This window comes from Pseudomonas sp. GW821-FHT02A11 (assembly GCF_059421985.1).
Genome location: NZ_JBWKWB010000012.1, coordinates 1 through 54,959, shown reverse-complemented (window position 1 = coordinate 54,959; position 54,959 = coordinate 1). Strand labels below are relative to the sequence as shown.

The 54,959-nt window shown below is 59.9% G+C and carries 57 protein-coding genes and 1 pseudogene (1 of these 58 running past the window's edge); 17 read left to right on the top strand and 41 right to left on the bottom strand.

Annotated features, from left to right (window positions below; translation table 11 throughout):
- The 9 genes from AC07V9_RS17870 to AC07V9_RS17830 all read right to left on the bottom strand — a co-directional run.
- Nucleotides 1-83, bottom strand: the beginning of a protein-coding gene (locus AC07V9_RS17870; protein WP_495016991.1) for an ABC-type transport auxiliary lipoprotein family protein. It extends 568 nt beyond the left edge of the window; only the first 83 of its 651 coding nucleotides appear in the window; it begins with the start codon at nt 81-83; the stop codon falls past the left edge of the window.
- Entirely contained in the window at nt 80-1,018 is a 939-nt protein-coding gene (locus AC07V9_RS17865; protein ID WP_495017083.1) for an MlaD family protein, read from the bottom strand. Before AC07V9_RS17865 ends, AC07V9_RS17870 begins: the two co-directional genes overlap by 4 nt.
- Nucleotides 1,018-1,824 (bottom strand): ABC transporter ATP-binding protein, encoded by an 807-nt coding sequence (locus AC07V9_RS17860; protein WP_495016990.1) that lies wholly within the window; start codon nt 1,822-1,824, stop codon nt 1,018-1,020. Before AC07V9_RS17860 ends, AC07V9_RS17865 begins: the two co-directional genes overlap by 1 nt.
- Nucleotides 1,821-2,990 (bottom strand): ABC transporter permease, encoded by a 1,170-nt coding sequence (locus AC07V9_RS17855; RefSeq protein ID WP_495016989.1) that lies wholly within the window; start codon nt 2,988-2,990, stop codon nt 1,821-1,823. The genes AC07V9_RS17860 and AC07V9_RS17855 overlap by 4 nt, the downstream gene beginning before the upstream one ends.
- A 10-nt stretch (nt 2,991-3,000) precedes the next feature.
- The gene (locus AC07V9_RS17850; RefSeq protein ID WP_495016988.1) at nt 3,001-4,176 is read right to left on the bottom strand and encodes a DUF5924 family protein; all 1,176 of its coding nucleotides are present in this window, start codon (nt 4,174-4,176) and stop codon (nt 3,001-3,003) included.
- Between the two features lie 286 nt (nt 4,177-4,462).
- The gene (locus AC07V9_RS17845) at nt 4,463-5,845 is read right to left on the bottom strand and encodes a M16 family metallopeptidase (protein WP_495016987.1); all 1,383 of its coding nucleotides are present in this window, start codon (nt 5,843-5,845) and stop codon (nt 4,463-4,465) included.
- Nucleotides 5,846-5,912: 67 nt separating this feature from the next.
- Nucleotides 5,913-7,556, bottom strand: coding sequence for a Na/Pi cotransporter family protein (locus tag AC07V9_RS17840; protein ID WP_495016986.1), 1,644 nt, complete (start codon nt 7,554-7,556; stop codon nt 5,913-5,915).
- 404 nt (nt 7,557-7,960) lie between these two features.
- Entirely contained in the window at nt 7,961-8,728 is a 768-nt protein-coding gene (locus AC07V9_RS17835) for a TerC family protein (protein ID WP_495016985.1), read from the bottom strand.
- A 66-nt stretch (nt 8,729-8,794) separates the two neighbouring features.
- Nucleotides 8,795-10,102, bottom strand: a complete 1,308-nt coding sequence (locus AC07V9_RS17830) for a CitMHS family transporter (protein WP_495016984.1) — start codon at nt 10,100-10,102, stop codon at nt 8,795-8,797.
- Between the two features lie 324 nt (nt 10,103-10,426).
- Here AC07V9_RS17830 and AC07V9_RS17825 point away from each other — a divergent pair, with 324 nt between their 5' ends.
- Nucleotides 10,427-10,828 (top strand): GFA family protein, encoded by a 402-nt coding sequence (locus AC07V9_RS17825; protein ID WP_495016983.1) that lies wholly within the window; start codon nt 10,427-10,429, stop codon nt 10,826-10,828.
- A gap of 27 nt (nt 10,829-10,855) precedes the next feature.
- Here the strand turns inward: AC07V9_RS17825 and AC07V9_RS17820 are convergent, their stop codons facing one another.
- From AC07V9_RS17820 to AC07V9_RS17800, 5 genes and pseudogenes are all read right to left on the bottom strand, one after another.
- The gene (locus tag AC07V9_RS17820) at nt 10,856-11,488 is read right to left on the bottom strand and encodes an SCO family protein (protein ID WP_495016982.1); all 633 of its coding nucleotides are present in this window, start codon (nt 11,486-11,488) and stop codon (nt 10,856-10,858) included.
- Nucleotides 11,489-11,502: 14 nt separating this feature from the next.
- Nucleotides 11,503-11,684, bottom strand: a pseudogene (locus AC07V9_RS17815) (heme o synthase); the annotation flags it as partial.
- Between the two features lie 75 nt (nt 11,685-11,759).
- On the bottom strand, nt 11,760-12,815 hold the full coding sequence (locus AC07V9_RS17810) for a COX15/CtaA family protein (protein ID WP_495016981.1): 1,056 nt from the start codon (nt 12,813-12,815) through the stop codon (nt 11,760-11,762).
- 11 nt (nt 12,816-12,826) lie between these two features.
- Complete coding sequence (locus tag AC07V9_RS17805; protein WP_495016980.1) at nt 12,827-13,420, bottom strand: PA_0111/PP_0108 family redox-active disulfide protein; 594 nt, start codon at nt 13,418-13,420, stop codon at nt 12,827-12,829.
- On the bottom strand, nt 13,386-14,174 hold the full coding sequence (locus AC07V9_RS17800) for an SURF1 family protein (RefSeq protein ID WP_495016979.1): 789 nt from the start codon (nt 14,172-14,174) through the stop codon (nt 13,386-13,388). The genes AC07V9_RS17805 and AC07V9_RS17800 overlap by 35 nt, the downstream gene beginning before the upstream one ends.
- Nucleotides 14,175-14,245: 71 nt before the next feature.
- Between AC07V9_RS17800 and AC07V9_RS17795 the strand changes: the two genes are divergently transcribed.
- A complete protein-coding gene (locus AC07V9_RS17795; protein WP_495016978.1) occupies nt 14,246-14,449 on the top strand; it encodes a twin transmembrane helix small protein in 204 nt (67 codons plus the stop codon).
- Nucleotides 14,450-14,467: 18 nt separating this feature from the next.
- On the opposite strand, the gene AC07V9_RS17790 is transcribed toward AC07V9_RS17795, so the two are convergent.
- The 4 genes from AC07V9_RS17790 to coxB all read right to left on the bottom strand — a co-directional run bounded on the left by AC07V9_RS17790 (nt 14,468) and on the right by coxB (nt 18,850).
- Nucleotides 14,468-15,352 carry a cytochrome c oxidase subunit 3 gene (locus AC07V9_RS17790; RefSeq protein ID WP_495016977.1) on the bottom strand — a complete coding sequence of 295 codons (885 nt, stop codon included), beginning with the start codon at nt 15,350-15,352 and terminating at the stop codon, nt 14,468-14,470.
- Nucleotides 15,339-15,941: a cytochrome c oxidase assembly protein gene (locus AC07V9_RS17785; RefSeq protein ID WP_495016976.1), complete on the bottom strand. Its 603-nt coding sequence runs from the start codon at nt 15,939-15,941 to the stop codon at nt 15,339-15,341. The genes AC07V9_RS17790 and AC07V9_RS17785 overlap by 14 nt, the downstream gene beginning before the upstream one ends.
- A gap of 16 nt (nt 15,942-15,957) precedes the next feature.
- On the bottom strand, nt 15,958-17,544 hold the full coding sequence (gene ctaD / locus AC07V9_RS17780) for a cytochrome c oxidase subunit I (RefSeq protein WP_495016975.1): 1,587 nt from the start codon (nt 17,542-17,544) through the stop codon (nt 15,958-15,960).
- A 178-nt stretch (nt 17,545-17,722) separates the two neighbouring features.
- On the bottom strand, nt 17,723-18,850 hold the full coding sequence (coxB, locus tag AC07V9_RS17775; protein WP_495016974.1) for a cytochrome c oxidase subunit II: 1,128 nt from the start codon (nt 18,848-18,850) through the stop codon (nt 17,723-17,725).
- A 415-nt stretch (nt 18,851-19,265) separates the two neighbouring features.
- Here coxB and AC07V9_RS17770 point away from each other — a divergent pair, with 415 nt between their 5' ends.
- Together AC07V9_RS17770 and AC07V9_RS17765 are read left to right on the top strand one after the other, a co-directional pair.
- Complete coding sequence (locus tag AC07V9_RS17770; protein WP_495016973.1) at nt 19,266-19,916, top strand: hypothetical protein; 651 nt, start codon at nt 19,266-19,268, stop codon at nt 19,914-19,916.
- Between the two features lie 142 nt (nt 19,917-20,058).
- Nucleotides 20,059-20,349 carry a hypothetical protein gene (locus AC07V9_RS17765; RefSeq protein ID WP_495016972.1) on the top strand — a complete coding sequence of 97 codons (291 nt, stop codon included), beginning with the start codon at nt 20,059-20,061 and terminating at the stop codon, nt 20,347-20,349.
- Between the two features lie 122 nt (nt 20,350-20,471).
- On the opposite strand, the gene AC07V9_RS17760 is transcribed toward AC07V9_RS17765, so the two are convergent.
- Together AC07V9_RS17760 and prlC are read right to left on the bottom strand one after the other, a co-directional pair.
- On the bottom strand, nt 20,472-20,759 hold the full coding sequence (locus AC07V9_RS17760; protein WP_495016971.1) for a YheV family putative zinc ribbon protein: 288 nt from the start codon (nt 20,757-20,759) through the stop codon (nt 20,472-20,474).
- On the bottom strand, nt 20,756-22,843 hold the full coding sequence (prlC, locus tag AC07V9_RS17755; RefSeq protein WP_495016970.1) for an oligopeptidase A: 2,088 nt from the start codon (nt 22,841-22,843) through the stop codon (nt 20,756-20,758). Before prlC ends, AC07V9_RS17760 begins: the two co-directional genes overlap by 4 nt.
- A 76-nt stretch (nt 22,844-22,919) precedes the next feature.
- On the opposite strand from prlC, the gene AC07V9_RS17750 reads away from it, so the two are divergent.
- Entirely contained in the window at nt 22,920-23,465 is a 546-nt protein-coding gene (locus tag AC07V9_RS17750) for a gamma carbonic anhydrase family protein (RefSeq protein WP_495016969.1), read from the top strand.
- 190 nt (nt 23,466-23,655) lie between these two features.
- A complete protein-coding gene (locus tag AC07V9_RS17745; RefSeq protein WP_495016968.1) occupies nt 23,656-24,309 on the top strand; it encodes an HAD family hydrolase in 654 nt (217 codons plus the stop codon).
- 144 nt (nt 24,310-24,453) lie between these two features.
- Here AC07V9_RS17745 and AC07V9_RS17740 read toward each other — a convergent pair whose 3' ends face one another.
- The gene (locus AC07V9_RS17740) at nt 24,454-25,518 is read right to left on the bottom strand and encodes an aminopeptidase (RefSeq protein ID WP_495016967.1); all 1,065 of its coding nucleotides are present in this window, start codon (nt 25,516-25,518) and stop codon (nt 24,454-24,456) included.
- Between the two features lie 112 nt (nt 25,519-25,630).
- Between AC07V9_RS17740 and AC07V9_RS17735 the strand changes: the two genes are divergently transcribed.
- Nucleotides 25,631-26,047: a PA0061/PA0062 family lipoprotein gene (locus tag AC07V9_RS17735; protein ID WP_495016966.1), complete on the top strand. Its 417-nt coding sequence runs from the start codon at nt 25,631-25,633 to the stop codon at nt 26,045-26,047.
- Nucleotides 26,048-26,180: 133 nt separating this feature from the next.
- On the opposite strand, the gene AC07V9_RS17730 is transcribed toward AC07V9_RS17735, so the two are convergent.
- A complete protein-coding gene (locus AC07V9_RS17730) occupies nt 26,181-26,414 on the bottom strand; it encodes a DUF1161 domain-containing protein (protein ID WP_495016965.1) in 234 nt (77 codons plus the stop codon).
- Between the two features lie 121 nt (nt 26,415-26,535).
- Nucleotides 26,536-26,967: an OsmC family protein gene (locus AC07V9_RS17725; RefSeq protein ID WP_166593891.1), complete on the bottom strand. Its 432-nt coding sequence runs from the start codon at nt 26,965-26,967 to the stop codon at nt 26,536-26,538.
- A 286-nt stretch (nt 26,968-27,253) separates the two neighbouring features.
- Here AC07V9_RS17725 and AC07V9_RS17720 point away from each other — a divergent pair, with 286 nt between their 5' ends.
- On the top strand, nt 27,254-28,255 hold the full coding sequence (locus AC07V9_RS17720) for an LLM class flavin-dependent oxidoreductase (protein WP_495016964.1): 1,002 nt from the start codon (nt 27,254-27,256) through the stop codon (nt 28,253-28,255).
- 274 nt (nt 28,256-28,529) lie between these two features.
- On the opposite strand, the gene AC07V9_RS17715 is transcribed toward AC07V9_RS17720, so the two are convergent.
- Entirely contained in the window at nt 28,530-28,754 is a 225-nt protein-coding gene (locus AC07V9_RS17715) for a DUF1161 domain-containing protein (protein WP_495016963.1), read from the bottom strand.
- Nucleotides 28,755-28,896: 142 nt separating this feature from the next.
- Entirely contained in the window at nt 28,897-29,112 is a 216-nt protein-coding gene (locus AC07V9_RS17710) for a dodecin (RefSeq protein WP_495016962.1), read from the bottom strand.
- A 178-nt stretch (nt 29,113-29,290) separates the two neighbouring features.
- On the opposite strand from AC07V9_RS17710, the gene AC07V9_RS17705 reads away from it, so the two are divergent.
- Entirely contained in the window at nt 29,291-29,617 is a 327-nt protein-coding gene (locus AC07V9_RS17705; protein WP_166593894.1) for an ElaB/YgaM/YqjD family protein, read from the top strand.
- 10 nt (nt 29,618-29,627) lie between these two features.
- On the opposite strand, the gene AC07V9_RS17700 is transcribed toward AC07V9_RS17705, so the two are convergent.
- On the bottom strand, nt 29,628-30,527 hold the full coding sequence (locus AC07V9_RS17700) for a LysR family transcriptional regulator (protein WP_495016961.1): 900 nt from the start codon (nt 30,525-30,527) through the stop codon (nt 29,628-29,630).
- Nucleotides 30,528-30,648: 121 nt separating this feature from the next.
- On the opposite strand from AC07V9_RS17700, the gene trpB reads away from it, so the two are divergent.
- From trpB to AC07V9_RS17685, 3 genes are all read left to right on the top strand, one after another.
- Nucleotides 30,649-31,881 carry a tryptophan synthase subunit beta gene (gene trpB, locus AC07V9_RS17695; protein WP_495016960.1) on the top strand — a complete coding sequence of 411 codons (1,233 nt, stop codon included), beginning with the start codon at nt 30,649-30,651 and terminating at the stop codon, nt 31,879-31,881.
- The gene (trpA, locus tag AC07V9_RS17690) at nt 31,881-32,693 is read left to right on the top strand and encodes a tryptophan synthase subunit alpha (RefSeq protein ID WP_495016959.1); all 813 of its coding nucleotides are present in this window, start codon (nt 31,881-31,883) and stop codon (nt 32,691-32,693) included. Before trpB ends, trpA begins: the two co-directional genes overlap by 1 nt.
- Nucleotides 32,694-32,818: 125 nt before the next feature.
- A complete protein-coding gene (locus AC07V9_RS17685; RefSeq protein WP_495016958.1) occupies nt 32,819-33,286 on the top strand; it encodes an anti-virulence regulator CigR family protein in 468 nt (155 codons plus the stop codon).
- A gap of 138 nt (nt 33,287-33,424) precedes the next feature.
- Here the strand turns inward: AC07V9_RS17685 and AC07V9_RS17680 are convergent, their stop codons facing one another.
- From AC07V9_RS17680 to AC07V9_RS17670, 3 genes are all read right to left on the bottom strand, one after another.
- Nucleotides 33,425-33,754 carry a DOPA 4,5-dioxygenase family protein gene (locus tag AC07V9_RS17680; protein WP_495016957.1) on the bottom strand — a complete coding sequence of 110 codons (330 nt, stop codon included), beginning with the start codon at nt 33,752-33,754 and terminating at the stop codon, nt 33,425-33,427.
- Between the two features lie 217 nt (nt 33,755-33,971).
- Nucleotides 33,972-34,892 (bottom strand): hypothetical protein, encoded by a 921-nt coding sequence (locus AC07V9_RS17675; protein ID WP_495016956.1) that lies wholly within the window; start codon nt 34,890-34,892, stop codon nt 33,972-33,974.
- A gap of 446 nt (nt 34,893-35,338) precedes the next feature.
- Nucleotides 35,339-36,289, bottom strand: coding sequence for a choline sulfate utilization transcriptional regulator (locus tag AC07V9_RS17670; protein WP_495016955.1), 951 nt, complete (start codon nt 36,287-36,289; stop codon nt 35,339-35,341).
- Nucleotides 36,290-36,403: 114 nt separating this feature from the next.
- Here AC07V9_RS17670 and betC point away from each other — a divergent pair, with 114 nt between their 5' ends.
- Nucleotides 36,404-37,909, top strand: a complete 1,506-nt coding sequence (gene betC / locus AC07V9_RS17665; RefSeq protein WP_495016954.1) for a choline-sulfatase — start codon at nt 36,404-36,406, stop codon at nt 37,907-37,909.
- Between the two features lie 38 nt (nt 37,910-37,947).
- Nucleotides 37,948-38,874 carry a choline ABC transporter substrate-binding protein gene (gene choX / locus AC07V9_RS17660; protein ID WP_495016953.1) on the top strand — a complete coding sequence of 309 codons (927 nt, stop codon included), beginning with the start codon at nt 37,948-37,950 and terminating at the stop codon, nt 38,872-38,874.
- Between the two features lie 194 nt (nt 38,875-39,068).
- On the opposite strand, the gene aroE is transcribed toward choX, so the two are convergent.
- Nucleotides 39,069-39,896: a shikimate dehydrogenase gene (gene aroE, locus AC07V9_RS17655; protein WP_495016952.1), complete on the bottom strand. Its 828-nt coding sequence runs from the start codon at nt 39,894-39,896 to the stop codon at nt 39,069-39,071.
- Nucleotides 39,896-40,816, bottom strand: coding sequence for an oxygen-dependent coproporphyrinogen oxidase (hemF, locus tag AC07V9_RS17650; RefSeq protein WP_495016951.1), 921 nt, complete (start codon nt 40,814-40,816; stop codon nt 39,896-39,898). Before hemF ends, aroE begins: the two co-directional genes overlap by 1 nt.
- A 158-nt stretch (nt 40,817-40,974) precedes the next feature.
- On the opposite strand from hemF, the gene AC07V9_RS17645 reads away from it, so the two are divergent.
- Nucleotides 40,975-41,952, top strand: coding sequence for an NADPH:quinone reductase (locus tag AC07V9_RS17645; protein ID WP_495016950.1), 978 nt, complete (start codon nt 40,975-40,977; stop codon nt 41,950-41,952).
- A gap of 56 nt (nt 41,953-42,008) precedes the next feature.
- Here AC07V9_RS17645 and AC07V9_RS17640 read toward each other — a convergent pair whose 3' ends face one another.
- From AC07V9_RS17640 to AC07V9_RS17595, 10 genes are all read right to left on the bottom strand, one after another.
- Nucleotides 42,009-43,970 carry a DUF7844 domain-containing protein gene (locus tag AC07V9_RS17640; protein WP_495016949.1) on the bottom strand — a complete coding sequence of 654 codons (1,962 nt, stop codon included), beginning with the start codon at nt 43,968-43,970 and terminating at the stop codon, nt 42,009-42,011.
- Nucleotides 43,967-44,287, bottom strand: a complete 321-nt coding sequence (locus tag AC07V9_RS17635) for a DUF2388 domain-containing protein (RefSeq protein WP_495016948.1) — start codon at nt 44,285-44,287, stop codon at nt 43,967-43,969. The genes AC07V9_RS17640 and AC07V9_RS17635 overlap by 4 nt, the downstream gene beginning before the upstream one ends.
- 35 nt (nt 44,288-44,322) lie before the next feature.
- Nucleotides 44,323-44,628 (bottom strand): DUF2388 domain-containing protein, encoded by a 306-nt coding sequence (locus AC07V9_RS17630; RefSeq protein ID WP_495016947.1) that lies wholly within the window; start codon nt 44,626-44,628, stop codon nt 44,323-44,325.
- A gap of 105 nt (nt 44,629-44,733) precedes the next feature.
- Nucleotides 44,734-45,051: a DUF2388 domain-containing protein gene (locus AC07V9_RS17625; protein WP_495016946.1), complete on the bottom strand. Its 318-nt coding sequence runs from the start codon at nt 45,049-45,051 to the stop codon at nt 44,734-44,736.
- 389 nt (nt 45,052-45,440) lie between these two features.
- Complete coding sequence (locus AC07V9_RS17620) at nt 45,441-45,656, bottom strand: DUF1127 domain-containing protein (protein WP_495016945.1); 216 nt, start codon at nt 45,654-45,656, stop codon at nt 45,441-45,443.
- Between the two features lie 319 nt (nt 45,657-45,975).
- Entirely contained in the window at nt 45,976-47,469 is a 1,494-nt protein-coding gene (gene scpC, locus AC07V9_RS17615) for a succinyl-CoA:acetate CoA-transferase ScpC (protein ID WP_495016944.1), read from the bottom strand.
- 190 nt (nt 47,470-47,659) lie between these two features.
- A complete protein-coding gene (locus tag AC07V9_RS17610; RefSeq protein ID WP_495016943.1) occupies nt 47,660-49,105 on the bottom strand; it encodes an NAD(P)(+) transhydrogenase (Re/Si-specific) subunit beta in 1,446 nt (481 codons plus the stop codon).
- Nucleotides 49,105-49,428: an NAD(P) transhydrogenase subunit alpha part 2 gene (locus AC07V9_RS17605; RefSeq protein ID WP_404639579.1), complete on the bottom strand. Its 324-nt coding sequence runs from the start codon at nt 49,426-49,428 to the stop codon at nt 49,105-49,107. Before AC07V9_RS17605 ends, AC07V9_RS17610 begins: the two co-directional genes overlap by 1 nt.
- Nucleotides 49,429-49,439: 11 nt before the next feature.
- Nucleotides 49,440-50,561, bottom strand: a complete 1,122-nt coding sequence (locus tag AC07V9_RS17600) for a Re/Si-specific NAD(P)(+) transhydrogenase subunit alpha (RefSeq protein WP_495016942.1) — start codon at nt 50,559-50,561, stop codon at nt 49,440-49,442.
- Between the two features lie 437 nt (nt 50,562-50,998).
- A complete protein-coding gene (locus tag AC07V9_RS17595) occupies nt 50,999-51,895 on the bottom strand; it encodes a LysR family transcriptional regulator (RefSeq protein WP_495016941.1) in 897 nt (298 codons plus the stop codon).
- A gap of 174 nt (nt 51,896-52,069) precedes the next feature.
- Here AC07V9_RS17595 and AC07V9_RS17590 point away from each other — a divergent pair, with 174 nt between their 5' ends.
- Both AC07V9_RS17590 and AC07V9_RS17585 read left to right on the top strand, forming a co-directional pair.
- Nucleotides 52,070-53,251, top strand: a complete 1,182-nt coding sequence (locus AC07V9_RS17590) for an acyl-CoA dehydrogenase (RefSeq protein ID WP_495016940.1) — start codon at nt 52,070-52,072, stop codon at nt 53,249-53,251.
- 10 nt (nt 53,252-53,261) lie between these two features.
- The gene (locus tag AC07V9_RS17585; RefSeq protein WP_495016939.1) at nt 53,262-54,482 is read left to right on the top strand and encodes a CaiB/BaiF CoA transferase family protein; all 1,221 of its coding nucleotides are present in this window, start codon (nt 53,262-53,264) and stop codon (nt 54,480-54,482) included.
- Nucleotides 54,483-54,959: the final 477 nt, after the last annotated feature.

Below are 54,959 nucleotides of genomic sequence, written 5' to 3'. Positions count from 1 at the left end.
GAACAAGCGGTCATCGACAGCGCCGTGGACAGCAACGCACTTGCCAGCAGCAGACGGCTGAATGAACGACTGGCAAGCCTCATGGCTCGAACTCCTTGTTCTTGTCGCTACCGAGCAGGTAGCCGCTGGGGTTGGCATTGAGGCTGCGCGAGATGGTCTTGAGCGAAGCCAGGGTTTCACGCAATTCGCGAATCGCCGGGCCCAACTCGCCGAGGCCCTGCAGGCCGCCGTCAACCGAATGCTTGTTGGCTTTGATCAGCTGATTGATCGTATCGGTGCTCTGCTGCAGTGACACCATGGCCGCTTGGCCAGTGGCGATCGCCTGCTTGCCGTCGACCGTGAACAGCACGTTGGCATTGCGCATCGCAGTGGTGGTCTGGTCCAGCGTGGTGCCGGCCTGCTTGCTCAGGGCCAACAGTTGCTTGAGGGTCTGGCGGATGTCGTCGCGCTGATCGGCGATCACTGCCGTGGTCTGCTCCAGGTGCTCCATGGTGCTGCTCAGCGCCTGCACATTCTTGGACGACAGCAGTTCGTTGGCGTTGTGCAGCAGCGTGTTGATGCCAGTCAGCAGGTCGTTGCTGTCGTTGAGCAGGCGCGAAATCGGCGAGGGCGAGGCGATGATTTCCGGCAGTCGGCCGTCCTCGCCCTTGAGCGCCTCGCTTTGCGGCGTGCCCCCGCTGAGCTGAATGATCGAGGTACCGGTGATTCCGGCCAGCGCCAGCTTGGCAAAGGTGTCGCGCTTGATCGGGGTTTCGCCGGCGACACGAATCTGCGCCAGTACGCGGCGTGGGTCCTGGGGATCAAGGCGCAGGTTGACCACATCGCCGACCTTGATGCCGTTGTACTGCACGGGGCTGCCGCGGGACAGGCCGGTCACGGCCTCGTTGAACACTACCTGGTAATCCTTGAATGCGGTGTCGACGCTGGACTTGGCCAGCCACAGGCCGAAAAGCAGCGCGGCGGCGACCACGATCACTGTGAACAGGCCGATCAAGACGTGATGGGCGCGGGTTTCCATCATGAGACCTCGTGTGGGTGGATGGCCGCAGCATAGGCCGAGCGGCCGCGCGGGCCATGAAAGTATTCGTGAATCCAGTCGTCCTTGTAAGCCGACACCTTGTCGATGCTATCGGCCACCAGGACGCGTTTGTGCGCCAGCACAGCGACCCGGTCGGTGATGGTGTACAGCGTGTCCAGGTCGTGGGTGACCATGAACACACTCAGGCCCAGTGCATCGCGCAGGGTCAGGATCAATTGGTCGAAGGCGCCTGCGCCAATCGGGTCGAGGCCTGCTGTCGGCTCGTCGAGAAACAGAATGTCCGGGTCCAGGGCCAAGGCCCGGGCCAGCGCAGCGCGCTTGATCATCCCGCCAGAAAGCGAAGCGGGGTATTTGTGCGCTGCCGACAGTGGCAGGCCGGACAGCGCCATCTTGATTCCCGCCAGGTGCTCGGCCTCTTCGCGGCTCAAGCCAGCATGCTCGATCAGCGGCAGAGCGACGTTCTCGGTGATGGTCAGCGACGAGAACAGCGCGCCTTTCTGAAACAGCACGCCGAAACGTCGCTCAACCTGGGAGCGTTCTTTGTCGGGCAGATTCAGCAAATCCTGACCCAGCACCCGGACGTTGCCTTCAGCGGGTCGCTGCAAGCCGACGATACTGCGCAGCAGCACCGATTTGCCGCTGCCCGAGCCGCCGACCACGGCGAGGATTTCCCCGCGATACAAATCCAGATCGAGGTTTTCGTGTACCACCTGCGGGCCGAATCGATTGCACAGGCCACGCACCTGAATGACCGCCTCGCAGGGTTGAACGCAACGTCGTGTCACCAGCCCATCTCCATGAAGAACATCGCGGCCAGTGCATCCAGCACGATGACCACGAAAATCGACTGCACCACCGCCGACGTCGTGTGGGCACCCACCGACTCGGCGCTGCCCTCGACCTTGAAGCCCTCCAGGCAGCCGATCGCGGCGATGAAAAACGCGAAGATCGGCGCTTTGACGATCCCCACCAGAAAATGCTGGACGCCGATGTCGGCCTGCATCCGGGACAGAAACATCGCAGGCGAAATATCCAGCGACAGCGCGCAGACCACCCCGCCGCCGACAATGCCGCAGATCATCGCCAGAAACGTCAGTATTGGCAGTGAGATCAGCAGCGCCAGCACGCGAGGCAAGACCAACATCTCTGTAGGACTGAGCCCCAATGTGCGCAGGGCGTCGAGTTCTTCGTTGGCTTTCATCGAGCCGATCTGCGCGGTGAAGGCGCTCGCCGTACGGCCAGCGAGCAGAATCGCAGTCAGCAGCACGGCGAATTCACGCAGGAACGAGAAGCCAATCAGGTCGACCGTGAAGATCGTCGCGCCAAAAGCCTTGAGCACCGTGGCACCGAGAAACGCCACCACCGCGCCGACCATGAACGTCAGCAGGGCGACGATGGGCGCGGCGTCCAGACCGATCTGTTCGATGTGGGCGATGATCGAGGTGCTGCGCCAGCGTTTGGGGCGCAACATCGTGGTGACGAAGCTTTGCAGGATCAGGCCAATGAAGCCCAGCAGTTGCAGCGTGTCGTTCCAGATCACCTCCACGGCTGAGCCGATCCGCGCCAGCAGCTGCGTGCCGACAGGGACTTCCGGGTCCTTCTCCGGCTGGCAGTAGTCGCTCAGCGCACTCTGAATGGTCTGCATCAATGCGCGGCTGGACTCAGGCAGATTGGGCGCTTGAACCGCCAGCAAGCGCAGACGTTGTGTGCCGAGCAACTCCACCAGCAACGACGCCCCGGCGGTGTCCAGCTCACCCAGCTCGCTCATGTCCACGTGTGTGGCAGGGCTGAAACCTGCGCTCAAGGTGTCGGTCTGGCGCTTGAGGTCGTGGTAGTGGGCGAGCGTCCAGTCCCCGGCGATCCACATCTGCGTGGGATCGGTCGAGGTGTCCAGTCTGACACTGCCGCACGCCTTTGGCGCGCGGTTGGCGAGGGTGATCGATGGGGTCATTGGCACGAGCTTAGTTGGTTTTGACCGGGGCGGACGGGCTCGATAATGGCTTATCGTCACTGTCTTTGTCCGGACCGGAGCCGGACGACCCCAAGGTGTCTGCGCCGGGCTTCAGACCTGCCGGGGCGATCTTCTTGCGGGTCACCGCTGGCTGATCGGTGTCCGTGACTTCAAAGCGCAACACACCGATCATCTGCCCATCCTCGGTCAGCACCCTCACCTGCCATTTGCCGAGCACATCCGGCGGAAAATTCTGTTTGTGGGTCCACGCGCGATAGCCTTCCTTACGTCCGCCGTGAATGTCTAGAGCAATTCGATCGACTTCTTCGCCGTTATGGCGCCAAACGTGATAAATCCGCTCGTCCAGACCCCGCGGCGCGTTGATCGAGGTGTATGCATAGAGCCCACTGCTACGCAGTTGATTGACGCCGATCTCCTGGATGCTCTCGCCGGGGGTGCGGTTCTGATTGTCGAATTGCGTGCTGACCGCCACTTCGGTCATCCATAGAGTGGCTGGCGGCACCCATGAGCGCAGCATCCAACCTGCGCCGCCAATCCCCAGAACCATCAGCACCAGCCCTGCGCCACGCTTGAAGCTGGTGACCGGAAAGCTCGACGTCAGGCTCGGAATCGACAGCAGCATTGCAGTGCCCAGCGCCAGCTTGTAACTCTCGGCGGTGGTCAGGTGCAGGATGATCGGCAGCGCTGTGAGCATCGCGGCGAACAGCGTCAGCGTGTGCAGCGCCAGGAACAGCCAACGCCGTGGAGCCAGCCACTTGTAGTACAGCGGGTCGATGATCGAGATCAGCCCGGCCACTGCCAGCAGCCCGGTGAAAGCCAGTTGGCCGCTGTTCCAGGTGGTGGTGATGGAGAAGAACGGCAGGACGAAGAACAGACTTTCCTGATGGATCATCTGCGTGGCGTAGCGCAGCAGGGGTTGAGGAATTTCGCGCTTGAAGACTTTGGCGAGCAGGGTCACGGCGCTGTTTTCCACCATCAGCCAGAGCCAGCTGACGATGAGAATCACCGCGATCCAGGTGGCGAGCTTCGCCTGGCGGTCGACGAGAATGAAGCTGCCGATGCCAGAGCAAAAGCCAAAGAAGGCGATCAGGCCGGGGTAGCGCTTGATGAACTCTAGTACGCGCTGTACCAGGGAGTTCTGCATGATGGCGTTGAAATCCGGCATTTCGGTGACCACGTTCGCTATAGGAAAAACCCTTGCAGGATACCAATGCTGAGACGCAGCGTTGACTGCTTTTGATTCTGCCGAAGGCATTGCGGGATGCATCGGTCTGCTTTTGATTCTGCTGAAGGCGTAGGAGCGTCGCTTGCCCGCGATCTGGCGCGAAGCGTCAGCAAAATCAGCCATCTCGGTTGTTTCAGACACACCGCGTTCGCTTATCTTGCTGCCGGTCCCCGGCAGATCGCGGGCAAGCGACGCCCCTACGGCCTCCGGCCAGAAGCGGCCCGCGTCAAAGCGGGCGTTTTCTGTACACCCGCCAGCGCCACGCGATCAGCAACACCACCAACACACCCAATGCCACCCCGATCTGGTACAGCTCGTCGTAACTGACCAACGGCTCTTCAATGCGCAAGTACCCGGGCTGCGTCAGCAATTGCCGCATCGCCCGGTTGGCCAGATCCAGACTCACCCCTCGGGTGCGCTTGGCCGGGTCTTCGAAGCGCCCGTCTTCGTAGTCGTTCAGCGCGCCCCAGTAATAGTCGGCCAGCGCGCTGTTGCCCTGCACCGCCCACGCCTGCTTGGCGATCAAGGCTTGTTGCAGGCGGGCGAAAGTCGCCGGGTCCATGCCCTCCTTGCGCAGCCGCTCCAGCATCGAACGCACGGACGCCACTGCCGCATCGACGTCATCGCGATCCAGATCAGCGTTGAGGCTCAGAAAGCCGGTGTCGCCAAAGGCTTCGCGATCAGCCCAAGGTCCGTAGGAATACCCTTTGTCCAGACGCAGCTCGCTGTACAGCGCCCAGTCCAGATAGGCCTTCACCAAGTCCCAGGTTTCATCGTGCTGCTCGCCCATGTCGGGCTCGGTGAAGAACAGGTGCAGCTTCGCGCCATCACCCAAGGCGCCGCGCACCAGCGTTCGTTCCGGCTCGGCTTTCTCGCTGATCGTTGCCAGGGGCGGGTGCTCGCTCGGGTCGACGGCATTGAGCTGGCCGTAGGTGCGTTCCAGATAGGCGGGCAGCAGCTTGTCCAGATCACCCACGATGATCAGCGTCATGTTGTTGGCCGCATACCAGTTGTCGTGGATGGATTCGATCTGCTCCAGGCTCAGGTGATCGACTTCCGGACGCTCTGCGCATTTGAGGCCCATCTCGACCGCCAATTGATTGCTGGCGCTGTGACCCAGGTCACGCTTGTCGAGCCAGCGTTGCAGATGCGAGTAATGGCCACCGTCTTCGCGCTCGACGATGCGCTTGGCGGTGTCCAGATTGGCCTGGTTGACCTGCGTGTGGGTCAGCACGTTGAGCAGCAGGTCCAGCACCTTGCGTTGATTCTGCGCCGGGGCCTCGATGACGAATGTGGTATCGGTGTTGCTGGTGAAGGCATTCCACTCCCCGCCCAGCGCCTGCATTTGTTGTTCAAGGCCGCCTTCACCAGAGTCGTCGACGCCGCTGAACAGCAGATGCTCCAGCAGATGGGGCAGTTCCTTGTCGGCGCAGGGGAAGTCATCGAAGCCGATACCCACCACCAGCCGAATCGACACATGGCCCTTTTCGGCGGGCTTGAGTAGCAGCTGCAGCCCGTTGGGCAGGACATAGCCCTCCACTTGAAAGCGGTCGAGGGCGATCGAGGAGAAGGATGTCAAAAACAGCACAGCGAACAGCAGGCAACGCATAAAAACGGGCTTCCTTGCGGGCCGGTATGTGTAACAGACTTCGCTCAGGCCCGGGCGTTCACCGCGATTATTCTGCTTGGCTTTCGCTGGACAAGGCGCCGGTGTCAGTGGTTTCAAGAACGGCATAGGCGCTGCTGCAGAACAATGAATTGAGACGTTTCATGTCGGCGATCAGCTCAAGGTGTAACGAACTGGTCTCGATACTCTGCACGATTTTACGTTGCAGTCTGCTGACATGGGCATGGGCCAGACGCCGCTCCTGTGCCCGGAAACGACGTTTTTCACGCAGCAACTGACGCGCGCTTTCCGGGTCGCCACTGAGAAACACCGACAGCCCCAATCGCAGGTTCGCCATCAACTGCTCGTGCAGCCCAGAGAGTTCTTCCAGGCCGACGTCTGAAAACGACCGACGCTGCGAAGTCTTCTGCTGCTGGACCTTACGCAGCATACGCTCGATGAGCCCGCTGGCCAGTTCGAGGTTGATCGCAAGCTCAATGATTTCCGCCCAGCGCCGATTGTCCTGATCGCTGAGATCTTCGCGGGGCATCTGCGCCAGGTACAGCTTGATGGCGTTGTAGAGCACCTCGATATCGTCATTCAGGCGCCGCACTTCCTGGGTCACGGCGGTCTGGTTGCCGCGCAGCACTTCCTGCATCGCATTGAGCATGCTGTCGATCAGATCGCCCATGCGCAGGGTTTCACGCACGGCGTTGGCCAGCGCCAGGCTTGGCGTCGACAACGCAGCGAGGTCCAGGTGACGAGGCTTGGTCTGGCCGTTGACCTCGGCCGCCTGGGGCAGGATCGACGCGCACAGACGCCCCATCGGGCCCACGGTCGGCAGCATGATCAGGCAGCGCAGGGAGTTGTAGATAACGTGGAAGCTGATGACCAGGCTCGACGGGCTGACGTTGAGCGCGTCCATCCAGTGCACCAGCGGGGTCAGCACCGGGATGATCAGCAGCAGGCCGATCAATTTGTAGAGCAAGCTACCCAAGGCGACTTGGCGCCCGGCGACGTTCTGCATGCTGGTGCTGAGGAAGGCAAGCAGGCCGCTGCCAATGTTGGCGCCGATCACCAAGCCAATGGCCACGGGCAGGCTGATGATTTCCGCGCCAGCGAGAGTGGCCGTCAACAGCACGGCAGCGAGGCTGGAGTAGGAAATCAGCGCAAACATCGCACCGACCAGGGCGTCGAGCAGGAGGTCACCCGTCAGCGAGGCGAACAGCACTTTCACGCCCGCCGCCTGGGTGATCGGCGCAGCAGCGGTGACGATCAGTTGCAGCGCCAGAATGATCAGGCCCAAGCCAATGCCGACGCGACCGAGCTGGCCAATGCGGGTCTGTTTGCGCGAGAGGAACATCATCACGCCGAGGAAGATCAGCAGCGGCGACAGCCACGACAGGTCGAACGTCAGGATTCGCGACATCACCGCCGTCCCGACGTCGGCGCCGAGCATGATCGCAAGGGCAGGTGTCAGGCTCATCAGCCCTTGACCGACGAACGAAGTCACCAGCATCGCCGTAGCGTTACTGCTTTGCACCAGTGCGGTGACGAGAATCCCGGCGATGAATGCCAGTGGACGTTTGGACATGTTCTGGCTGAGCACACGGCGCAGCTGCGTGCCGTAGACGCGCAGAATACCGGTCCTAACGATGTGCGTACCCCAGATCAACAGCGCGACGGCGGAAAGCAAATCGAGCAGGGTCAGCATACAAAAAGCCCCCTGTTACAAGCCCGGCGGTCAAGACTGGCCACCGCCCAATGGGCAAAAATTTAAAGTGCAGCGTGTAGCGAGCGAAAACGCCTGTAGGTGGTCGTGGTCAGCATGCTCAACTAAAGCTTTAGTCGGCCTGAGGCCTTATTGCCAGCATGGCACAGACGATTATTTCGTGAAACAAATCTGTAACAAATCAGTCTGTTTAATAGGCCGCAACGCGTATGAACGGTGGGAGCGAATTCATTCGCGAGAGGCCCGTTCAGACGCTACAGGTGTGTCGAATGCACTGGCCTGTCGCGAATGAATTCCCTCCCACAGAGCGTTCATGACCTGGCGCAGAAAAAAACGGAGCATTTCACAATGCCCCGTTTTTGTTACCGGCTACACCGCGTCGGAGTTTATTGACCCGGAATGTCCTTGCGAAGTTTCACAGGGTCATTCATGGCCTTTTTCTTGGCCATTGCGGTGCGCATCTTGATGTTGATGGCTTCTACCGCCAGCGAGAACGCCATGGCGAAGTAGACATAGCCTTTAGGCACATGCACGTCGAAAGATTCAGCAATCAGTACCGTACCGACGACGATCAGGAATGAAAGTGCAAGCATCTTCAGCGAAGGGTGCTTGTCGATGAAGTCGCTGATGACGCCCGAACACAGCATCATGATCAGCACCGCGACGATGATCGCAGCGACCATCACCGGTACATGGGAGACCATGCCCACCGCAGTGATCACCGAATCCAGCGAGAACACGATGTCGATGATCGCGATCTGGATGATGGTGTACAGGAACAGGCCGCCCTTGCCTTTGGGCTCCTCCAGCGTTTCTTCTTCGCCTTCCATGCCGTGGTAGATCTCTTGCGAGCTTTTCCAGAGCAGGAACAGGCCACCGAAGAACAGGATCAGGTCGCGCCCGGAAATGCCTTGGCCCAGCACGACGAACAAGTCGTCGGTCAGGCGCATGACCCAGGTGATCGACAGCAGCAGCAAGATCCGCGTGATCATTGCCAGCGCCAGACCGAAAATCCGCGTGCGCGGCTGCATCGCCTTGGGCATGCGGCTGACCAGGATCGAGATCATGATGATGTTGTCGATGCCCAGGACGATTTCCAGGGCAGTCAGCGTCAAGAAAGCAACCCAGATCTCAGGGTTGGTCAGCCATTCCATTACGTTTTCCTTTGAGCTTGTCGAGCCCTCGCCGGTGCCCGGGCGCCAGCGAGGGGGTTATGTGCCTTATAGACTGCTGAACAACGGGAAGATCCCCATCAGCAGCGCGGCAATCAGGATGCATACACACACCAGCACGGCCCATTTGAGGGTAAAGCGCTGGTGATCGCCGAATTCGATACCGGCCAGCGCTACCAACAGGTAGGTCGATGGTACCAACGGGCTCAGCAAGTGGACGGGCTGGCCGACGATCGAGGCACGTGCCATTTCCACTGGGCTGATGCCGTAATGCGACGCCGCTTCGGACAGCACCGGCAAGACGCCATAGTAAAACGCGTCGTTGGACATGAAAAACGTGAACGGCATGCTGACGATCGCCGTGATGACCGCCAGATACGGCCCCATCGCGTCGGGAATCACGGCCAGCAGACTTTTCGACATCGCATCGACCATGCCGGTGCCCGACAGGATACCGGTGAAGATCCCCGCCGCGAAGATCAGCCCGACCACCGCCAGCACGCTACCGGCGTGGGCGGCGACGCGGTCTTTCTGCGCTTGCAGGCATGGGTAGTTGACGATCATGGCGATACTGAACGCGATCATGAACAGCACCGGCAGCGGCAGCAGGCCCATGATCAGCGTGACCATCAGCCCCAGGGTCAGCAGGCCGTTGAACCAGATCAGCTTCGGACGGCGGGCTTCAGGGAACTGCGAGACGCTGATTTCGCTGTGATCGACTTCATCGCCCGGCAGGTGCAGCTCGCCCAGACGCGCACGCTCTCGTTTGCCGTAGAAATAGGCGATCACCAGAATCGCGATCACACCCGCCAGCATCGCCGGGATCATCGGCACGAAGATGTCCGAAGGGTCGACATGCAAGGCGCTGGCGGCGCGGGCAGTCGGCCCGCCCCAGGGTGTCATGTTCATCACGCCGCCGGCCAGAATGATCAGGCCAGCCATGATGCGCGGGCTCATGCCCAGGCGGCTGTACAGCGGCAGCATGGCGGCCACGCAGATCATGTAGGTCGTGGCGCCGTCGCCATCCAGCGAGACCACCAGTGCCAGCACGGCGGTGCCGACCGACACTTTGACCGGGTCGCCTTTGACCAGCTTGAGGATCTTGCGCACGGCCGGGTCGAACAGGCCAGAGTCGATCATCAGGGCGAAATAGAGGATGGCAAACATCAGCATCACGCCGGTTGGCGCAAGCTTGGTGATGCCCGCGAGCATCATCGGGCCGATGCCGGAGGCAAAGCCGCCGAACAGAGCGAATACGATTGGCACGATGATCAGGGCGATCAGCGCTGAGAGGCGCTTGCTCATGATCAGGTACATGAAGGCGACGACCATGGCGAAGCCGAGGAAGGTCAACATAGAAATACTCCAGGCGTTACGCGGCGTGAAAACGGACGAGACGAGGCAATCAGCTCAGAACGAGCGGCGCGTGGAGTCGGGGGGCGAACGAGGGGTGCAGCGGAGCATTGAAAAGCATCAGAATCACCGAATTGTTGTTGTAGATGGGCCGGGTCGCGTCAATGCGCAGGTCCTGGCCTGGCCGGTCTGTCGCCGGCGGTGAGGGGATGCTAATCGGCTTACCTTTCAGCCAGCTTTCGCGGCCATTGCGTTTATCGGTGGCGAAAAGATGAAGTAAATGCGCCACAAGGGAGTCAGAGGTTAAACACGAACGGGAGAACCCTGATGAGCGAAGTGCACACCGGTGGGTGCCATTGTGGCAATTTGCGCTACCAGCTCGATGCGCCATTGCGTGACATCGCCCACTGCCACTGCTCGATCTGCAGGCGCACGTCTGGGGGCATCGTGGTGACCTGGATCACCGTGCCGCTGGAAGCGTTCACGTGGCTGGCAGGCAGCCCGGCGGCGTACGACTCAAGCCCGACTTGCGTAAGGTATTTCTGCAACAACTGCGGGGCGCAGGTGGCGTTGTTCACCCGAAACAGCGCCGAGACCATGGACGTCACCATCGCGACCCTCGATCAGCCGGAGCTTGCCCCGGCCGATCGGCATATCTGGACCGACAGCCGCCTGCCCTGGCTGCATCTGGACGACCACCTGCCCGAAGAGGAAGAAGGAACGTCCTAGATCGGCGTTTCTCCGTCATCGGATCCTTTATTTGCGCTCCACCAGCCCTGGCAATTGCGCCACCAGCTTCTGGTTGTTCAGCGGCGCGCGAATGAAGCCGCGCTGAGTGCCGTCTGGGCCCAGCAGCGCCAGATTGCCGCTGTGATCGACGGTGTAGTTCGGCTTGCTGGTGTCGGCAGGAATAAACGGAATGCTCACTGCATTGGCCAGTTTTTGAAGGGTGTCGACCGGCGCGGTCAGGCCCTGGAACTGTTTGTCGAAGTAGCCCAGGTACGTCTTCAACTGCTGCGGCGTGTCGCGATTGGGATCGACGCTGACCAGCACCACGCGCAATTTATCCACCGCCTCTTTCGGCAGCTCGCTCTTGATCTGGCGCAGTTGGGCGAGGGTCGTCGGGCAAATGTCCGGACAGAAGGTGTAGCCGAAGAACAGTAGCGTCCATTTGTCTTTCAGCGAATCCAGCGACACCGGCTGGCCGTCCTGATCGGTGAATGTCAGGTCCGGCACGTTGCGGCTTTGCGGCAGCAGGATGATGCCGGCATCGATCAACGCGGTCTGGTCGCCCTGGCCTTTACCGGACAGCACGCGGTTAACGGTCAGGCCCAGCACCAGCGCCACAACGGCCACCAGAATGAAAACTGTTTTTTGGGTTCGGGTCATAAATTCAACGATAGCTAGTGATCTACGAGCAGCGCGATGAACAGTTCCAGCAGGTACCCGATCGAGTACTTGAAGGTGGATCGCGGCGTGCGGCCGGCTGCCACGGTACAACACCAGAGCCCGATGCAGAAAGCCAGTTACCCGCGCGCCGGGGCTGGATCGGGTAAAGCACGCCGCTCATCGTGACCATGAACGGCGTCCGTCTCTTGGCCTGCTCAGCTCCAGAGAGTCCCGCCGCAGGGCTTGGTGAGGCTGATTGCGTCCGGCGCCATCAACGATGCGGCCCCCAATGCAGCAGCACATGGGCGTGTTGCCAGACGCTCAGGGCGTGTTTGCGTGATGGCGCGTGAACGGGCCTCACGCGGTAGTTGATCAACGTCATGGTCAGCATCAGCGCCGCGCTGCCTGCGTTATGCGCGACGGCCACCAGCAACGGCAGGTGAAACACCACATTGCTGATCCCCAGCACGATCTGCACGCCAAGCGCCATCGCCAACAGCCTGGCCAGACCCTTGAGCCCTTCACGCCGCAGCTGCCAGGCCAATGACAGCAGCGAGAACGTCACCAGCAGCGCGCCGATGCGATGGGTCATGTGAATGGCCGTTCGCGCCGTGCTGTCGAGCTTGCCGCCCAGGTAATTGGGGCCGATGTGTTGAGTCAGGTGGAAGCCATTGGCGAAGTCGGCCTCTGGCCACCATTGGCCCTGGCAGGTCGGCACATCGGTGCAGGCCATGGCCGCGTAGTTGGAGCTGACCCACCCGCCCAACGCGATCTGCAGTGCGACCAATACAAGGCCGATCGCGGCCAGGCGGCGCAAACGCGGGCCGATCTGCGGCATCGCTGCAAACTGCCCACTCAGTCGTGCGCTCAGCAAAAACAGCAGGCTCAGCGTTGTGATCCCGCCCAGCAGATGCGCGGTGACGACCTGCGGCCAGAGCTTGAGGGTCACGGTCCACATGCCGAACGCCGCCTGAGCGAAGACCACGCCGACCAGCAGCAAAGGCAGCCCGACCGGCTGACCGACGATGTGCCGCCTGTGCCAGGCCTGTACGCCCAGCATCATGATCATCAGCGCCAGCCCACCTGCGAAATAGCGATGCACCATCTCGTTGCGGCCCTTGTGTTCCTCCACCGGCGAATCCGGGTAATGCCGCTCGGCGTGGGCCAGTTGGGCTTCGGTCTTGGGCACGCTGATAAAACCGTAGCAGCCGGGCCAGTCCGGGCAGCCGAGGCCTGCGTGGGTCAGGCGGGTGTAGGCGCCGAGCAGCACGACCACCAGCGCCAACAGGGTGGCACACAGCGCGAGACGAAATCCGGGCCTGGTCATGACGACCCCCTTTAGCCGATGTTCGACAGTTTCAGCAGTTGGCGCAGGTCGTTGAGCAGATCCTTGCCATTGACTTCAGCCCCGTAGCGCAACACCAGATTGCCGTGGGGATCGACGATCCACAGCTGCGGCAGTTCGATGCCCGGCGCCATGCGCTGGTAGCGCTTCAGATCGAGCGGGTAGCGCTGCAATTGGGGGTATTCGCGGATGAGGCGGGCGTCGTATTCGGGGCTCACCGGCTGCGCGGTGGTCAGCGCATGGCTGGCGCGAGAGGCGTCGCGGCCCAGGCCGATCTGGATTTGCCGCGCCAGATACACCAGGCGCTCGCAATCGGCGTCGCATTGATCGGGCGCTGTGACCAGCAGCTGCCAGCGCGTCTCGTCGGACTGCACGCCAAGCTCGGCGCGGCTTTCGCCCTTGCCGATCAGCTCGCCGTGGTAGCTGCGGCTTTCCGGCACCCAGAACTTGAACCTGTACATGGTCGTGGCCAGCACCATCGGCCCAAGCGCCACCAGCAGGACAAGAAGCAACTGCATACGACCACGCCGCCGGCTCCTGCCAGGACGAGGCTCAGATGTGTTGGCTGGACTCATCGCCGTTCCCATGGGGGTTCTCCTTGTTTTTATTGTGCTGTGTGTCGCGCTTGGCATCGCGCTGGGCTGTGTCGGGCCGGTTGAAGCTCAGGTACAGGTAGAGCCCGATCAGCGCGGTGGCCATGGCAAACCACTGCACGGCGTAACCCACGTGCTTTTCAGGCCCCATGGCGACCACTGGCCAGTCGGTGCGATAGGCGGCAGGGCCATCTTCCAGACGCAGTTCGTGAGCGAAGCCCTCGCGATTCAGCTCGTGCCAGACCTTGGCCGGGTCGATGGCGGTCAGCACTTTTGGCCACGTGTCGCTCTGCGCGTCGGGGTGCAATTGGAAGGTCGCGCCGGGAGCTACGTACACCCAGGCGTCGAGGTTCAGCGGCTGGATTGGCGTGTCGTAACTCGGCGGTGTACGTCGGTCCGGCCAAGGCAGCCAGCCACGATTGACCAATAGCCACAGCCCGCTGAATGGGTCGTGAAACGGTTGAATCAACTCGACACCGACTTTGCCCTCGCGGGTGCAGTTGTCGAGTAACAGGCTGTGATCAGCGTCGAACGTGCCGCGTAGTTGCACGCGACGATAGGCCGGCTCGCTTGTGCTCGGCAGTAATTCGGCCGACATCGGCGGTGCGGCGCGGCGCTCTGCATACTGGGCGAGCATGACGCGCTTCTCTTCGCCCCGGCCCAGTTGCCAGAAACCCAGCGAGATCAGTATCGGCAGCAGCACGAGCACCACCAGCGTGGGCGCAATGCCGGGCCGGAAGCGCTTCATCACGCCTTCCGCGTCTGTCGACGAGCCACACCTATACTCCCTTGCATAGCGTTTGCTCCTGGAGTCACCCGATGCTCAAAGCGGCGATTGTCTTCATGCTTCTGGCCACGGTGGTCAGCCTGTTCAGCGGCCTGTTCTTTCTGGTCAAGGACGACGCCTCCTCCACGCGTCTGCTCAGAGCCCTGACCGTTCGCGTGTGCTGCGCCGCCGTGACCCTGGCGTTGATCGCCTATGGGTATTTCAGCGGGCAGCTGATCTATCACACGCCGTGGTAAGCCCCGCCCGATAACCCCTCACAACACGTAAACAAAGACAAACAACCCCACCCACACCACGTCCACGAAGTGCCAATACCAGCTCGCGGCCTCGAACCCGAACTGATGCTCGGCATCGAAATGCCCGCGCAGGATCCTCATCAGCATCACAAACAGAATGATCGTCCCGATGGTGACGTGAGCGCCGTGAAAGCCCGTGAGCATGAAGAACGTCGCGCCATAGATGCCGGAGCCCAGGGTCAGGCCCAGTTCGGTGTAGGCCTCGTGGTATTCGATGGCCTGCAGCGTCAGGAAGGCGAGGCCGAGCAGAATGGTCAAGGCAAGCCACAGTTTGAGCGCGCCGCGATGGCCCCTCTTCAAGGCGTGGTGGGCGATGGTCACGGTGACGCTGGAGCTGACCAGCAGCACGGTATTGATCAGCGGCAAATGCCAGGGGTCGATGACCTCTTTAGGCGGCGGGAACAGCGTGGGGTCCGGGGTGTGCAACAACGGCCAGGTGTTCTCGAATTGCGGCCAGAGCATGTGGGCGATGGCTTTGCTGCCCTCGCCGCCCAGCGCTGGCAGGGTGATGTGGCGCACATAAAACAGCGCGCCAAAGAACGCGACGAAAAACATCACCTCGGAAAAGATGAACCAGCCCATGCCCCATCTGAACGAGCGGTCCATCTGGCTGCTGTATAACCCCGCCCGGCCCTCTCGCACGACGGTGCTGAACCAGCCGAACATCATGTAGGCGACCATCAGCGCGCCCACGCAGAAGATCCAGGCGCCGTGGGTCTCGCGGCCGGCCTTCAGGTCCACCAGCCAGGTGCCCAGCCCGTACAGGGTGACGAACATGCCGACCGTGGCAATGATTGGCCACTTGCTCTGCGCCGGAACGTAATAATGCTCATGGGTTGCCATCTGCGAATCTCCTCAGGCCATGGGCCTGACCACCATTGGCCGCCACAGGGCGGACCACCGGCGGCATGCGAGCGGTGATGTCGAACAGCGTGTAAGCGAGGGTCAGGTGTTTCACGTCTTTGGGCAGGTCGCGGTCGACGATGAAGCGCACCGGCATCTCGATGCGCTCGCCCGGTTGCAGCATTTGCTGGGTGAAGCAGAAGCATTCGGTCTTGTGGAAATACGCCGCCGCTGTGCTCGGCGCGATGCTGGGAATCGCCTGGGCGGTCATCGGCTTGTCGCTGGGGTTCTGCGCCACGAACAGCATTTCGTTCACCGCGCCGGGGTGCACCACGATTTCCTGCGCCTCAGGGTAAAAGCCCCAGACCATGTCGGCGTTATTGGTCGCCAGAAACTGCACGCGTACCTCCCGGCGGTCGTCCACCTGCTGGGTCTGGGTGTACTGATCGCCCGTCTTGCCGTTAATGCCCAGCGCCTTGCACATCACGTCGTAGAGCGGCACCAGCGCGAAACCGAAGACAAACATCACCGCTACCAGCACCAGCAGGCGGATGACCAGTTTTCTGTTCGGGCGCAGCGTCTGGTTCATGTCACAGAGCTCTCGTTTATTGCACGTGCGGCGGCGTCTGGAAGGTGTGATAAGGCGCGGGCGAAGGCACCGTCCACTCCAGGCCATCGGCGCCATCCCAGGGTTTGGCGGGGGCAGGCGGGCCGCCGCGGATGGTCTTGATCACGATAAAGAGGAAGAAGATCTGCGTGGCGCCGAAGGTGAAGGCGCCAATCGACGAGATCATGTTGAAGTCGGCGAACTGCAGGTTGTAGTCCGGCACCCGACGCGGCATCCCCGCCAGCCCCACGAAGTGCATTGGGAAAAACGCCATGTTCATGCCGATGAAAGACAGCCAGAAATGCAGCTTGCCCAGGGTTTCGTCGTACATGTGGCCGGTCCATTTCGGCAGCCAGTAATAAGCCGAGGCGAAGATCCCGAAGATGGCCCCGGGCACCAGCACGTAGTGGAAATGCGCGACCACGAAGTAAGTGTCCTGGTACTGGAAGTCAGCCGGCGCGATGGCCAGCATCAGTCCGGAAAAGCCGCCGATGGTGAACAGGATCACGAAGGCCACGGCGAACAGCATTGGCGTTTCGAAGGTCAGCTCGCCCTGCCACATGGTGCTGATCCAGTTGAACACCTTCACCCCGGTGGGCACGGCGATCAGCATCGTCGCGTACATGAAGAACAGCTCGCCCACCAGCGGAATGCCGACCACGAACATGTGGTGCGCCCAGACGATGAACGACAGAAACGCGATGGCGGCGGTGGCATAGACCATCGAGGTGTAGCCGAACAGCGGCTTGCGCGAGAACGCCGGGATGATCGAACTGACCGCGCCGAACGCGGGCAGGATCATGATGTACACCTCGGGATGGCCGAAGAACCAGAACACATGCTGGAACAAAACCGGGTCACCGCCGCCCGCCGCGCTGAAGAAGCTGGTGTGGAAGTGGATGTCCATCAGCATCATGGTCACGCAGCCGGCCAGCACCGGCATCACCGCGATGAGCAGGAACGCGGTGATCAGCCAGGTCCAGACGAACAACGGCATCTTCATCAGGGTCATGCCGGGCGCGCGCAGGTTGAGGATGGTGGCGATGACATTGATCGCGCCCATGATCGAGCTGATGCCCATCAGGTGAATGGCGAAGATGAAGTAGGTGACGCTCTCTGGCGCATAGGTGGTAGACAGCGGGGCGTAGAAGGTCCAGCCGAAGTTCGGCCCGCCGCCGGGTGTGAACAGGGTTGAAACCAGCAGCAGGAACGCCGCAGGCAACAGCCAGAAACTGAAGTTGTTCATGCGCGGCAGGGCCATGTCCGGCGCGCCGATCATCAGCGGGATCATCCAGTTCGCCAGGCCCACGAACGCTGGCATCACCGCACCGAACACCATCACCAGGCCGTGCATGGTGGTCATCTGGTTGAAAAACGCCGGTTCCACGATCTGCAAACCGGGCTGAAACAGCTCGGCGCGAATCACCATGGCAAACGAGCCGCCGAGCAGGAACATGCAGAAGCTGAACCACAGGTACAGCGTGCCGATGTCCTTGTGGTTGGTGGTCAGCACCCAACGCATCAGACCTTTGGCGGGACCGTGGGCATGGCCTTGGTGGCCATGGTCGTCAATCACTGCACTCATGTCCTGTCTCCTGCGCCACTCTCGCGCCAAGCTCTGAATCCGGTGGAGATACACACCTCTGTGGGAGCGAATTCATTCGCGATGCGGTGGCCTGGCCGATAGAGATGTGTCGGGTGCACGGCCCTCTCGCGAATGAATTCGCTCCCACAGGTTTTCCGGCGTACGTGCTTCATTGCGTTCATTTCACAGCCGCCTGCTTCAGCGCCAGCACGTCTTTGGGCGTGATCATGTCGCCCTTGTTGTTGCCCCACGCGTTGCGTTCATAGGTGACGACCGCAGCGATATCGACTTCCGACAGCTGCTTGCCGAACGCGGCCATCGCTGTGCCCGCTCGCCCGTTGAACACTGTGTTCAGGTGATCTTCTTTAGGTCCAAGTACGGTTTTCGAGCCCTTGAGTGCCGGGAACATCGGCGGCAGGCCCTGGCCTTCAGCCTGATGACAGGCCACGCAGGTGGTGTGATAAACCTTGTCGCCCTGAGCCACGAGCTCCTCCAGCGTCCAGTCCTTGCTGGTCAGCTCCTTGAGCTTTGCGGCGTCCGCTTTGCGCGCGGCGAGCCAGTTGTCGTAATCGGCCTGGGTTTTGGCCTCGACCACGATCGGCATGAAGCCATGATCCTTGCCGCACAGTTCGGCGCACTGGCCGCGATAGATGCCGGGCTTCTCGATACGGGTCCAGGCCTCGTTGACGAAGCCGGGAATGGCGTCGCGTTTGACCGCAAACGCAGGCACCCACCAGGAATGGATGACGTCAGCGGAGGTCACCAGAAATCGGATCTTCACCCCCACCGGCACCACCAGCGGCTGATCGACCTCCAGCAAGTAGTGCTCGCCCTTGGCTTCCTTGTTGTGGATTTGATCCTGGGGCGTGGTCAGGTTGCTGAAGAACTCCACGTCCTGGCCCAGGTATTTGTAATTCCACTTCCACTGGTATCCGGTCACCTGAATGTCCACTCCCGACTCACTGCTGTCGTACATGCGGATCAGGGTCTTGGTGGCCGGAATCGCCATGACGACGAGGATGAGCAGGGGCACGATGGTCCAGAGGATTTCCACCGTCGTGTTCTCGTGAAATTTGGCCGCCGTCTGTCCGGTGGAGCGGCGATGGATGATCATCGACCAGAACATCGCGCCGAAAACGATGATTCCGATCACCACACAGATCCAGAAAATGGTCATGTGCAGGTCGAAGACTTCGTGACTGACCTCAGTCGCTCCGGGTGCCATATTCGTGGTCCAGGCAGCGCGCACCGGACTGAACATCGACCACAACAGCAGGCCCATCCAGACGTGTGGATGTCGCATCATTGCGGGTTCCCTCTTGTTCTTCTTATTTGCCAGCAGTCATTTCAGGCGGTGTGCAAACGTTGCGGGCGCAAGGTTCACGTTGCCTGTGCGGGCGAGGGAGCGGTCGATACAAGATGCCAAGGAGACCGGGGCCAGGCCTGCGTCACATTCCATTTTCATCAGCACACTCATCACAGAACCGAGTATAGCTACGGCGCAATGGCGCGCACGGGGTGGAGAATCTGGAAATCCAAGCTATACGCACGCGCATCTACTATGAAAAATAGCGGCAAACTTGAAAAAACGTGCGTTTTAATAGCGGATGCACATAACGGTGACGTTGTTATGACAATTACGTCTTAGCCTCTTTGATAAGCCAGCTAACGTATGACTTCCCTATAATGACTGCCCGGTTTTATTGCCCCATGGAGCCTTCATGAACACCGCCGCATTGCGCGAGCAGATCACCCAAGCACAGGAACACGAGACAAAGACCGGCCAGCTACTGCGCCAACTCGAGTTGCAACTTCCCCACCTGCACCCTGCCATCCATCTGCCCGATGTCGATGCGCGAGGGGTATTGGCGCGTTTCGTCGTCGCCTACATTGAACAAGTGCCCGACCTGTTGGACGCCGCCCATCACGTGGCGGTGCAGGCGGGTATCGAAAGCCAGATCAAGCCGGTGCTGAAAATCGCCGAACAGTTCTTCAGCGCCCCGCCTTCGATCATGGAAGGCCACGAAGGTCTCGACAGCCTGCTGGACGAGGCCTATCTGGCCCATCGTCTGGTCGAGGAAGTAAACGACTTGTACATCGTGCACTTTGCCCAGCCGCTGATTCCGGTGAACACTACCGTCGCCAGCGTCATCGCCCATCAGTTGATCGGTGAAACGTTTGCGAACCAGTTGGACGAGGTCGTGCATAACGCCATCGACCAGTTGCTGGATGAAGACAGCTTTTCGCTGGAGTCGGTCGAAGCCTACCGCGACAAACTCGCCAGCCCCGATACGGAAGCCGCCTGGAAACGCTGGCCGAGCCTGTCGCGCCAGTTGGGTGTGGGGCTGGAAATGGAATTGGCGAAAGACTGAAGCAGGATGTGTCCTCAAACGTTCCGTGCCCTCGCAGCGCCGAGAGCACGGGGCATCACTGTCAATACTGACAGTAGACGTGATCAGAGGACGGGAATAGCGTGAATTACCTCAGGATACCTAATCAAGGAAGAGGAGAAATATGGCTTATTTTGAAATTCGTATCTCCAAAGACGATGTCGACGAAGACGACAAACCTGAAGTGTTCGTTGAGTTCTACTATCAGAAAGACACGGCAGTGGGCACGCTGCTCAATCCGGAACTGAAGTCAGCGTCGGTTATTTATTCGTCCAAAGCCAACGGCGTGTACGACACGGTGTCAGACAAGGCTGATCTGGATGGCAGCGGAACCCATGACGAGGCCGACACGAAGATTCTTTTGGATCTGGCAAATGCCTTCGCGAAAGTTTCGTCAAAATCATTCGAAGGCTGACACCATCAGGGGATGACTCAGGGTTGTAGGAGCGCGCTTGCCCGCGATTGCGATCTATCAGTACCGAATGTGTCGGCTGACATGACGCCATCGCGGGCAAGCGCGCTCCTACAAGTCGAGAATCACTGAGGATCGATTGGCTTTTTCAGCTTCGGATTCGGAAAAAACTGCACACCCTGCACCTTTGGGTTGGCCGCTTTGGCCTTCTCCTGATTGACCCGCGTACCCAGTTCTTTCGGGACCGACTGCCCTTGGGCGTTGAGCGTGTCCGAATACCCGCAGTGCACGCATTCGCGGTGCGGGACGTCGTCTTCGCTCCACATCATCAGTTTGTCAGGCTCGCTGCACGCCGGGCAGACAGCCCCGGCGATGAAGCGTTTTTTTGTAACCACATGCGGTGTATCGGTCATGCTGCCGCGTCCTCGCTCAAGCCGCTATGGCGCAAGAGTGCGTCAATCGACGGCTCGCGTCCGCGGAAGTCGACGAACAGCACCATCGGCGCCTGCGAGCCGCCGCGGGCCAAGATCGCCTCGCGGAACGCGCGGCCGGTTTCGGCATTGAGCACGCCTTCTTCTTCGAACTTGGAGAAGGCGTCGGCCGAGAGTACTTCGGCCCATTTATAGCTGTAATAACCCGCCGCGTAACCGCCCGCGAAGATGTGCGCGAAGCTGTTCGGGAAGCGGTTGTACGCCGGTGGGCGCATCACCGACACCTCGTCGCGCACGCCTTCGAGCACTTGCAGCGTGGTGCGACCGTCGCCGTGGGTCGCGTGCAGTTCGAAGTCGAACAGCGAGAACTCCAGCTGACGAACCATCATCAGGCCAGACTGGAAGTTCTTCGCCGCGAGCATTTTTTCCAGCAGATCCTGAGGCAGAGGCTCGCCTGTCTCAAAGTGCCCGGAGATCAGCGCCAGACCTTCCGGTTCCCAGCACCAGTTTTCCATGAACTGGCTCGGCAGCTCGACCGCATCCCACGCCACGCCGTTGATGCCCGACGCGCCCGCGTGCTCGACACGGGTCAGCAGGTGGTGCAGGCCATGGCCGAATTCGTGGAACAGGGTTGTCACTTCGTCATGGGTCAGCAGCGCGGGTTTGCCCGAATCTGCCGGAGTGAAGTTGCACACCAGATTGGCCACCGGGCTTTGCAGCGAGCCTGCCGAGGTGCGGCGGCGATCGCGGGCGCCGTCCATCCATGCGCCGCCACGCTTGTTGGCGCGGGCGTAGAGGTCGAAGAAGAAGCGGCCGACGTGCTGGCCGTTTTCCTTGATCTCGAACAGGCGAACGTCCGGATGCCAGGTGTCGAAGCCTTTCTGCTCGGCGATTTCGATGCCGTACAGTTTTTGCACAATGGCGAACAGGCCGCTCAGCACTTTGTCGATCGGGAAGTAAGCGCGCAAAGCTTCCTGGGAAACGCTGTAGCGCTGCTCGCGCAGTTTTTCGCCGTAGAAACCGCTGTCCCAGCTCTGCAGATCCGGGCAGCCCTGCTCGGCGGCGTAGGCCTTGAGCTGTTGCAGATCCTGCGCGGCGAACGGCTTGCTGCGCTTGGCCAGATCACGTAGGAAACTCAGCACCTGGTCGCTGGATTCGGCCATCTTGGTCGCCAGGCTCAATTCCGAGAAACTCGCGAAACCCAGCAGCTTGGCCAGTTCCTGACGCAGGTCGAGGATCTGTTCCATCACCGGACCGTTGTCGTTCTTGCCGGCATTCGGGCCCTGGTCCGACGCACGGGTGCAGTACGCGGCGTAGACTTCTTCGCGCAGCGCGCGATCGTGGGCGTAGGTCATCACCGCGTAGTAGCTCGGGAATTCCAGCGTGATCAAAAAGCCATCGAGGCCCTTGGCCTGGGCGGCAGCGGCCATTTGCGCCTTCGCTGAATCGGTCAGGCCGGCCAGAGCGGCTTCGTCGGTGACGTGCTTGGTCCAAGCTTGCGTGGCATCGAGCAACTGGTTGGAAAACTGGCTGCCCAGCTCCGACAGCTTGCTTTGCACTTGGGCGTAACGCTTTTGCTGCTCGGGTGGCAGGTCGATGCCCGAGAGGCGGAAATCACGTAGCGAGTGTTCCAGAATGGTCTTCTGCGCAACATCGAAACCGGCGGCTTCCGGGCTGTTGGCCAAAGCTTCAAAAGCCTGGAACAGCTCGCGGTTCTGGCCCATTTCGGTCGAATAGGCGCTCAACGCTGGCAGGCAGGATTCATAGGCTTCGCGCAGTTCGGCGCTGTTGCACACGGCGTTCAGGTGGCTGACCGGGCTCCAGGCAGCGCCCAGGCGATCGTTCAGCTCGTCCATGGCCAGCACCAGCCCAGCCCAGGTAGGCTGCGAACCTTGCTTGGCGAGGAGCTCGGCAATCGCAGCGCGGTTGTCGGCAAGAATCTGGTCAATGGCAGGTTTTACGTGCTCGGCGCGGATCGCCGAGAAAGGTGGCAGGTCGTACGATTGCAAAAGAGGGTTGTTCGCGCTCACGGTTTGGCACCTTGGCTGGAAGAAACACCCGAGCATCTTAATTACAATCGGCGCTGACCGCAGCTATCTAACAGGGATAGCACCGCTATCAGTGCCAGAGAAGGAGCCTATCGTGGCCATTCGCACGTTCCAGAATCACACGCCAGCCCTTGGCGAGCGGGCCTTTGTCGATCATTCGGCGGTTGTCATCGGCGATGTCGAAATCGGCGCCGACAGTTCGGTCTGGCCGCTGACGGTGATTCGCGGCGATATGCACCGCATCCGTATCGGCGCGCGTACCAGCGTGCAGGACGGCAGCGTGTTGCACATCACTCACGCAGGCCCGTTCAACCCGGACGGTTACCCGCTGCTGATCGGCGACGAAGTAACCATCGGCCACAAAGTCATGCTGCATGGTTGCACCATCGGCAGCCGCATCCTCATCGGCATGGGCAGCACAATCATGGACGGCGCGGTGGTGGAGGATGAGGTGATCATCGGCGCCGGCAGCCTGGTGCCGCCGGGCAAGCGTCTGGAAAGCGGCTTTCTGTACGTCGGCCACCCGGTGAAGCAGGCTCGCCCGCTGACGGAAAAGGAAATCGCCTTCTTCCCCTACAGTGCAAGCAACTACGTGAAGCTCAAGGATCAGCATTTGGCTGAAGGTTTCGACAAGCCTTGATTGACAACGTCAATGTCCCTGAACACTGATTAACCTGTGGGAGCGATTTCATTCGCGATACGTCGGTACAGCCAAAAAATATCTATCGGATGTAACGGCCTCTCGCGAATGAATTCGCTCCCACAGCGCTGGTGACTCCCCAAGAGCCGTGTACCTCCAAGACATTCTCTACATGCTTTCGAGAGACAACATGCATTACCAGAATATTCTGTTCGACCTGGACGGCACCCTGACCGATCCGCGCGAAGGCATCACCCGTTCGATTCAGTTCGCCTTGAGCAAATTGGGCATCGACGAGCCGGACATCACGCAGCTTGAGCACTTCATCGGCCCGCCGCTGCTGCAGCAGTTCATGCGCGCCTACGACTTCGACGAAGCCCGTGCCTGGGAGGCGGTGGGTTTTTACCGGGAACGCTTCAAGGTGACCGGGCTGTACGAAAACCTGGTGTTCGATGGGATTTTCGAACTGCTCGATCTGCTGTCCGACCAAGGCCGTACGCTGTTCATCGCGACGTCCAAGCCTTGGGTGTTCGCACATGAAATCGCTCGTCATTTCGACTTCGCCCGCCACTTCAAGCTGATCTACGGCAGCGAACTGGATGGCACGCGCACCGACAAGGTCGAGCTGATTCGGCACTTGCTGGACGAGGAGAAGCTCGACCCCAAGCAGACCCTGATGATCGGCGATCGCAAGCACGACTTGATCGGCGGCAAGCGCAACGGTCTGGATGTGGCGGCGGTGGGGTACGGATTTGGCAGCCGTGAGGAGCTTGAGGCCGAGGCGCCGACGTATCATTTCGAGTCGGTGAAGGCGCTGCATGAGGCGTTTCTCAAATCTCGATAACTCTGATAATGCCGCATCACCTGTGGGAGCTTCTGGAGCTGTGCGACAGTGGCGAATGCGATGTGTCTGTATCTCATGGGGCGACTGACCTGACGCATTCGCTGCCGTCGTAACCTCCGACTTCTCCCACAGGGATCGAGTGACTCAGGACTGCTTCAACAGCCGCTCCAACGCGGCCTTGCGTTCATCCTGAGGCAATGCGCCCATCTTCTCGACAGCGTTAAAGAACGCTGGCCAATCCCCCTTCACCTGCTTGAACAACGCTGCGAACGCCGGCGTCCATTGGTCATACAGCCCGATCGGTAGCAGCCGCGCGTTGTTCATCGGCGCGTACACCCAACTGTCGAAACGCTTGTCGCCACCCCACTGGCTATCGCGCATCTGCTGGTACTCATGGCGCAGACGCTCGAACTCGGCGGCCTTGCGCTGGCGCATGACGTCCGCGCTCAAGGGCTCGGCGTACAAGGCTTTCAGGCGATCCCGGGTGGCGAGCACCAACTGCGTGAGTTGGTCGCGGCGTTGGGTTTCGGATGACATCGTTTCGGCTGGCATCCCACGGGCGGCGCGCCATTGTCGGGTGCCTTCTTCCTCCACGAAGGTCGCGTAGGACTCGTTGAACTCGCTGTCGTCCTTCACATAGAACCGCTGATGCGCCAGTTCGTGGAAGATCAGCGTGGCAAGGCGTTCATCGCCCCAGGTCATCATCGAGCTGATGATCGGATCGTTGAACCACCCCAGCGTCGAATAGGCCTCTACGCCACTGACGTATACATCCTTGCCCTCAAGCTTCCGCAAGGCCGCTTCCCCTCGCGCCGCGCTCTCGTTGTAGTAGCCGCGGTAGGCAACGCAACCGGCGATAGGGAAGCAATGAGTGACCGGGTCAAGGGAAAACTCGCTGGTGGCGAAGACATTCCACACCACGTAGCGACGATGAATGTCGGCGAACAGGCGATAGCTCTGGTTATCGGGCAGGTGCAGGTGCTGGCTGGCGAATTCGCGCGCATGCTGCGACTTGAGCAAGTGCTCGCGCAGTTTTGGGTCGCGCTGGGGATCGGCAATCACCTCCGCCACCGGCTCGCGCGCGCGCAGCAGGGCCAACTGCCCGCTGGCCAATTGCGTGTAATAGGAAAGACTGGAGCAACCGCTGAGGAGTAAAATGGCCAGCATCGGCACGCTGCGCCGCAACCACCAGATGTTCAATCGATTCATGCAGTGGCCTTAATGTCGAAATACATGAAGGGTATCAAAGCCACAGCGTTATGCCGCAGGCACGGCCTCTGACGCAACCCTGCTCTCCACCTGTCTGAATGCGGAGTCCGCCATGCGCCTGCCCCTGTCGATCATTGCCCTGAGTCTGCTGGCCGGATGCGCAGGCCCGCTGCCCACCGTCGATCCGCAACAAGCCTGGGTCGATCTGCACACCTTCACCGGCAAGACGTTGATGTCCGACAAGGTCGACGGCCAGCGCACCGCAGACGGCCGGTATTTCCAGGTGACGCCGGGCAAGCACAAGCTCGAAGTGCGGTATGACTACGAGTACGCGTTCGGCGGCCTTGGAATATCAACGGACATCTACAACGAGCTGACCTGCTACGTGACGGTCACCTACGACCACTTCGAAGCCGGACATCGCTATCGTCTGGACGTGCGCAACATGGCCAACAGCATCGATGCGCAGCTGCGCGATGAGCAGCGCAAGGTGCTGGCAGAAGAAGGTGAAGTTTTTTGCATCCCATAAGGAAGGGTTAACGCGATTGCACGTCTGGGTGATGACCTGTGGAAGCGAATTCATTCGCGATGCGGTGGTACAGTTGGTAGAGATTTGTCGGATTTACCGCCGTCTCGCGAATGAATTCGCTCCCACAGTGGGTTTACCGATCATTCTTCTGATAAATGATCTTTTTCGTGCCGTTTTCGCACGTGCCCACGACCATGTTCTGATCGTGAACCTCTTCATTGCTGACAATCTCAAGGGTGTAGGAGCTGACGTTCTGCGCCTGGATCTTCGCTTCGATCTCGGCCTTGAGCTCCTCGCAGGGTTTGGGAGCGGCGAACACGCTGGTGGTCAGGGCGCTTAGGATGAGGGTGGCGGCAATACGTTTCATGTTCGACTCCTTGACGCCGAGCGATGCGCATCGGCCTTACATCTGACCTTGCCTTGAGTGGCGGGTTCTAAACGCAGATGACCCGCATCGGCGGGTCATCGGGTGTTGCGTCAGCGCGGGATCAGCTCAGCAGCGTGGCATCCAGCGTGATCTTGGCGTTCAGCACTTTGGAGACCGGGCAGCCTTCTTTGGCTTTGGCGGTCAGCTCATCGAACTGCGCTTGCGTGGCGCCTGGCACCTTGGCCTTGAGAATCAAATGCACGGCAGTAATCGAAAAACCTTCGCCGTCCTGATCAAGGGTCACTTCGGCCTGGGTGTCGATGCTGTCGGCTTTGAGGTTCGCGCCGCCGAGGATCATCGACAGGGCCATGGAGAAGCAGCCCGCGTGGGCCGCGCCAATCAGCTCTTCCGGGTTGGTGCCCTTGCCGCCTTCGAAGCGGGCCTTGAAGCCATAAGGCGCTTCGCGCAGCACGCCGGTTTCAGTGGAGATGCTACCGATACCCGATTTCAGGTCGCCTTCCCAATGGGCGGATGCTTTCTTGACGATGCTCATGGTGTCTCCTCATGTAATGAGTGCGAATGCTCGCACGTGGACCAAAAGTCTGAGGAGTGTAGGCGGGACTTAGTTCAACGGTTGTGACGCGCGTGCTTTATTTCGGTTTTTCGAGGAAATAATTCCGACCAAATTAGTAGGAAATTTCCACATGCCCATTGCAACCTCAAAATCCGGCCTTATCCTATGGCTTAACGCAAATATTTAGGCTTAACGCAGGCTTTGCTCTCGCGCCTTTGTCATTTGGGCGCCCGACCCAGCCTCCCAAGAGGATCCACCCCAGCCTATGAAACGCTTAGCTGATGTGAAGATTTCCATGCTCGATCTGGTCCCGGTGCGTGAAGACAAAGGCCCGGCCGTGTCGCTGCACAACTCGCTGGACCTGGCTCAACATGCAGAGAAATGGGGTTACAACCGCTTCTGGGTAGCCGAACACCACAACATGGATGGCATCGCCAGCTCCGCGACCTCGGTGCTGCTGGCGTATCTGGCGGGTGGCACCTCGACCATTCGCGTCGGCTCCGGCGGTGTGATGCTGCCCAATCACGCGCCGCTGGTTATCGCCGAGCAGTTCGGTACCCTGGCGAGCCTGTATCCCGGCCGTATCGACCTCGGTCTGGGCCGTGCTCCGGGTTCCGATCAGATGACCGCTCGCGCCTTGCGCCGTGAACGCTCCGGCAGCGCTGATGACTTCCCCGATGACGTCGCCGAACTGATGAGCTACCTCGGCCCGCGCCAGGCCCATCAACGGGTCATCGCCGTGCCGGGCAGCAACACCAACGTGCCGATCTGGTTGTTGGGTTCGAGCCTGTTCAGCGCCCAGCTGGCGGGTCAGCGTGGCCTGCCCTACGCCTTCGCTTCGCACTTCGCGCCGCGCTACATGCATGAGGCGATCCGCGTCTATCGCAATCACTTCCAGCCGTCCGAAGTGCTCGACAAGCCCTACGTGATGCTCGGCGTGCCTCTGGCCGCAGCCGATACAGACGCAAAGGCCGATTACCTGGTGACCTCGGTCTACCAGCGCATCCTCAACCTGATGCGCGGCCAGAGCCTGATGCAAAAGCCGCCGGTCGAGACCATGAACGGTCTGTGGCTGCCCCATGAGCGCGAAGCGGTAATGGATTTCCTCGGCCTTGCGATGGTGGGCGGCCCCGAGAAGATTCGCGCCAAGCTGGACGTACTCTTGGAGCAAACCGACGCCGATGAGCTGATCTTCACCTGTGACATGTATGAGCATGCCGACCGGCTGCGTTCGTACGAGATTCTGGCGCAGGTGGCCAAGGGCTGATTCACCTGATTGCCGCCTCAAAAATTGAGCACTCAGGGGCAGCCAATAACCTGTAGGAGCGAGCATGCTCACGAATGGCCCAGTACACCCAAAGCAGGTGCAGAGACCGATAGTCCGCATTCGTGAGCAAGCGCACGCCTATAGGGTTCACGCCTATCAAAAACTGTGGGAGCGAATTCATTCGCGAAACCTCGGTACTGCCGATAAACATGAGTCGACTGTACCGTGGCCCCGCGAATGAATTCGCTCCCACAGAAATAGCAGCGGGCCGAAATCAACCGCGCTTGTAGACGATTTCCTTGCTGCCGCCTTCGCAGGTGCCGACGACTTTGCCGTCTGCCGCGCTGCCTTTGTCCACTGCTTCCAGTGTGTAGGACGACACGCCTTTAGCCTTGATCTTCGCGTCGATGTCCGCTTTCACGTCGTCGCACGATTTCCCGGCTGCAAAGGTGGTGCCCGCCATACTCAACAACCCTACCGCCAAAAGAAACTTCTTCATCGGTCACACTCCCTCGTCAGGCGCTTTCAAGCGTAAGAGGCCGCTCCAAGAGCGGCCCGATCACATGTTCCTCGCGTCCGAATTCACGAACGGCGGGGTATGTATAGCGAAGGTTGTGGCATTCAGCCAGCCTAAAAGTTCATCAGCTGTTGTCGATACGGAAGCCCACTTTGATGGTCACCTGAAAGTGCGCCACCTTGCCGTTCTCGATGTGGCCGCGGGTTTCCAGCACCTCGAACCATTCCAGGTGCTTGACGGTTTCCGCCGCTCGGGCGATGGCGTTCTGGATTGCATCGTCGGTGCTGGTCGTGGATGAGCCGACCAGTTCAAGCAATTTGTAAGTGTGATGTTCAGACATGGCAGATCTCCAAGGGGTTTCTAGGGGGGAGCGTCGCGGTGAAAAGTCTCCCTACGTCTGGCGTGAGAAGCGCCCAAAAAGTTCACAAATAACCCTGCGCTAAAACCACACTGCACTTTCTTAGAACCCTGTAGTCGGAAACAACACACGCCACTCATCACTGCAGGAGAGTCAAATCATGGCATTCACGTCATCCCGTAAAGCGTCTTTGCAAAGTATGGAAGCTGAGATCGAGAGTCTGCTCAAGTCGTTGGAGAGCTTGAAGTCGGACGCTTCGGACGAGTCGCGCAAAACCCTGAAGACCCTCAAAGCCAATGCCGAGAGCGCGCTGAGCCACTCGCGCAGCCTGCTGAGCGATGTCTATGAAGACGCCAAGGTGAAGACCCGCGAAGCCAGCGTGGCCACCCGTGACTACGCACAGGAACACCCTTGGACGACTGCCGGTGTTGCCGTCGGCGCGGTCGGTCTACTGGCCGCTTACCTGCTGTGCAAGCGCGGTAACTGATACAACGCGATCAGGCCCGACCCGAATGCGCCAGCTCCTGCCTGAGCCATTGAGCCAGCTGCTGCGCACGCCCGTCGGCTGCGCGTTTAGGTACCCATAACGCCAGTTGCGCCGGGGTTTCGCTGAAACCCCATGGCGCAGCGAGGCGTCCTGCCTTAAGGTCATCGGCCACCAGCGGTTCAGGGGCGATGGCGACACCCAAGCCTGCAACAGCGGCCTCCAGCAAGTAATACAGATGCTCGAAACCCTGACCGTATTTCAGCGCGTCGGGATCAATGCCGTTCTGCTTCGCCCAGCTCGGCCAGGCCTGCAAGCGTGATAGCGTTTGCAGCACCGGCTCGTCCAGCAGCGCAGTGGCGGGCGCATGTCGCAGTGACTCGAATCGAGCAAAGCGTGGGCTCAAGACCGGGCCGATGCGCTCGCTCGCCAGCACGAACACCTGCATGTCGGCGGGCCACGGCGGCTCGGCGAACACCAGCAAGGCGTCGAGACCGGGGCGACGGGGATCGAGATCACCTTCGCCTGCCGACAGGTGCAGGCGCAAGTCCGGCAAGTCGGCGTTTAGTCGGCCCAGGCGAGGAATGAACCAGCGCGCCAGCAAGCTCCCTGAACACCCCAGGACGAACGGCGCATCGGCGTTGCCCTGACTCAACTCGGCGCACACGCTGCGCAGTCGGTCGAACGCCTCGCCACTGGCATCGCGCAGACGAACGCCTGCATCTGTGAGTTTCAGGCCACGCCCGTCCTTGCTGAACAGGCTCACGCCCAAGTGCTCTTCCAACACTTTCAGCTGTCGACTCACCGCGCCGTGGGTGACGTGCAGTTGTGCTGCAGCCTGACTGACGCTGTTCAGGCGGGCAGTGGCTTCGAAGGCGCGCAAGGCATTCAGCGGGGGAAGGTCTCGGCTCATGAGATGTGTGAGTTTTTCTGACGGGTTGAGGCGATCTTATCGGTTTTCATCGGCTTTAGCGCTGGTTAAAGTGTGTTCACTGCCTCATTGGCTCACCTGATTCGTCACCTTGGAGGTTCCTATGTCCCAGACAGAGACCCAGACCCAATACCGCAATGGCCCGGACGATCGCGGCATGTTCGGCGCGTTCGGCGGTCGTTACGTCGCTGAAACCCTGATGCCGCTGATCCTCGACCTGAATCGCGAGTACGAAGCGGCGAAGGAAGACCCTGCATTCCTCAAGGAACTGGCCTACTTCCAGCGCGACTACGTCGGACGTCCAAGCCCGCTGTATTTCGCTGAGCGCCTGACCGAGCACTGCGGCGGCGCGAAGATTTACCTCAAGCGCGAAGAGCTGAACCACACCGGCGCGCACAAGATCAACAACTGCATCGGCCAGATCCTGCTGGCGCGGCGCATGGGCAAGAAACGCATCATCGCCGAGACCGGCGCGGGCATGCACGGCGTGGCGACTGCCACGGTGGCGGCACGTTTCGGTCTGGAATGCGTGATCTACATGGGCACCACTGACATCGAGCGTCAGCAGGCGAACGTGTTCCGCATGAAGCTGCTGGGCGCCACGGTGATCCCGGTCGTGGCCGGTACCGGCACGCTGAAAGACGCGATGAACGAAGCGCTGCGCGACTGGGTGACCAACGTCGAAAGCACCTTTTACCTGATCGGCACTGTGGCCGGTCCCCACCCGTACCCTGCAATGGTTCGAGACTTCCAGGCCGTGATCGGCAAGGAAACCCGCGTGCAACTGCAGGAACAGGAAGGCCGCCTGCCGGACAGCCTGGTGGCGTGCATCGGCGGTGGCTCCAATGCCATGGGCCTGTTCCACCCGTTCCTGGATGACACCACTGTGCGCATCATCGGCGTCGAAGCGGCCGGTCACGGCATCGAGACCGGCAAGCACGCGGCCAGCCTGAACGGCGGCGTGCCGGGCGTGCTGCACGGTAACCGCACCTTCCTGCTGCAGGATAACGACGGCCAGATTATCGACGCCCATTCTATTTCCGCAGGTCTGGATTACCCCGGCATTGGCCCGGAGCACGCGTGGTTGCATGATATCGGTCGCGTCGAATACACCTCGATCACCGACGACGAAGCCCTGGCCGCGTTCCACCAGTGCTGCCGTCTGGAAGGCATAATCCCGGCGCTGGAAAGTGCCCATGCCCTGGCCGAAGTGTTCAAGCGCGCGCCGACGCTGCCAAAAGATCACCTGATGGTCGTCAACCTGTCCGGTCGCGGTGACAAGGACATGCAAACCGTGATGCATCACCTGGATCTGTCCCAGCAGGAGAAACACTGATGAGCCGCCTGCAAACCCGTTTTGCCGAGCTGAAAGAACAAGACCGCGCCGCCCTGGTGACCTTCATCACCGCAGGCGATCCGGCATATGACACCTCGCTGGCGATACTCAAGGGCCTGCCGAAAGCCGGTGCCGACGTGATCGAACTGGGCATGCCCTTCACCGATCCGATGGCCGACGGCCCGGCCATTCAGCTGGCGAACATTCGCGCGCTGGACGCCAGGCAGAACCTAGCGAAAACCCTGCAAATGGTTCGCGAATTCCGCGTCGAAGACAGCCACACCCCGCTGGTGCTGATGGGCTACTACAACCCGATTCACAACTATGGCGTCGAGCGTTTCATCGCTGAAGCACGCGAGTCGGGCGTTGACGGCCTGATCGTGGTCGACCTGCCGCCAGAGCACAACAACGAGCTGTGCGACCCGGCGCAGGATGCCGGTCTGGACTTCATCCGCCTGACCACGCCAACCACCGATGACAAGCGTCTGCCGACGGTTCTGAACGGCAGCTCGGGCTTCGTTTACTACGTCTCGGTGGCGGGTGTCACCGGTGCGGGCTCTGCGACCATCGAACACGTCAAGGAAGCCGTTGCGCGTCTGCGACGTCACTCGGACCTGCCGATCAGCGTCGGTTTCGGCATTCGTACGCCAGAGCAGGCCGCAGCCATCGCCCGCGTGGCGGATGGCGTAGTGGTGGGTTCGGCATTGATCGACCACATCGCCAACGCGCAATCGCCTGACCAGGCCGTGAGCAATGTGTTGAGGCTGTGCTCGCAGCTGTCCGAAGGCGTGCGTAAGGCCCGTGTATCCTGAAGGTAAAGTTCCTGATACAGAGGAATCTGAGCGTTCGTTAACAGACTAAGCAGTACAGCAAAGGGGTTCAGGACCGGGTTCTGAACCCCTTTTTGCTGAATTGAAATTGCTCAGGAGCGCGTTACATGAATGTCTCGAATCGTTTGATCGCCGGGTTAGGCGTGCTGATGCTCAGTGCCAGTGCGCTGGTGCACGCAGCGCCGCCGGATCAACGTGACGGCCACGACGATCACGGCCAGGGTCAGCAGCATCAGGACCACGGCCCGCAAGGTGGACCGCAGGCTAATCGCGGTAACGACCATCGCGCCGACAATCATGGTGGCGGCCGTCCCCCAGCCGATTTTGGCGACGTTCGACGCACGATTCATGAACATCGCGAGGTAATCGGCCGCGGCCAGCCGTTGCCGCCTAACGTGCATATCGTCAAGGGCCATCCGCTGCCACGCGGCTATGGCCGTCGTTTGGACGAGCGCTCGCTGCAATACCTGCCGCGCTACGACGGCTACGAATGGCGCCGCTTGGGCCCGGATGTCGTGCTCGTCGCGATCGGCAGCGGGATTGTGTATGAGATTCTGGAGGGTGTGTTGAACTGAGGCCCCCAGCTACAGAGAGGCAAATCTGTGGGAGCGAATCTATTCGCGTTACGTCGGTACAGCCGAAGATATCTGTCGGATGTATCGCCCTCTCGCGAATGAATTCGCTCCCACAGTTGTATCTGCGCCAGACAACGACTACCTGAACATCCCCACATTCAACTCCCTTACCCCACCCATCCAGATCGCATGCTCGGTGTGATCCGCCAGGTCATTCCCCGTCAGCGGGTGGGTAAACACCACTAGCCCGTTGCGATGCAGCGCCAGGTACAGCATCACATCGGCAAATTGCTCGTGGGAAAATGCCAGCTGGCAACTCCAGTCCGGATGCGGTCCGACGGGCCTTTCATGCACACGCCCCATGCGAATCCCGAACGTCGCCGCAACGGTCTCACACAACGCCCGCGCCTGCTCGATGGTCTGGGCGTCGTAATAAACGTGGGCGTGGTAGCCCTCGATTGATGACATTTGGGTTTTTCCTTCAATAAGGGACGGTATTTAAACGAGCCGATCGGAAACAGAGAGTACCCACGCTTCAAACGTTATAACCGAAGTAAAAGAGCGGCAGGAAAATGTGTCATCTGCCGCTTATCTAGGTTGAGTGGTGTGTTAATCGTAGGTGCATGAATACGTCTTCGCGAAACAAACGCGAAGACGCAGGAGACATTCACTGGCTATCTAATGGTCATTCTAGCCAAAAACTGGGTTTGCTTCCTCCTCCACCGCTTGGCCCATATCCACTGCCGGGATGGCCCTGATGAGTGGTCGGAGGAGGAAGCCGAGGCCTTTTCCGAGGTTTATATTTCGGAGGAACGGGTGCTTGCGGAGCGCTCGGAATTGGAGGCGGTGCAGTCACAACATTGGGTGTCGGCAATGGAGTTGGCGTTGGCGGAGGTGCCCAAGAGGGGATTGCGATTCCTGAAGGTATGGGTCCCAAGACGTTATCGGATATATCTTTAAAAAGAACACCAATGCGATCAGCCACCATTCCAGCTGTGCCATTTAGCACCTCCGCAGTCATCGAAGGTGTGTCCACTCGTGCACGCCAATTCTGTGCAACGGCTTTGATCTCTGTGTTACCAATGACAGATGCAGTTGCCATGAGATTTTCCGTCTTCACTAAAATAGCGGCTTCAGCAATCGGGTCACCCGCGGAAAGCAGTATTTCAGACCAATAGCGCTCTCGCATCGCATCGTTTGCGATGACAGTGAACACAGAGTTCAGTGTCCAGGCATCTGGTGAAAGACGATAAGTACCAAAAGCTTTATTGTGAAAGTCCCATGCCTCGCGGTAGTTGATATCCCGATTAACGACACCTTGGCTCTTGAACTGAGCGGTAGGCGCATCTAGATAGCCACGGGCCATTTTAGTGTAGATAAAATTCAGGGTATCACCTGATACAACGATCCCCTCACGCTCTGCGGTAGCCTTCATAAAGCCCACGGCAGCGGCACCAGAAGCAGAGTTTTGACTAACCACATTTTCCGCCAAGATGGCGTAACTGTAACCTTTAAGCTGAAGGACTGCGTACATGGAGGATACGGAGTCGTATGTGAGCAAAATATCTAAAGTTTTCAGATCTTGCTGGGATAGATTTTGCGGCATCATAAATTCCCTATAGTAAACCCTAACAATTTTTATCAAAGAAGCCAGCCGAAGCTATAAAATCCGATGAAGTAGAGACTTAGGTAGACGATAAGTGCCAATCGGATAGTATTAAGGCAAACATTTATGAACTTTCTATGGACTCGTTCGCCCAATCATCTCCAACTCGAGATAGAGGATATTTTTATATCAAGCAGTATCAGCCGTAACTGAGGTCGCATAAGCACTCCTTCAAACCTGTCTTCGCTCTAACTGGGAGGCAAATTCACCATGCCCTCTAACTTTCATCTGATTTCGAGAGAAGAAGTAACCCTTATTTAAGAAAAGAGTAAACCCGGCCCCGTCTGATAAAGCAGTAGGATGTTTCGCCGTTGCCGATTGAGCATGTGAACGATCAAGCCCCTATTTCAGCGTCAAGGCTCGGAACAGATACAGCTAAGGGAACGTCACACCGCGATGGACGGTAACGGCTTGCCCACCAATAAATCCCCACTTAAAGCCTGCTCACTTTTCAACCAATCGACAAACCGCTGCATGATCTGCACCCGCCGTTTGCGTTGCGGCAGCACGATGTAATAGCCGTACGCCGAGATGGCGGTGGCCTCGATCGGCCGACATAGCAGCCCCTGATCCAACAGCTCATCCACCAAATGCCGCCACCCAATCGCTACGCCCTGGCCGCCAATCGCCGCCTGAATCAGCAACGTGTAATTGTCGAATCGAAGCTGCCCCGGTGCAGGGGCTTGAGCGATGCCGAGAGCGCGAAACACGCCGCCCCAATCGAACCAGTTGTTGCCCCCTTCACCCCGTAAATGCAGCAGCGGGAATTCTTTCAGTGCTTCGGGTCGCAGCGGCAGGTCCCGCCCGGCCAGCAACTTGGGGCTGCACACCGGGAACACCTCTTCGCTGAACAGCCAGTGGCTTTCGCCCTGCTTGAAACGCCCGTCACCAAACAACACCGCCACATCGATGTCCGCGCGCAGCATGCTATGGCTGCGTTCGCTGGTTACCAGACTGACGTCGACGTCGGGGTTGTCCTTGTGAAAGCGATGCAGACGAGGCATCAGCCAGTAGGCCGCGAAGGCAAAGTCGGTCGCGACCTGCAACACCTCATGCTGATGCTGCTCGGTGATGAGGTTCAGCCCGGCATCCATCGACTGCAACCCGGCCTGCACATGGTTGAACAGAATCTCCCCGGCGTCGGTCAGTTCGATGCCGCGATAAATGCGATCGAACAGGCGCGTTGCCAGTTGTTCTTCTAACCTTTTGATTTGCTGGCTAATGGCCGGTTGGGTGGTCCCCAGTTCGATGGCCGCTGCCGTGAAACTGCGCAATCGGGCGGCCGCTTCGAAGCCACGAAGCAAGTCCAACGACATGTCACCGAGGGATTCAAACATAAGCGTGGCTTATCCTAGGCATTGTGTTTTATGGGCTTTACCACTGTTCCCATGGGTCTCATTCTCTGGAACAGCAATTTCGCATAAATATTCACTATGGAATGCCGCGAAGACATGAAGCGCAAGAACATTCTTTTCATCATGGCCGATCAAATGGCCGCGCCGATGTTGCCGATTTACGCCTCGTCTCCAATCAAAATGCCTAATTTGAGCCGCCTCGCCGCTGAAGGCGTGGTGTTCGACGCTGCTTACTGCAACAGCCCGCTGTGTGCACCGTCGCGTTTTACTTTGGTCAGTGGTCAGCTGCCGAGCAAGATCGGCGCCTATGACAACGCAGCCGATTTCCCCGCTGACGTTCCGACCTACGCCCATTACCTGCGTCGTCTCGGCTATCGCACCGCGCTGTCGGGCAAGATGCATTTCTGCGGCCCTGATCAGCTGCACGGTTACGAAGAGCGCCTGACCAGCGACATTTACCCCGCCGACTATGGCTGGGCGGTGAACTGGGACGAGCCGGACGTGCGCCCGACTTGGTATCACAACATGTCGTCGGTGCTGCAGGCCGGCCCGTGCGTGCGCACCAATCAGCTCGATTTCGACGAAGAGGTGGTCTTCAAGGCCCAGCAATACCTGTTCGACCATGTGCGCGAGGACGGCGATCAGCCGTTCTGCCTGACCGTGTCGATGACCCACCCCCACGACCCGTACACCATTCCCAAGGAATTCTGGAATCTCTACAACGACGACGAGATTCCGATGCCGCCTGCGCCCCCTGCCCAGGCCGATCAAGACCCGCATTCCCAGCGCCTGCTCAAGGTCTATGACCTGTGGGACAAGCCGCTGCCCGAAAACAAGATTCGTGACGCCCGCCGAGCGTACTTCGGCGCGTGCAGCTACATCGATGACAACGTCGGCAAGCTGCTGAAGACCCTCGAAGACACAGGGCTGGCTGACGACACCATCATCGTCTTCTCGGGCGACCATGGCGACATGCTCGGCGAGCGCGGCCTCTGGTACAAAATGCACTGGTTCGAAATGTCCGCCCGCGTACCTCTGCTGGTGTACGCTCCGGGGCAATTCAAGGCTGGCCGCGTGAAGGCTGCGGTGTCCACCGCCGATTTGTTGCCGACGTTCGTCGCGCTGGCTGAGGGCACGCTGGAGGCTGGTCTGCCTCTGGACGGTCGCTCGCTGCTGCCGCACCTGCAAGGCGAAGGCGGCCACGACGAAGTGTTCGGCGAGTACATGGCCGAAGGCACCAACAGCCCGCTGATGATGATCCGTCGCGGCGCCTACAAATTCATCTATTCGGAACAGGACCCATGTCTGCTGTATGACGTGTACAACGATCCGAAGGAGCAGGAGGAGCTGAGCCATTCAGAGGCTCATCGCGACTTGTTCAATGCGTTTCTCGCTGAGGCGAAGGCCAAGTGGGACATCAAGGCGATACACCACCAGGTGCTCGCCAGCCAGCGTCGTCGGCGTTTCGTGGCCGAATCGCTGGCCCTCGGCAAGCTGAAGAGTTGGGATCACCAGCCGGTGGTAGACGCCAGTCAGCAATACATGCGCAACCATATCGATCTCGACGATCTGGAGCGCAAGGCCCGTTATCCACAACCTTGAACCCTGCCAACACCTAGAAAACCAAAAAGGGGCACACCATGAAGAAGTTGTTCACAACGCTGGCGTTTGCGGTGATGAGCTTGAGCAGCGTCGTTGCATATGCCGCTGACGCAAGCTGCAGTACGGTCAGGATGGCCGATCCAGGTTGGAGCGACATCGCCGCAACCAATGCCACGGCGGGCTTTTTGCTCGATGGCATGGGTTACAAGACCAAGGTCGATACGCTGGCAGTGCCGATTGCCTATGGTGGTCTCAAAGACGGCCAGATGGACGTTTTCCTCGGCAACTGGATGCCTGCGCAGCAGGGCTTCTATGACAAATTCATCGCCACGGGCGACGTGACCCAGTACGCGAAGAACCTGGAAGGCACGGAGTTCACCCTCGCCGTCCCGGACTATGTCTACGACGCGGGCGTGCACAATTTCGCCGACCTGAACACATTCGCCGACAAGTTCCACAAGAAAATCTACGGCATCGGTTCGGGGGCTCCGGCCAACGCGTCGATTCAGGAGATCATCAAGAAGAACGAGTTCGAGCTGGGCGACTGGAAGCTGGTCGAATCCAGCGAACAAGCGATGCTGGCCGAAGTGCAACGCAACGTGAAGAAGAAGGAATTCGTGGTCTTCCTCGGCTGGACGCCGCACCCGATGAACGTGCAGATCAAAGGGATGCACTACCTCAAGGGCGGTGAGAAATACTTCGGTGACACCGGCAGCGTCTACACCGTGACCCGTAAGGGCTACGCCGACGCGTGCCCGAACGTGGCCAAACTGTTCTCCAACCTGACGTTCACCCAGGAAATGGAAAACAGCATCATGAAAGAAGTCGCCGACAAGAAGATCAGCAACACCGACGCGGTGAAGGCCTGGGTCAAGGCCAATCCTGCCGTACTCGAGAAGTGGCTCGACGGCGTAAAAACCATCGACGACAAGGATGCGCTGCCAGCGGTCAAGGCCAAGCTGTAAGCGTACTCCAGGCCTTGGGATCGATATGATCTCAAGGCCGCTGACTGACCTGTGGGAGCGAATTCATTCGCGAAACGACGGCACAGGCGACAGAAATGTGTCGGATGTAACGGCGAATCGCGAATGAATTCGCTCCCACGCTGGATCTCCAGCATCAGGTATATCGGCGACCGCCAGCAGCACCCACTGCTTAATCAACCCTCAGCCATCAATCGCCGCAACTCGGCCAGCACCGGTGCTGAGTCTGGGCGCACGCCGCGCCACAAGAAGAAGGCCTCCGCCGCCTGCTCCACCAGCATCCCCAGACCGTCCACCGCCTGCCCGGCTTGATGCTCCGTGGCCCAGCGGCAGAACGCCGTCGGCTCCTTGGCGTACATCATGTCGTAGCAGAACGTTTCGCCCGCCTGAATCAGGCTCGGTGAAATCGGCGGCAGCTCACCCGACAGGCTCGCTGACGTGGCGTTGATGATGATGTCGAACGGCTCTTCCAGCCAGTCATAGCCAGCAGGCAAAACCGGCCCCAGCTCCATGAACGCCTGCGCCAGTTGCTCGGCCTTCTCTACCGTACGGTTGGCGATGACCAGTACGTAAGGCTCTTCAGCCAATATCGGCTCCAGCGCACCGCGTACGGCACCGCCGGCACCCAGCAGGAGGATGCGTTTGTCCTTGAGGGTGACCCCGTGATTGACCTTCAGATCCCGCACCAGCCCGGCACCGTCGGTGTTGTCGCCCAGCAGGCTGCCATCCGCCTGCCGCGCCAGGGTGTTCACCGCGCCTGCGCGCCGGCCGCGTTCGGTGAGTTGGTCGGCCATGCGATAGGCCTCTTCCTTGAACGGCACGGTGACGTTGGCGCCACGACCGGTCTCGAAGAAATGCTTGGCGAAGGCCGTGAAGCGATCCAGTGGCGCCAGCGCTGTCTGATAATCCAGCGATTCGCCAGTCTGCTCGGCGAACAGGCGATGAATCAGCGGCGATTTGCTGTGAGCGATGGGGTTACCGAAAACAACGTATTGATCAGTCATTACTGGGCGTCCTCGGCTAGCCAGTCGCGGTCTTGCAGGAAGTATTCAGTCAGGCGCGCTTCTTCACTGCCTGGCGCGGCCTTCCAGTCGTAGCCCCAGCGCACCTGAGGCGGCAGAGACATGAGGATCGATTCGGTACGCCCGCCCGATTGCAGGCCGAACAGCGTGCCGCGGTCGTAGACCAGGTTGAACTCGACGTAGCGGCCACGGCGGAATTCCTGGAATTCGCGCTGCTGTGGCGTGTAACGCGTGGCCTTGCGGCGCTGCACGATCGGCAGGTAAGCATCGACGAAGGCGTCACCAATGGCGCGCAAGAAGGCGAAACTGGTGTCGAAGTCCCACTCGTTCAGGTCATCGAAGAACAGGCCGCCGACGCCGCGCGGCTCGTTGCGGTGCTTGATGTGGAAGTAGCGATCGCACCAGGCCTTGTAGCGCGGGTAAACGTCCGCCCCGAACGGCGCACAGGCCTGCTCGGCGACGCGGTGCCAGTGAACGCAGTCTTCTTCGACGCCGTAATAAGGCGTCAGGTCGAAGCCGCCGCCAAACCACCAGACCGGCTCCTCGCCTTCCTTTTCGGCGATGAAGAAACGCACGTTGGCGTGGGAGGTCGGAATGTGTGGGTTGTGCGGATGCATGACCAGCGACACACCCAGGGCCTCGAAGCCGCGACCGGCGAGCTCCGGGCGATGGGCGCTGGCCGAAGGTGGCAGGCCGCTGCCGAAGACGTGGGAAAAGTTGACGCCGCCCTTCTCGAAGACGTCGCCGTTCTCGATCACGCGGGTGCGTCCGCCGCCGCCGGCCGGGCGTTCCCAGGCGTCTTCGACGAAGCGGGCGCTGCCGTCCTCGTGCTCAAGAGCGGCGCAGATCCGGTTTTGCAGATCCAGCAGGTAGGCTTTGACGGCGTCAGTTCGAAAGGACATGGCAGTACCTTGTAGTCACGGTGCTTCGAAATTGGCGCGTAGCATACACCTGCCAGCCCCGCGCCGCAGTTGACGAAGACCGAACGAAGGAGTCCGATAGGGCCTTTTACGACATCCAGTTTTGTTCCAGCAGTTTCGATCCATGACGGAGAATGCAAATGGCAAAGCGTATCCAGTTCCGCGCTCACGGCGGCCCTGAAGTCCTCGAATACGTTGATTTCGAACCGGCCAAGCCAGGCCCGAACGACGTGCTCGTGCGCAACAAAGCGATTGGCGTCAATTTCATCGAAACCTATTTCCGCACCGGCCTCTATCCCGTTGCTGCGATGCCGTCGGGCTTGGGTAACGAAGGCGCAGGCATCGTCGAAGCGGTGGGCAGCGAGGTCACTCACGTCAAGGTCGGCGACCGCGTGGGCTATGGCACCGGGCCTTTGGGCAGCTATGCCGAACTGCACCTGACGCCCGCCGCCAATATCGTCAAGCTGCCCGACGACATCAGCTTCGAGCAGGCCGCGGCGATCATGCTCAAGGGCCTGACCGTGCAGTACCTGTTCCGCCAGACCTACGAAATCCGCCCTGAAGAAACCATTCTGTTCCACGCCGCTGCCGGTGGCGTCGGCTCCATTGCCTGCCAATGGGCCAAGGCGGTGGGCGTAAAACTGATCGGCACCGTCAGCTCCCCGGAAAAAGCCGCCCACGCCAAAGCCAACGGCGCCTGGGAAGTCATCGATTACAGCAAGGAAGACGTCGCCAAGCGCGTGCTTGAGCTGACTGACGGCAAGAAAGTGGCCGTCGTGTATGACGGCGTCGGCAAGGACACCTGGGAAACGTCGCTGGATTGCCTGGAATTGCGCGGCCTGCTGGTCAGCTTCGGCAACGCCTCAGGCGCAGTCACCGGGGTGAACCTGGGCGTTTTGGCGCAGAAGGGTTCGCTGTACGTGACCCGTCCGACGCTGGGCTCCTACGCCAACAGCCCCGACGCGCTGCAGGCGATGGCCGACGAGGTGTTCGCGATGGTCAGTAGTGGCAAGGTGAAGGTCGATGAACTGCGCAAGTTCGACCTCAAAGACGCTGCCAAGGCGCACACCGAGCTGTCGGGACGACGCACTACGGGTTCGATCATTCTGGTGCCTTGAGTTCCTGTGATCCCGCTTCTGCCCGGTGGCTGTCATGCCTCCGGGCAGAACAGCCATCAAGGCAACTCAATCCCGCCCGCCGCCTTGTGCAGCGCTCGCAGGTGCTCGCCGACCTGCTTGAGGTTGTCTTCGGTGGCGGCAATTTCCGCAGCCCGGTCAGGCTCCAGCAGCGCCCTCACCTCTTTATCCAGATCGCCGCTCAGCCGTTGCAGCTGTTTCTGGCGCTGGCTGCTCTCGGCTTCCAGACGTCCCCACTCGCCTTCCTGCGGCAGGCCATAGCCGCCGCTGCCGAGCAATTCGGCCGGACGACTGAGAAAGCCGCTGTTGGCCAGGATGTCCTGCAGGGTGCCGGTGGCCTGGGACACGCGGTTGTCCTTCTTTTCCACCGCGCTCAGATAACGCTGCTTGACCTCATCCTGTGCCAGCAACAGCTGGCGACGCATGCTGGCCTGCTCCAGCAGCAGCATCGCCGCGCTGGCACGCAGGTCGGCTTTGGCGAAGTACGGTTGACGTTCTTTCGCAGGCAGCGCGAGCCAGTCTTCCACCGTAGTTTCTTTGACCTGCGTGGTCTTGCGCAGCACATCGAACATCGCCTGATAGCGGTCGCGGTACGAATCGAATCGATAACCCATGCGTAACGCTTTCTTCGGGTCGTCCAGCACACTGGTATCGGCCAACCCCCTGCCCTTGAGCACTTCCAGCAAGCCGTTGGGCATGATGCTATCCAGGCCGATCAGCTTTGGATTGTTGGTGCCGCTGCGCAACAGTTTGAGGTTTTCCACCGCGCAGTTATTGGACAGGAACCAGTAGTTGCCGTCGTAGGCCCAGTGCATCTCGGCAGCATGCTGCACCAGCCCGTCGATTTCCTGCCGCGACAGTTTCAACGGCACCGACGCCAAGCTGCGCAGTTCGGTCTTGGTGTATTCATCGATCACCTGCCCCAGCGGCAACACGAACAGGCGCGACGGGTACGCGCCGGTCAGGCCGCTCCAACTGGACAATTGCAGATCGTTGACGAAGGCGCGGTAGGACAGCACCAGATGCTGGTCCAGATCCAGACGGCAATCCGGCCCACGCGGGCGGCCCGGTTTGCAGATGACCAGGCGCAACATACTGTGGCCCCAGCGGCTCACCAGATTCTGGTTGGCTTCGGCCAGCAGGTAATCGACCTCATACACGCGCTCGGGGTCGAGCTTGCCCAGTGGCTCGCGGGCGAAATCGTTACCGGCGTTAAGGTAGGGATAGGTCGTCGGGCATTCGGCCTTGTCGGCAGGCGCCCAGTTGAACTGCTGCTTGTAGTAGCCATAGAGCGCGGGGCGCCGGCAGGCGTAAGTCGGGTCGAGGAGGAAGTACTCCATGTTCACCGCAACGAATTCCAGCGGGCTGCTGATCTCGTAGATGTCGGGGCTGCGGGCGACCTGGCCGTTGCGCTCCTCGCGATCCCCTCGCCGCCCTACATATTGCGGCCAGCCTGCGAGGTCGAGCAGGCGCGGGTCGTCGCTCAGGGTGAAGCGCCGGTCGGTCTGGCCGCGGCAGCTGTCACGCAGGCCGATCTTGCCGACGCTGTTGCCCTGGCGCGCGCAGGCGATGATCAGCTTGCGGTCCTCGGGCGACCAGAGCTGGGCGTGATCATAAATGTGGGTCAGTTCGTGCAGCACGGTGGCGAGCATTTCTTCGCGCACAGTGCCGTGGGGCCGATTGGTCTGAGTGGTGGCTGCGCTGCCGTCGGTCAGACCCGCCAGCAGGCGTTGATTCAGGTCCAGGCGATAAGGCCCGTCGGCGCGTCCATAGGCGTTGGACGGCATGTCTTCGGTCCAGTGGACGTCAACTTTTCGATCCAGCTTGCTGACGAACATCGGCGGCAGGTGCGCCATGGCTTCGTCGAGCAGCGTCTGGCTGGCTTTCTGCTGGGCAGGATCAAGCCCGTCGGTGTGCAGCGACAGGCTCAGGTCGGCGAAGGCGCTCGTGCAGATCAGCGAGAGCGCCGACGCCAGCAGCCAGACGGCTACGCGCCTCACAGTGCGAGGATGGCTTCGGCGAGGTCCTGGTCACTGGCATTGCGGGCTTCTGGCAGACGCTCGCGCAGGGTGATAAAAGCGGCATCCAGGCGAGCGCCGTGGATGTTGCCGTTGCTGGCCACGTAGCTGGCGGCGTCGTCCTGGGCTTCGACGACCATTTTCCAGTTGCGCACCGAGGACGTGGTGTCGGAGGTGAAATCGACGCTACGGCCCAGCGCGCGGACAACGATGTTACTGGTGGCTTTGAGGGTTTGCGCGTGCGCGACATCGGTCAGCAACAGCAGGCCGAGGGCAGCGGCAATCAGCGGGGTACGCATGGAACGGCTCCAGAATACAGAAGGGGCAAAAGTGGTTATTGGACGAGGATTGCCTGCGCCAGTTCAAGGTCGCTGGCATGAAGTTTTGGCGTGGTTTGACGTAGATACATCAACGCCGACTCCAATTGTGCTCCTCGCAGTTGGCCATCAGTGGCAATGAACGCTGCTGCATCATCCTGGGCGGCAAGTATCAGTTTGTTATCGAACGGCCCGGTCGTCACCAGGCTGGTGGCGTATCCGCTTTTGATCAGGCTTTGTGTGGTTGTGTCGAACGCTTGAGCCTGGGTGACGCACATCAGGCTGGCAGTCGCTGCAATCAACAGGCGAGTCAATAAATGCATGAGTCTTCGGTAATGGCAAAACGAGTCGCAAGGCTAGCGCAATGCCCCGGCCAGAGCCAGTGAAGGTGCCGGGGCAAGCATTGCCAAAGCTGTCGCGATGCTGAATCAGATCACCAGAATCGCTTGGGCCAGCTGTGCGTCGGTGGCATTCAGGCCCGGGCTGACTTCACGGATGTGCGCAAAGGCGCCTTCCAGGTGCACGCCACGGATATCGCCGTTGCTGGCGACAAAGCTGGCCGCATCATCACGGGCGGCGAGCACGATCTTGTCGTCATGAAAGGAGGAGGAGATTTTCGAGGTGGCATTGGAGGAAGCATCCAGTGCGCGCACGAGTGTGTCGGTGGTGACCACAAAGCTCGAAGCCTGAGCGGTGGTGGCTGCGATCAGAAGCGCTGCTGCGCTCAACAGGCGAAGGCGTGACATGTTTGAACTCCAAGAAGGGCAATCGAAAACCACACGCGCGAATCGGCGAAGAGCAGAGCGGTCTCGCAGGCGATGGGTCAAAAAGTGGTGCAAGACTAGCGTATGCAGGGTTGCAAGGACTATCCGGGCGAATTGCCAGCTGTGCAAGCGGCGATTTAACGGTGCACCGGAAGGCCCGATAAATCCGGCACTGTACCTGTCATTTTTCAGTTTATTTAAATTGTACCGGTCTGTGTAGAAGCCTCTGGGTCCTGCCTCCAGAAGAGGCCATTCCGAAACTCTCTAACCCAGAAACGACAAAACCCGTCAGCAGTCACCTGCGACGGGTTTTGATCGAGAATTCAGGTTGCTGGCGAGAGGCACGTAGCCTGGGACCAGCAGACGCTAACTTAGCGCCAGAACGGCTTGCTCAGCTCTTCGTAACGCTGGGATTCGCTGATACCGGCGTCAGCCAGCAGACGAGCATCCAGACGAGCCAGTTGATGGCGGCTGGACAGGCGACGCTGCCAGAGCATCAGGTTAGCGAACATGCGCAGCGGCAAGGAGCCTTGAGCAGATTTAGCGGTGTCTTCGTAGAACAGTTCGGAACTTACGGTGCGTTCCATGGTGCTTCTTCCTTCCGCTTGTGGCGGGATTAGAGATTGACTTGATTGGTGCCAATCTTCCTCTCGTTGCCTTCCTCTCTCCAGACACAGTTCACTTGTATTGTGCTGCTCCAGTTAACTGTGAGAGGGCACTGTTTTGTTCATATATGGGGCAACTGTGCCGGTCAGCACCGAAATGGAGCATTTTGTGCGCCGCAATAGGGAAATCTGCGTTTTTGACCCCGGAGATCACCGGTACAGCAGTACAGTTTTTGCCAAGAAGGCGTTCAGCAAATGGAAAGTGGCGACGAAAGGTTGTCGCCAATTTCAAACTGTTTTCTCACACCGCGAGCATGCGGCCGGTTTCTTCCAGGTTCAGGTGCCAACTGAGTGCATCGCGCAGCACATGAGGGGTGTGGCCGCCAATGGCGCAGGCCCTGCGGAAATAGTCGTTCAAAGCCTCGCGGTAGGCCGGATGCACACAGTTGTCGATGATCACGCGAGCGCGTTCGCGAGGCGCCAGGCCGCGCAGGTCGGCCAGTCCCACCTCGGTCACGAGGATGTCGACGTCGTGCTCAGTGTGGTCGACATGGCTGACCATCGGCACCACGCTGGAGATCGCGCCGCCCTTGGCGATGGACTTGGTGACGAAGATCGCCAAATGCGCGTTGCGCGCGAAGTCGCCCGAACCGCCGATGCCGTTCATCATCCGCGTGCCGCCGACGTGGGTGGAGTTCACGTTGCCGTACAGGTCGAACTCCAGTGCCGTGTTGATGCCGATAATGCCTAGGCGCCGCACGACTTCAGGGTGGTTGGAGATTTCCTGAGGGCGCAGTAACAGTTTCGGTTTGTACTGCTCCAGGTTGTTGAACACCGCATCGTGCTTGCGCTCGGACAGCGTCATCGAGCAACCCGAGGCGAAATCCAGCTTGCCTGCTTCAAACAGATCGAAGGTCGAGTCCTGCAGCACTTCGGAGTACATCGCCATGCCGTGGAACGGCGAATCGATCAGCCCGGTCATCGCCGCGTTGGCGATGGTGCCGACGCCGGCCTGCAGCGGCATCAACTGGTTAGTCAGGCGGTTCTGACGCACTTCGTTCTTGAAGAACTCCACCAGATGGCCAGCAATGGCCTGCGTGTCGGCGTCAGCGGGCAGTACAGTTGAAGGTGAGTCGGTCTGGTCACTGAACACGATGCCGACGATCTTCGCCGGATCGATCTTCACGGCTTGGCTGCCGATGCGGCTGTCAGTTTTCAATACCGGGATCGGCAGGCGCGTCGGACGGTAGGTTGGTATGTAGATGTCATGCAGGCCTTCGAGCTCCAGCGGCTGCGCGATATTGATCTCGATGATCACCTGCTCGGCCAGGATCGCGAAGCTGGCCGAGTTGCCCACCGAGGTGCTCAACACCAAATGGCCTTCTTCAGTAATGGCCACGCATTCGATGACAGCGATGTCCACCGACTTGATCTGGCGGTTGCGCAGCTGCTCGACGGTGTCGGACAAATGCTGGTCGATGAACATCACCGAGCCATCGTTGATGGCCTTGCGCAGGGTGCTGTCGACCTGAAACGGCATGCGACGGGAGAGCACGCCCGCTTCGGTGAGCTGTTTGTCCAGATCGTTGCCCAGGCTTGCGCCGGTCATCAGGCTGATCTTCAACGGCGAGGCCTTGGCGCGTTCGGCCAGCGCTTTGGGCACGGCCTTGGCTTCGCCTGCGCGAGTGAAGCCGCTCATGCCGACGGTCATGCCGTCTTTGATCAAGGAAGCGGCATCAGCCGCGCTCATTACCTTGCTCATCAGAGACGGCAGGCGGATACGTTCACGGTGCATGGATTTTTTATCTCGGGACGAAGATGCGAGCGCCCAAGTCTAGAGAATTAGGGATTTTTCGTCCCATGACTTAGGTCGTATTGGAGGGCTCTAATTAGCGGGTTTCAGCGCAAAACACTGTTACGCGAGATGTAAAAAACCCTCGTCCCGAACCGGCGACGAGGGTGTCTTTGGCAGCGAGGCAGAGCGGCTACTCGACCGCTTTGACCATGTCTTCGATGACTTTTTTGGCGTCGCCGAAAACCATCATGGTCTTGTCAAGGTAAAACAGTTCGTTGTCCAGGCCGGCATAACCGCTGGCCATCGAGCGCTTGTTGACGATGATGGTCTTGGCCTTGAAAGCTTCCAGAATCGGCATGCCCGCAATCGGCGACTTCGGATCGTTCTTCGCCGCCGGGTTGACCACGTCGTTGGCGCCCAGCACCAGCACTACATCGGCCTGGCCGAACTCGGAGTTGATGTCTTCCATCTCGAACACCTGGTCGTAAGGCACTTCGGCCTCGGCGAGCAGGACGTTCATGTGGCCTGGCATACGACCGGCCACCGGGTGAATCGCGTACTTCACGGTCACGCCAGCGTGGGTCAGCTTCTCGGTCAGTTCTTTGAGGGCGTGCTGGGCACGTGCCACTGCAAGGCCGTAGCCCGGAACGATGATCACGGTGTCCGCGTTGGTCAGCAGGAAAGTCGCGTCGTCGGCCGAGCCGGATTTCACCGGACGTGCTTCTTTCGCGCCATCTGCCGCGCCTGCATCTGCTGCGCCGCCGAAGCCGCCGCCGATCACGTTGAAGAACGAGCGATTCATTGCCTTGCACATGATGTAGGACAGAATCGCGCCAGACGAGCCCACCAGAGAGCCTGCGATGATCAGCATCGAGTTGTTCAGCGAGAAGCCGATTCCGGCCGCGGCCCAACCCGAGTAGCTGTTGAGCATCGACACGACCACAGGCATGTCAGCGCCGCCAATCGGGATGATCAGCAGCACGCCGATCACGAACGCCAGGATCAGCATGACGCTGAACGCGAACAGGCTGCCGGTGAACATGAAGGTCAGGCCGAAGAACAGCGTGGCCAGGCCCAGAATCAGGTTCAGCTTGTGCTGGCCGGCGAACTGTACCGGTGCGCCCTGGAACAGGCGGAACTTGTACTTGCCCGACAGCTTGCCGAAGGCGATGACCGAACCCGAGAAGGTGATCGCGCCGATGGCTGCGCCCAGGAACAGCTCCAGACGGTTACCGGTCGGGATCGACTCCCCCAGGTGCGCCACGATGCCCAGCGACTGAGGCTCGACCACGGCGGCGATGGCAATGAACACCGCCGCCAGACCGATCATGCTGTGCATGAAGGCCACCAGCTCCGGCATCTTGGTCATCTCTACGCGCTTGGCCATGATCGAACCGGCAGTGCCGCCGACCAGCAGGCCCACGATGATGTAACCGATGCCTGCGCTGGCGCCGTCGGTGGACAGCGCAGCCAGTTTGAACACCAGGCCAATCGTGGTCAGCACTGCCAGGCTCATGCCGAGCATGCCGAACAGGTTGCCGCGACGCGACGTGGTCGGGTGCGACAGGCCTTTAAGGGCTTGAATGAAGCAGATCGCCGAAACGAGGTACAACAGAGTGACGAGGTTCATGCTCATTACTTCGATACCTCGTCTTTCGCTTTAGGCGCTTTCTTTTTAAACATTTCAAGCATGCGGCGGGTGACCAGAAAGCCACCAAACACGTTAACGGCCGCCAGTGCGACCGCCAGAGTGCCCATGGTCTTGCCCAGCGGAGTGACGGTCAGCGCGGCAGCGAGCATGGCGCCGACGATGACGATCGCCGAAATGGCGTTGGTCACGGCCATCAGCGGCGTGTGCAGCGCAGGGGTGACGTTCCAGACCACGTGGTAGCCGACGTAGATCGCCAGCACGAAGATGATCAGGTTATAGACGCCGTGAGAGATCAGCATGTCTTCCATTGTTTTTATCCTCAGCCGTTCTTGCGGACGATCTGGCCGTCGCGGCACATCAGGCACGCGGCGACGATGTCGTCTTCGAGGTTGATCTCGAACTGGCCTTCCTTGGTGAAGACCAGCTTCAGGAAATCCAGCAGGTTGCGTGCATAAAGAGCGGAAGCGTCCGCTGCGACCAGCGCAGGCAGGTTGGTGTGGCCAACGATGGTGACGCCGTGTTCGATCACCACTTGGTCAGCCACGGTCAGCGGGCAGTTGCCGCCCTGGGCTGCCGCGAGGTCGATGACCACCGAGCCTGGCTTCATCTGCGAGACCGTTTCTGCGCTCAACAGCACCGGCGCCTTGCGGCCCGGAATCAGCGCGGTGGTGATCACGATGTCCGCCTGTTTGGCACGTTCGTGAACGGCCACGGCCTGACGTTGCATCCAGCTGGCAGGCATCGGACGCGCATAACCGCCCACGCCGACCGCCGCTTCGCGCTCCTCGTCAGTCTCGTAAGGCACGTCGACGAACTTGGCGCCCAGCGACTCGATCTGCTCCTTCACTGCAGGGCGAACGTCGGAAGCCTCGATCACAGCACCCAGACGTTTGGCCGTGGCGATGGCCTGCAGACCGGCAACGCCTGCCCCGAGGATCAGCACGCGGGCAGCCTTTACGGTCCCGGCAGCAGTCATCAGCATCGGCATGAAGCGCGGATAGTGATGCGCGGCCAGCAGCACGGATTTGTAACCGGCGATGTTGGCTTGCGAGGACAGCACGTCGAGGCTCTGCGCGCGCGAGGTGCGCGGCGCCGCTTCCAGGGCAAAGGCGGTAATCCCGCGCTCAGCCATTTTGGCGATGATCTCGTTGTTGAAGGGGTTGAGCATCCCGATGACAACGGTACTGGTCTTGATCAGAGCCAGTTCGCTGTCGCTGGGCGCGACGACCTTGAGGATCAGCTCGGCGCCGAAGGCATCGGCAGCGCTGCCAATCGAAGCACCTGCCGCTTCATAGGCACTGTCCGTGACGCTGGCTGTGATGCCGGCGCCTGACTGGACGGTGACCTTATGACCCTGGCCAATGAGCTTCTTGATGGTTTCCGGAGTTGCAGCAACCCGAGTTTCACCGGACTGGGTTTCTAGAGGGACACCAATGTGCACGTCAAATCTCCTGCGTGATCTTTTTATCTTTTAAAAATAGGCCAGCGCACTGCGGATGGCGCGTCTGGGGCAGCGATCACCACGTCCCCGCCAGACAAGACGGGGGCGCGGCATTTTGCAGGGGTAAATGAGGTGCTTCAAGGAATTCTGTAACGCGACGTGTCTTTAACTACAAGTCACCCTGTGACCGATTGACGCAACAAACCGCCACAGGCCTTGTAAATAAAGGGAGGTAGCGAGATATGTGTTGTTTGAAGTTTTTTTCCTATCTACCGGGAGAATGGTGCTCAATCAGGCTGAAAGCCCCGTCATATAACGCATGCAGCCTGTTTTGTATAAAGAACAGAGGTGTTTCCTAAATGCGACATTACAAGATATCTGTAGTCTTGAAAGCGAATTGACTACAGGGTCAGGAATTGCCGTTTAAACGGCTGTGATCAAGGCAGGGCGTAGGTTTCAGCCTGATGCACCAGCCAGTCTCGAAATGCCTTTAATGACGCAGATTCGACTTTTCGCTCCGGAATCATCAGGTAATAGGCTTTTACGCTCGATAACGCATGGGAATTGGCCACCACCAGGCGCTTTTCGGCCAGTTCTCGTTGAATCAGAAACGGCGGAATCAGCGCCACGCCCATGTCATGCATTGCCGCCTGAGCGAGCATGGAGAATAGCTCGTATCGCGGGCCCGTCATGTCGCGAGCAATATTGATGTCCATCGAGCCGAACCACTGCCGCCAGGAGTAGGGCCGCGTGGTCTGTTGCAGCAGCGGCATCTCGGATAATTCACGCGCGCTGAGTCGGGGTTTGTTGCCCAGCAAATGAGGACTACACACCGGCATGGGGTTTTCACTCATCAACCGATGAGATTCCGTACCCGACCAATCGGCATCGCCGAAGTAGATAGCAGCATCGAAATCGGTGTCGGCGAACAGGAATGGCCGGGTGCGGTTGGTCAGGTTGATCGTCACGTCAGGGTTTTGCTGCTGAAAGTCCTTCAGGCGCGGCAATAGCCACTGCGTGCCAAAGGTTGGGACCACGGCCAGTTCAATCACGTTGGCCCCTTGATGCCCCATCACCGACAGCGTGTCGCGTTCCACGGCGTCCAGTTGCGTAGCGACACGGCGGCTGTAGGAAAGACCGGCCTCTGTCAGCTTCACTCCCCTGCGCGAGCGTCGGAACAGTTCCACATTGAGGAACTCTTCCAGGCTTCCAATCTGTCGGCAGATGGCGCTTTGTGTGAGGGAAAGTTCTTCAGCTGCCTTGGTAAAGCTTTCATGACGAGCGGCAGCCTCGAAGCTGACGAGTGCGGCGGTACTGGGGATCTTGCGGCGCATGTACGTGAACCTCACTCGTCGGGCGCATATAGCGCTGCTTATGCATATACGGAGTGAGAAATTAGCACAAGACCGTGCGAAATCCTCGTTTGCCCCTGTGCCCATCCGCGCCTAGGATCAGTCCACGGCTTTTCTCGGCATCGTCCGGGGACATCAATTAGCAAGGAGAACGTCATGGGCGGTAAGGCAAGCTTCAACTGGATCGATCCACTGTTGCTGGATCAGCAGCTCACCGAAGAGGAGCGCATGGTTCGTGACAGCGCCGAGCAGTTCGCCCAAGACAAGCTCGCTCCGCGCGTCCTCGAAGCCTTCCGTCATGAGCGGACCGATCCTGCGATCTTCCGCGAGATGGGCGAAGTCGGCCTGCTGGGCGCGACCATCCCTGAGCAATACGGCGGCAGTGGCCTGAACTACGTTTGCTACGGCCTCATCGCCCGTGAAGTGGAACGCGTCGACTCCGGCTATCGCTCGATGATGAGCGTGCAGTCGTCGCTGGTCATGGTGCCGATCAATGAATTCGGCACCGAAGCACAGAAACAGAAGTACTTGCCAAAGCTGGCCTCTGGCGAGTGGATCGGCTGCTTCGGTTTGACCGAGCCGAACCATGGCTCCGATCCGGGCGCGATGATTACCCGCGCTCGCAAGGTCGACGGCGGTTATCGCCTGACCGGCAGCAAGATGTGGATCACCAACAGCCCGATCGCCGACGTGTTCGTGGTTTGGGGGAAGGACGATGCCGGCGACATCCGCGGCTTCGTGCTGGAAAAAGGCTGGCAGGGCCTGAGCGCTCCGGCGATTCACGGCAAGGTCGGTCTGCGCGCCTCCATCACCGGCGAAATCGTGATGGATAACGTGTTCGTGCCTGAGGAAAACATCTTCCCGGATGTGCGCGGTCTCAAAGGCCCGTTCACCTGCCTGAACTCCGCGCGCTACGGCATCTCTTGGGGCGCGTTGGGCGCTGCCGAGTTCTGCTGGCACACCGCGCGCCAGTACACGCTGGACCGTCAGCAGTTCGGTCGCCCGTTGGCAGCCAATCAGCTGATCCAGAAGAAGCTCGCCGACATGCAGACCGAAATCACCCTGGCGCTGCAAGGCTGCCTGCGTCTGGGACGCATGAAGGATGAAGGCACCGCTGCGGTCGAGATCACTTCGATCATGAAGCGCAACTCCTGCGGCAAGTCGCTGGACATCGCGCGCATGGCTCGCGACATGCTCGGCGGTAACGGCATTTCCGATGAGTTCGGCATCGCTCGTCACCTGGTCAACCTGGAAGTCGTGAACACCTATGAAGGCACCCACGACGTGCATGCGCTGATTCTGGGTCGTGCGCAGACCGGCATTCAGGCGTTCTATTAAGGAGCCTGCCATGGGCGCGCTATCGCATTTGCGTGTGCTGGACCTGTCCCGCGTACTGGCCGGGCCCTGGGCCGGTCAGATCCTCGCGGACCTGGGTGCCGACGTGATCAAGATCGAGCGCCCGGGCAATGGCGACGACACTCGCGCCTGGGGTCCTCCTTTTCTGAAGGATCCGCGAGGCGAGAACACCTCCGAGGCGGCTTATTACCTTTCTGCCAACAGGAACAAGCAGTCGGTCACCATCGACTTCACCCGTCCTGAGGGTCAGAAGCTGGTGCGTGAGCTGGCAGCGAAGTCCGACATCGTGATCGAGAACTTCAAGGTCGGCGGGCTCAAGGCCTATGGTCTGGATTACGAATCATTGCAGGCGGAGAACCCGCGGCTTATCTACTGCTCGATCACTGGCTTCGGTCAGACCGGCCCTTATGCCAAGCGCGCGGGTTATGACTTCATGATTCAGGGGCTGGGCGGGCTGATGAGCCTGACGGGGCGTCCTGAAGGTGAGGAAGGTGCCGGTCCTGTGAAGGTGGGCGTGGCCCTGACGGATATCCTCACCGGGCTGTATTCCACCTCTGCGATTCTGGCGGCGTTGGCCCATCGTGATCAGGGCGGCGTGGGGCAGCACATCGATATGGCACTGCTGGATGTGCAGGTCGCATGTCTGGCCAACCAGGCGATGAACTACCTGACCACGGGGACGCCGCCTCGGCGCCTTGGCAACGCGCACCCGAACATCGTGCCGTATCAGGATTTTCCGACGGCCGATGGCGACTTCATCCTTACCGTGGGTAACGACAGCCAGTTCCGCAAGTTCGCAGAAGTCGCCGGTCAGCCGCAGTGGGCGGACGATCCGCGTTTTGCCACCAACAAGCAGCGTGTCGCGCACCGGGCTAAGCTGATCCCGCTGATTCGCCAGGCCACCGTGTTCAAGACGACGGCCGAGTGGGTCGCAGCGCTGGAGCGTGCAGGTGTGCCGTGCGGGCCTATCAACGATGTGGCGCAGGTGTTTGCTGACCCCCAGGTAGTGGCACGCGGTTTGAAGGTTGAGTTGCCCCATGCGTTGGGCGGGACGGTGCCTCAGGTCGCCAGTCCTATTCGGCTTTCGGGTACGCCGGTGGAATATCGTCGGGCACCGCCTTTATTGGGGGAGCACACTTTCGAAGTGCTGACAGGTGTTCTTGGCTTGTCTGATGACGCCGTTATCGCCTTGCGTGAAGCAGGGGTCCTGTAGCACCTTCCGATAGTCGCGCCATAGGCCGGCGGCACCTCCGCCCTTCCCTATATAAACAGAAGGAAATGCCTGATTTTGCTTGAGTTTTGTCTTTTTCATAGAAATGTCTAATTAGGTGTTGACGCCCCTCCGAATCTCTCTATAATTCGCCCCACTTCCGGCGCAGTCGGAACCGAAAACTCCTTGATATTCAACGAGTTGCAGGTTCAGGATGGCGAAGAAGTGCTTCGGTTGAGACGCTCTGATTGCAAGCGGTGAAAAAGGTGGTTGACAGCGAGTGGTAACGCTGTAGAATTCGCCTCCCGCTGACGTGAGATGAGGCATCGAACGAAGCGCAAGTGGTTGAAGTGGATCAAGAAATTTTGAAAGCTTCTGAAAATAACCGCTTGACACGATGAGGCGCTGCTGTAGAATGCGCGCCTCGGTTGAGACGAAACGCTCTTGACCCACCGCTCTTTAACAACTGAATCAAGCAAT

What these genes read in the sequence shown, in the direction of transcription:
- betC (WP_495016954.1), top strand. Translation starts at nt 36,404, where the DNA reads ATGAAGCGCAAGAACATTCTTTTCATCATGGCCGATCAAATGGCCGCG.
- AC07V9_RS17765 (WP_495016972.1), top strand. Translation starts at nt 20,059, where the DNA reads ATGGCTTATTTTGAAATTCGTATCTCCAAAGACGATGTCGACGAAGAC.
- AC07V9_RS17740 (WP_495016967.1), bottom strand. Translation starts at nt 25,518, where the DNA reads ATGAATCGATTGAACATCTGGTGGTTGCGGCGCAGCGTGCCGATGCTG.
- AC07V9_RS17620 (WP_495016945.1), bottom strand. Translation starts at nt 45,656, where the DNA reads ATGGAACGCACCGTAAGTTCCGAACTGTTCTACGAAGACACCGCTAAA.
- AC07V9_RS17745 (WP_495016968.1), top strand. Translation starts at nt 23,656, where the DNA reads ATGCATTACCAGAATATTCTGTTCGACCTGGACGGCACCCTGACCGAT.
- trpA (WP_495016959.1), top strand. Translation starts at nt 31,881, where the DNA reads ATGAGCCGCCTGCAAACCCGTTTTGCCGAGCTGAAAGAACAAGACCGC.
- AC07V9_RS17700 (WP_495016961.1), bottom strand. Translation starts at nt 30,527, where the DNA reads ATGAGCCGAGACCTTCCCCCGCTGAATGCCTTGCGCGCCTTCGAAGCC.
- AC07V9_RS17610 (WP_495016943.1), bottom strand. Translation starts at nt 49,105, where the DNA reads ATGAGCATGAACCTCGTCACTCTGTTGTACCTCGTTTCGGCGATCTGC.
- AC07V9_RS17810 (WP_495016981.1), bottom strand. Translation starts at nt 12,815, where the DNA reads ATGACCAGGCCCGGATTTCGTCTCGCGCTGTGTGCCACCCTGTTGGCG.
- AC07V9_RS17685 (WP_495016958.1), top strand. Translation starts at nt 32,819, where the DNA reads ATGAATGTCTCGAATCGTTTGATCGCCGGGTTAGGCGTGCTGATGCTC.
- AC07V9_RS17675 (WP_495016956.1), bottom strand. Translation starts at nt 34,892, where the DNA reads ATGCCGCAAAATCTATCCCAGCAAGATCTGAAAACTTTAGATATTTTG.
- AC07V9_RS17625 (WP_495016946.1), bottom strand. Translation starts at nt 45,051, where the DNA reads ATGTCACGCCTTCGCCTGTTGAGCGCAGCAGCGCTTCTGATCGCAGCC.
- AC07V9_RS17710 (WP_495016962.1), bottom strand. Translation starts at nt 29,112, where the DNA reads ATGTCTGAACATCACACTTACAAATTGCTTGAACTGGTCGGCTCATCC.
- AC07V9_RS17770 (WP_495016973.1), top strand. Translation starts at nt 19,266, where the DNA reads ATGAACACCGCCGCATTGCGCGAGCAGATCACCCAAGCACAGGAACAC.
- scpC (WP_495016944.1), bottom strand. Translation starts at nt 47,469, where the DNA reads ATGCACCGTGAACGTATCCGCCTGCCGTCTCTGATGAGCAAGGTAATG.
- AC07V9_RS17680 (WP_495016957.1), bottom strand. Translation starts at nt 33,754, where the DNA reads ATGTCATCAATCGAGGGCTACCACGCCCACGTTTATTACGACGCCCAG.
- AC07V9_RS17720 (WP_495016964.1), top strand. Translation starts at nt 27,254, where the DNA reads ATGAAACGCTTAGCTGATGTGAAGATTTCCATGCTCGATCTGGTCCCG.
- AC07V9_RS17795 (WP_495016978.1), top strand. Translation starts at nt 14,246, where the DNA reads ATGCTCAAAGCGGCGATTGTCTTCATGCTTCTGGCCACGGTGGTCAGC.
- AC07V9_RS17805 (WP_495016980.1), bottom strand. Translation starts at nt 13,420, where the DNA reads ATGGGAACGGCGATGAGTCCAGCCAACACATCTGAGCCTCGTCCTGGC.
- AC07V9_RS17590 (WP_495016940.1), top strand. Translation starts at nt 52,070, where the DNA reads ATGGGCGGTAAGGCAAGCTTCAACTGGATCGATCCACTGTTGCTGGAT.
- AC07V9_RS17725 (WP_166593891.1), bottom strand. Translation starts at nt 26,967, where the DNA reads ATGAGCATCGTCAAGAAAGCATCCGCCCATTGGGAAGGCGACCTGAAA.
- AC07V9_RS17820 (WP_495016982.1), bottom strand. Translation starts at nt 11,488, where the DNA reads ATGACCCGAACCCAAAAAACAGTTTTCATTCTGGTGGCCGTTGTGGCG.
- AC07V9_RS17730 (WP_495016965.1), bottom strand. Translation starts at nt 26,414, where the DNA reads ATGAAACGTATTGCCGCCACCCTCATCCTAAGCGCCCTGACCACCAGC.
- AC07V9_RS17800 (WP_495016979.1), bottom strand. Translation starts at nt 14,174, where the DNA reads ATGAAGCGCTTCCGGCCCGGCATTGCGCCCACGCTGGTGGTGCTCGTG.
- AC07V9_RS17845 (WP_495016987.1), bottom strand. Translation starts at nt 5,845, where the DNA reads ATGCGTTGCCTGCTGTTCGCTGTGCTGTTTTTGACATCCTTCTCCTCG.
- AC07V9_RS17785 (WP_495016976.1), bottom strand. Translation starts at nt 15,941, where the DNA reads ATGAACCAGACGCTGCGCCCGAACAGAAAACTGGTCATCCGCCTGCTG.
- AC07V9_RS17840 (WP_495016986.1), bottom strand. Translation starts at nt 7,556, where the DNA reads ATGCTGACCCTGCTCGATTTGCTTTCCGCCGTCGCGCTGTTGATCTGG.
- prlC (WP_495016970.1), bottom strand. Translation starts at nt 22,843, where the DNA reads ATGCTCGGGTGTTTCTTCCAGCCAAGGTGCCAAACCGTGAGCGCGAAC.
- AC07V9_RS17645 (WP_495016950.1), top strand. Translation starts at nt 40,975, where the DNA reads ATGGCAAAGCGTATCCAGTTCCGCGCTCACGGCGGCCCTGAAGTCCTC.
- AC07V9_RS17790 (WP_495016977.1), bottom strand. Translation starts at nt 15,352, where the DNA reads ATGGCAACCCATGAGCATTATTACGTTCCGGCGCAGAGCAAGTGGCCA.
- AC07V9_RS17735 (WP_495016966.1), top strand. Translation starts at nt 25,631, where the DNA reads ATGCGCCTGCCCCTGTCGATCATTGCCCTGAGTCTGCTGGCCGGATGC.
- AC07V9_RS17830 (WP_495016984.1), bottom strand. Translation starts at nt 10,102, where the DNA reads ATGTTGACCTTCCTCGGCTTCGCCATGGTCGTCGCCTTCATGTACCTG.
- AC07V9_RS17595 (WP_495016941.1), bottom strand. Translation starts at nt 51,895, where the DNA reads ATGCGCCGCAAGATCCCCAGTACCGCCGCACTCGTCAGCTTCGAGGCT.
- AC07V9_RS17865 (WP_495017083.1), bottom strand. Translation starts at nt 1,018, where the DNA reads ATGGAAACCCGCGCCCATCACGTCTTGATCGGCCTGTTCACAGTGATC.
- choX (WP_495016953.1), top strand. Translation starts at nt 37,948, where the DNA reads ATGAAGAAGTTGTTCACAACGCTGGCGTTTGCGGTGATGAGCTTGAGC.
- AC07V9_RS17835 (WP_495016985.1), bottom strand. Translation starts at nt 8,728, where the DNA reads ATGGAATGGCTGACCAACCCTGAGATCTGGGTTGCTTTCTTGACGCTG.
- AC07V9_RS17605 (WP_404639579.1), bottom strand. Translation starts at nt 49,428, where the DNA reads ATGGAAGACATGCTGATCTCTCACGGCGTCTATAACCTGATCATCTTC.
- AC07V9_RS17670 (WP_495016955.1), bottom strand. Translation starts at nt 36,289, where the DNA reads ATGTTTGAATCCCTCGGTGACATGTCGTTGGACTTGCTTCGTGGCTTC.
- aroE (WP_495016952.1), bottom strand. Translation starts at nt 39,896, where the DNA reads ATGACTGATCAATACGTTGTTTTCGGTAACCCCATCGCTCACAGCAAA.
- AC07V9_RS17850 (WP_495016988.1), bottom strand. Translation starts at nt 4,176, where the DNA reads ATGCCGGATTTCAACGCCATCATGCAGAACTCCCTGGTACAGCGCGTA.
- AC07V9_RS17630 (WP_495016947.1), bottom strand. Translation starts at nt 44,628, where the DNA reads ATGCATTTATTGACTCGCCTGTTGATTGCAGCGACTGCCAGCCTGATG.
- AC07V9_RS17715 (WP_495016963.1), bottom strand. Translation starts at nt 28,754, where the DNA reads ATGAAGAAGTTTCTTTTGGCGGTAGGGTTGTTGAGTATGGCGGGCACC.
- trpB (WP_495016960.1), top strand. Translation starts at nt 30,649, where the DNA reads ATGTCCCAGACAGAGACCCAGACCCAATACCGCAATGGCCCGGACGAT.
- AC07V9_RS17855 (WP_495016989.1), bottom strand. Translation starts at nt 2,990, where the DNA reads ATGACCCCATCGATCACCCTCGCCAACCGCGCGCCAAAGGCGTGCGGC.
- AC07V9_RS17585 (WP_495016939.1), top strand. Translation starts at nt 53,262, where the DNA reads ATGGGCGCGCTATCGCATTTGCGTGTGCTGGACCTGTCCCGCGTACTG.
- AC07V9_RS17705 (WP_166593894.1), top strand. Translation starts at nt 29,291, where the DNA reads ATGGCATTCACGTCATCCCGTAAAGCGTCTTTGCAAAGTATGGAAGCT.
- AC07V9_RS17760 (WP_495016971.1), bottom strand. Translation starts at nt 20,759, where the DNA reads ATGACCGATACACCGCATGTGGTTACAAAAAAACGCTTCATCGCCGGG.
- coxB (WP_495016974.1), bottom strand. Translation starts at nt 18,850, where the DNA reads ATGATGCGACATCCACACGTCTGGATGGGCCTGCTGTTGTGGTCGATG.
- ctaD (WP_495016975.1), bottom strand. Translation starts at nt 17,544, where the DNA reads ATGAGTGCAGTGATTGACGACCATGGCCACCAAGGCCATGCCCACGGT.
- AC07V9_RS17825 (WP_495016983.1), top strand. Translation starts at nt 10,427, where the DNA reads ATGAGCGAAGTGCACACCGGTGGGTGCCATTGTGGCAATTTGCGCTAC.
- AC07V9_RS17635 (WP_495016948.1), bottom strand. Translation starts at nt 44,287, where the DNA reads ATGCGTACCCCGCTGATTGCCGCTGCCCTCGGCCTGCTGTTGCTGACC.
- hemF (WP_495016951.1), bottom strand. Translation starts at nt 40,816, where the DNA reads ATGTCCTTTCGAACTGACGCCGTCAAAGCCTACCTGCTGGATCTGCAA.